Origin of the sequence: Fibrobacter sp. UBA4309, assembly GCF_002395745.1 — a bacterium.
In the GTDB taxonomy this organism is placed as follows: Bacteria; Fibrobacterota; Fibrobacteria; order Fibrobacterales; family Fibrobacteraceae; genus Fibrobacter.
Window position 1 is genome coordinate 37140 of sequence record NZ_DGUN01000025.1, and the last position, 55641, is coordinate 92780.

The window sequence follows — 55641 nt, forward strand, 5'->3', positions numbered from 1 at the left end:
GACCAGCACGGTACGGCCATCATTTCTTCGGCGGGCCTGCTGAACGCTATCGAGGTTGCGGGTAAGAGCATCCGTGACGTGAAGATGGTGGTGAACGGTGCGGGTGCAGCCGCCTGCGCCTGCACGCGACTTTACCTGTCGCTCGGTCTCAAGAAGGAAAACCTCGTGATGTGCGACAGCAAGGGCGTCATCCGCAAGGACCGCAAGGGCCTCACCGAAGCGAAGGCCTTCTTTGCGACCGACCGCACCGACATCGAGACGCTTGAAGACGCCATGAAGGGCGCCGACGTGTTCGTGGGCCTCTCGAAGGGCAACATTTTGACCCGCGAGATGGTACGCAGCATGGCCGACCAGCCGATCGTTTTCGCGCTCGCGAACCCGACTCCCGAAATCAGCTACGAAGAGGCGATGGCGAGCCGTGGCGACCTGATTTTTGCGACGGGCCGCAGCGACTATCCGAACCAGGTGAACAACGTCATCGGCTTCCCCTACATTTTCCGCGGTGCCTTGGACGTGCGTGCCACCTGCATCAACGAGCACATGAAGCATGCCGCCGTGCGTGCGATTGCCGCCCTGGCGCACCAGCCCGTGCCCGACGTGGTGAACATCGCCTACAACGCCCAGCGCTTTACCTTCGGCAAGGAATACTTGATTCCGAAGCCTTTGGACCCGCGCCTCCTCACGGAAGTTTCTATCGCCGTCGCGAAGGCAGCCATCGAAAGTGGCGTGGCCCGCAAGCCGATTACTGACTGGGACGCTTACTACGACAAGCTCCGCGACATGATGGGCTACGACAACAAGCTTATCCGCCAGTTCAGCGATACCGCCCGCAGTAACCCGAAGCGCGTGGTGTTTGCCGAGGGCGACAACCTCAACATGCTCAAGGCCGCCGTGCAGGCGAAGCTCGAAGGTGTGGCGCACCCGATTCTGCTCGGTAACGCCGAACGCATTCAGATGATGGCGAACAAGGAACAGCTCGACCTCACGGGCATCAAGATCGTGAACCCGCGCTCGCCCGAAGAATTCGAACGCCGCCGCAAGTATGCCGGCATTTACGCCGAAGAGAACGGCCGTAACGGCGTCACCTTCGACGAGGCTCGCGACGACATGTTCGAGCCGAACCACTTCGGCATGATGATGGTCAAGATTGGCGATGCCGACGCATTCATTACCGGTGGCTACTCCAAGTATTCCGAGACCATCGAACTCGCGAAGGAAATCATCGGTATCCGCGAGGAATATAAGCACTTCGGTGCCATGCACATTCTGAGCACCCGCAAGGGAACGTTCTTCCTGGCCGATACGCTCGTGAACCGCGATCCCGATGTCGATACGCTCGTGGATATCGCGAAGCTCACGCACGATGCCGTCCGCTTCTTCGCCCACGAACCGGTGATGGCGATGCTCAGCTACGCGAACTTCGGTAGCGACAAGGAAGCGGCCCGCGGTACGGCCAACAAGGCCCGCGACGCGGTGAAGATGATTCACGAGCAGTTCCCGGACTATGTTCTCGACGGCGAAATGCAGGTGAACGTGGCCTTGGACAAGGAACTGCGCGACAGCAAGTACCCGTTCAACAAGCTCAAGGGCCAGACGGTCAACACGCTCATCTTCCCGTGCCTATCTTCGGCAAATACCACTTGCAAGATGCTCCTCGAGATGGGTGTAGGCGAATCCATCGGTCCCGTGCAGATGGGCCTGAACAAGCCGGTGCATTTTACCGACTCCGACGCTTCCGTGCACGACATCTTCAACCTGACGGTCGCCGCCGTAATTGACGCGATTGTGCAGGAGAAGAAGGACGAAGAAAAGAGCCGCAAGAAGTTCGACAAGATGTGGTAACGCTCTTTTGCTGTTATTAGAAAATCCCCCGCGGCTTATGCCGCGGGGGACTTCCACACACCAAATTTTTCTCCGGCAGCTGAACCTCAAGAAATGCTGCCGAGATCAGGTGCTATTTTAGAATGACCTTCTGCACGAGCTGCTGGCTGCCCTGGCGAACGATAAGCATTGCGGGGCCGCGGTAGTTGCTCATGAGATCCACACTGTTGGAACCCTTGCTTGCGGTGAAGTTCTGCTGGGCAATCACCTGGCCGAGGCTGTTCATGAGCATTGCCTTGGCCGGAGCGGTCTTTGCGGCGGTGAAGCTTGCGCTCACCACGCCCGGTTGCACATTCACGAGCATCTTGGATGTTGCGGCGACTGCTGCGGGCTTAATGGCATCCGTTCCACTGAGAGCGACAACCTTGCCGGTGGCGGTGCCTGCGAGGTCAGACTTTTTATCGAAGTCGTCGATGATTTCGGTGGAACCGTCGGCCTTGATGCCCTTGATGTAGTCAAAGGTGATAGTGCCTGTGACCTGCGTGCCGTAGAGGTTCAGACCGATGGCGTTTGCCTCGTTGAGACCCGTGGGTTCGTTGCGGAAATCTTCCCACTTGACTTGGAAAGTCTGGAAGGAGCCGGTGAGTTCCTGGTCGGCCTGCTCCATAACGGGGGCGTCGAACCAAGCCCAGCTGCTGCCGGTCATCATGAAGAGGTCCATGGAGGTCCAGCCGTAATCGCCGCAGCCGTCACTTGTTCCGGTGCAGGGTCCTGCAGAGGCGACGGAACCTTTCAGGCGGACTTCGATGCCGACGTACTTGGAGAGATCCTTGTTTGCGCCGCTGAGGTTGACGCGGACCGTGCCCACTTCGCTGGAGTCGGAAGTTACTGTCTGGTAAGTCACCTGTACGCCCTTGCCTGCTTCGGTTTCGGGGACTTCGTTTTCGTTCACCAGGCTGTCAAGGTTGCTCTGGTTGTTGCCTTCCTGGCCGTAAGCCTTCTGCAAGGCGTTCAAGACATCTGGGTCGAGAATGCTGTAAGTGCCCTTCTGGCGGGTGATGATGGTCATGTTGCCGTCGTTTTCGGCGCCGGTATCCCAGACGTAGGGAACAATGCCGTTGGCCTTCGCGTTCTTCGCGACTTCGCCGTAGAAGAGGGCGCGGCCCTGCAAATGGAGCTTGAGGTTTGCTGCATCGGTAATCTGGCCGGTGCGCTTGATGGCTCCGAGTTCGCCGATAATCACGGGAATGCCCTTGTCGCAGAACATGGTCTTGAGTTCGCCGAAGGACTTCTTGATCTGGTTCGGGGTGCCGAGCGCGGAATTATCGATGCTTTGGCTGTAAACGTTCCAGCCCATGTTGTGCTCAGTGTCGGTCGTGCTGGAAAGGCCGGTGTAGTAATAATATTGCTTGCCCCAGTCTTTGTCTTCGGTCATCAAAGAGTATTGATACGGATAGTAGTGGACTTCGGCCATCATGTAGCCGGCGCCTGCAGGGTCGGTGGGCCAGTTCTGGCTCAGCATGGGGGCGTTGTCCATCTCGGTACGCGGGGCCTGCACGATGAGGGTGCGGGTGGCATTGTTGCCGCCGGCGTTACGCACGGAGGTGATGAAGGCGTCGTAGTAGCCCTTCAAAACCTGCATACGGGTGTTGTCGAATTCCCATTGGCCGTTGCTGCCCCACGGGTCGTTCACGCCCGGTTCGTTGGCGCCTGCAAAGAGGAGGTGCTCGTCGTAGTCCTTGAAGTAGGTTGCAATCTGCTTCCAGTAGGCGGCCTGACGGGCCTTTGTCGTTGCGGAACTGTTAACGATGTTGTTTGCGCCGTCGCGCGGGCTTGCTGTGCCGTCATACACGCGGTCTTCGAGCCAGCCTTCGTCCCAGTGGGAGTTCAGCACCACGTACATGCCTTCGGCGATAATCATGTCCACTACGTCCTTCACCTGCTTGAGCCATGCGGCGTCAATGGTCGGGTTTGTGAACGAGGCATCCTTGCCCACGTGTTTGTAGGTATCGTTGTCGGCGGTGCCGCCGTATGCGGCGATATCTTTAGCGAGAGCGTCGGAATGGGAATACCAGGCGCAAGGAATACGCACGGTGTTGAAACCTGCCGCCTTGATTGCCTTGATGTAGCCGGCGGTCGGGAGCGGGTTGCCCCAGGCGGTGGGGTTTTCCGGCACTTCCATGGTGTTGCCGATGTTGTATCCCATGCCCATGGGTGCGACCAGTTCGCTAGCTTTGGGGAGGGCGAATGCGCTAGAAGCGGCGAAAAGTGCCGTACCGCAAAGGATTCCAAACATTCCGATACGTGTCATGATGACTCCTTGGTATAACTTTCTGCTAAAAAATTAAATCCGGGGGGTCCCAAAGTAAATAAAAAACGGCTCCAGGCCGTTTTTTGCGATGAAAAGTCCTCAACGGACACAACGTTTAATTAACGCAAATATTGCGTAGATTATAAAAGTAAGCCCAGATTGGGAGATTTTAGGCTTACTTGATTTCCCAAGTCGTGCCATCCTTGGAGTCCTTGATGACCACGTTCATCGCGGCGAGCTCGTCGCGGATGCGGTCACTTTCGGCCCAGTTCTTGGCGGCACGGGCTTCCTTACGGGCGGCAATCAGCGCTTCAATCTTTGCGACATCCACACCGTCGTTTGCGCCCTTCTTGGCGTATTCTTCACGAGGCTGGTCGAGCTTCAAACCGAAAATCTGGTCGAAGTCGGCCACCAGGGCGGCCTTTTCGCCGTCATCGATATCGCTCTTGAGCATCGTGTTCATGATGCCCAGCGCACGCGGCATGTTCAGGTCGTCACCGATGGCGTCCTTGAATTCCTGCTGGAATGCCTTGGCGGCATCGCTGGTAATCGCGGTAGCCTTGCCGATCAGCGGGTCCGTCTTCTTGTGCAAGCTCTTGAGGCCTTCCTTCGCGCCTTCCAGGGCTTCCCACGTGAAGTTCAGGTAGTTGCGGTAGTGGCTGCCGATGGCGAAGAAGCGGTAGTCGAGCGGGTTGAAGCCGCGGTCCATCAGGAGAGGTACCGTCAGGAATTCGCCGCTGGACTTGCTCATCTTGCCGAACTTCTGCTCGGTCGTGCCGTCTTCCAGTTTTTCTTCGCTGGCGGTGCGCAGGAATTCGCCGTGCATCCAGAAACGTGCAAAGGTCACGCCGTTGGCGCATTCGCTCTGGGCGATTTCGTTCGTGTGGTGCACGCGGATGTGGTCGGTACCGCCGCAGTGGATGTCGAGGGTCGGGCCATTGTACTTCATGGCCATGGCGGAGCATTCGATGTGCCAGCCGGGGAAACCGACGCCCCACGGGCTGTCCCATTCCATGGCGCGCTTCTTGTCCTTCGGGCTGAACTTCCACAGGGCAAAGTCGGTGGCGTTCTTCTTTTCGCCCATGTCGATGCGGCTACCCTTGCGCAGGTTTTCCACGTCGAGGCGAGCGAAGTCCGCATAGCGCGGGAACTTGAGGCTATCGAAGTAGATGCCGTCGCTGGTGCGGTAGGTGTAGCCCTTTTCTTCGAGGGTCTTCACCAGGTCAATCTGTTCCTGGATGTGCTGCGTGGCAGGCGTCCAGCGGGTCGGTTCCTGGATGTTCAAACGGTGCCAGTCGGCCATGAAGGCGTCGGTGTAGAACTTCGCGATGTCCCAGACGGACTTGCCTTCGCGGGCGGCGCCCTTTTCCATCTTGTCGTCGCCGGAGTCGGCGTCGCTGGTGAGGTGGCCCACGTCGGTGATGTTCACGATGTGGTTCACCTTGTAGCCGTAGTACTTGAGCGTACGCACCAAGAAGTCTTCGAAAATGTAGGTGCGGAGGTTACCGATGTGGGCGAAATGGTACACCGTCGGACCACAACAGTACATGCGCACGGCGGGAACGCCTTCGGGGAGTGTGAATACTTCTTTCTTGCGCGATGCGGTGTTGTAGAACTGTAGAGCCATTTTAGCCTCCGTTAAAGCGGCGCAACATGCGCCAAGCGGGGACAAATATAGCAAAAGGCGAGAGTCGTGCCAATGGCACTAGTGCTAATTGGCATGACCGAGCCGAGCTATATGCACTCCGAAGGAGTGCCAATATAGCAAAAGTGTGCAAGGCGAGAAAGCGGGGCCGCTTGCGGACCCATTTTAGAGCCGCAGCCACGGACGCCGAAGGCGTCAAAAGTGAGCAAGGTGAGTAAGGCGAGGGTCGCGACAATGGCGCTTGCGCCCATGTTTTTTTTACTAATTTCTTGGGAGAGGTAACAATATGAAAATGTCTTTCAGTGTCGTTTTGGCTTTTTCGCTGACTATGCTCGTCGGTTGTAAAGAGGAATCAGCTCAATCCAAGCAGCAGGCAGAACCTGCCGCGCAGGTGAGCAAATCCGTGGTGGTCTACTACTCCCAGAATGGAGCGACAAAGACTCTTGCAGGGATCTTCAAGGAGGCGATTGGAGCCGACGTGATCGAATTGCAGCTGGCGAATGCGTACCCGTCTACGTACGACAGTACGATTGCCGCCGTGGGCGCCCAGCGCGAAAGTAAACAGTGGCCTGCACTCGTGAACGCAAGGCGCGAACTGGCAAGATACGATACGGTCTATTTGGGTTACCCCATCATGTTCGGGTCTTTCGCTCCTCCGATTTACACTTTCCTCGATTCGAACGATCTTTCCGGGAAAGTGGTGGTACCGTTCTGTACGTACGGTAGCGGAGGCCGCAAGGCGAGTGCCGCCGAACTTAAGGAGCTTGAACCGAATGCGAACGTGACGCTTGCCATGGGAATTTCCAATAGGCGGATAACAGCTGAAAATGGTGCCGAAATCGCCAAGGAAGAAGTGATGGCGTTTCTCGAAAACCTCGCTGCAGGCAAGACCGACGAGATGCTCATGGGCGGATTCTCGGAGCAGCGTCCGCTTACGGCAGAAGACTCCGCCGTGTTCGCTACCGCGACAAAGGATTATGCCTACCTGAGCCTCAAACCGCTGAGCGTTTCGACGCAGGTGGTTGCGGGAACGAATTACCTGTTCTTGTGTACGATGAGCGGGTTCAACCGTCCGCCGACCGAGACGATGGTCAAGATTTTCAAGCCGCTCCCGGGCCGCGGCGAGCCGGAACTGATTGTCGTGGAAAAATAAGGCACATGCTGTTTTCTGAAATTGTAGACGAATTCTATGAGCCGAAAGAGTATCCGGCTTTGGCGTTGTTGTTGAACGAATGGGAAAGAACGAAGCCCTTCGACGGACTGCGCGTTCTTGCCGCCACGCCAATTTTCAGGAACACGATGGTGCAGTACATGGCACTCCTTGCCGGCGGGGCGATTCTTTCTGTGGGGCGGTCCTTGGGGAAAGGCTCTGCCGCCATGCCTTTCGATAGCGAGGTGGTGGAGTACGTGCGTGATTGCGGCGTCCCCGTAGTGACCGATGAAGACTTGAGAAAAGGCCTGACCAAGGACGATTTCGACCTGATTCTCGATTGCGCGGGGCAGTTCTCCTTTTGCAAGCCCCGGTACGGATTTGTCGAACTTACCCGAAGCGGAGTGCAGTTCTTTGAGAACAGCGAAGCTCCTGTCTATGTGGCCGATAGCGGCATCGTTAAGCGTATCGAGACTATTCTTGGTACAGGCGACGGCTATTTCCGTGGCTTGGAATATTTTGGGTCTCGGGATTTCGAGGGCAAGAACCTGGTTGTTTTCGGTAGTGGCAAAGTTGGTTGCGGCATCGCTCTGCAGGGAGTGCAACGTGGCATGAATGTCCGTACGGTTACGGATAAATTAAATTCCGGAGCCGGTACCGATTTCTGTGACGTGTTGACTAGGAACAATGTGCAGATAGTAGATTTCCGTGACGAAACGTCTGTCTCCGTTGCAATAGGCTCTGCGGATTATCTTGTAACGGCGACCGGGAAGAAAAATGTCTTGAGTGAATCTGCGGTGGCGTCGCTCTTGTCCAATGATCGTTTGATTGTTGCAAATATGGGCGTAGAAGATGAATTGGGCAAAGGCGTGTCGGCTGATCGGGCTTTGAATGCCAAGGCGCCGCTGAATTTTGTGCTTGAAGAACCTACGCACTTGAAATATATTGATGCGAGCCTGGCTTTGCACGCCGCGCTTGGCGAACAGCTGTTGGCAGATTTTCGTAACATTAAAGAAGGGGAACTTCCCTTTTCGGGACCGCAAGATCCGCCGATGGAATTGGAACAGCGGTTGATTCTGACCTCGATGCAGAACGGTGTTATCGGGGACGAAATTTACAATTTGCTTACGTAAGAAACGCAATGCGTTTTTTTTGTGACGTCAATGTTCTTTTTTAAGGACATTGTTTTTTTGCTCTCTTGAAAAGCCTTGTTTTTTTTCTAAATTTGGCGCGGGAAAAAATTAACCCAAAGCGAGAGAACAATGAGAAAAACATCCTACACAGCTGTAAAGGCTGTATTTGTTGCGGCTGTTTCCTTGGCCGCTATTGCCTGGGCAGAACGCCCGTCAGGAACGCCCGATTGCGAATTTACCGGCGGTGCCTTCTACAGGTCCAACAATACTCTTTACCTTGAATCGTTCAACACGGAATCCGCTGCTGTGGAAATTACTTCATCTGCAAAGATGTGCGTAAGCGAAAGGGCCAATAAGCCTTACAAAGTTGTCGTTGAACGCAATACGAAGTTGGCTGTCAACTCTACTATCGTGCTTCCGCTTGATTACAGCCTGAAAAACGATTGCTCCCAGCTGTACGAACCGGTGCAGATGGGCAAGGACAAGGATGGCAAGTGGAATTTTACTGCCAAGAATGCGAAGGGAGACGGTAACGCCAAGAAGCCCATGCTGTTGATTACCGATACCGAAAAAGAAGCCTGCAAGGACGTCAAGGAAATCACCTTTACTACGAATTCCGATTTGGACGATACTCCGGCACAGCACTTGATTACGGATGTCCAGATCTATAACAAGGAAACAGGAAAAAGTGACTGGGACCTTGTGGGAACGTACTCCTATGTCAAGTGGGAAGAAGGTCACTCGGACCTGGGCTCAATCTACGGCTACGCCGCCAAGGACAAGGGCGCTGTGATGGCCGGCCAGTTCGTCAAGGTCGGTACCGGAGCCTACGTGGCTCCGCTCCGTGCCTACCTGAAGTACATCGGGGATTCGAAATCTCTCCTCAAGTCCGCGGCTCCGGCCCCGGCCGATATCGAACTTCCTGAATCCATCGAAGTCCGTCTCGTTGACAGCGATGGCGACCTGACGGGTATTGCCAAGTGGAACATGGCTACAGGCGAAATTACCAAGGTGAATGGCTGGTACGATCTGAATGGCCGCAAGCTCAATAAGAAGCCCGAAAACAAGGGCATGTTTGTCGGCAAGAAGACTATCCGGAAGTAATTATAGGGGAAACGAAGATGATGAAGAAAGAATATAAGGCCCCGAAGATGGAAATTGTGGATTACAAGCACCAAGCCTGCCTGCTGAGCGGTAGCGACGAAGAAGCTTGCGATGCTGATTACTGCGACGAACTCGGCTTCAATGCCGATAGCGCTACGAGCCACAAGGTCTAAGTTTTAAATTCCTTGATTGTTGGGTAAAGTCCCGGAAGCGAAAGCTCCCGGGACTTTTATTAATCCGATGTTGAAGAGATGCGGCGCTTATTGGCGTGCCGCGAGTTCTTCGGGCGTACGGGCGAGAATGTCCCAGTCGCCGCGCTTGATGATCTTGTAGGCGTAGCCCTGTTCCGTGAGGAACAGCTGGCGATTCATCGCGAATTCCTGTTCCTTGGAATCCTGTGTCACGATGCTGTAGAAATGTGCGGCACCGCCGTCGCTCTTGGGACGCAGGACACGGCCTAGACGCTGGGCTTCTTCCTGGCGGCTGCCGAACGTTCCCGAAATCTGGATAAGCACGTTTGCGTCGGGCAGGTCGATGGCGAAATTGCCGACCTTCGATACCATGAGGTTCTTGAGTTCGCCGCTGCGGAAGGCCGCATACAGCTTTTCGCGTTCCTTGTTCGGGGTCTTGCCCGTGATGAGGGGGATGCTGAGTTCCTTCGAGAGGTTCTCGAGCTGCTCGATGTATTGGCCGATAATAAGAACGCGGTCATCGGGCTTGTCGAAGTGCTTGAGCAGACGCTGCACGATGTCGTTCTTCTCGGGATTCGTCGATGCGAGTGTAATCTTTTCGCGGATGGGCGCGAGGGCGTACTTCATCTTGAGTTCCGCTTCCATCGGGATGCGGATTTCGTTACAGTCGGCGGTGGCAATCCAGCCCTGCGCTTCCAAAATGCGCCACGGGATGTCGTACTTCTTGGGACCGATAAGGCTGAATACTTCGGTTTCCTTGTGGTCTTCGCGCACTAGCGTGGCGGTAAGGCCCAGGCGGCGGGTCGCCTGCATTTCGGTGCTCAGGCGGAACACCGGGGCGGGCAACAGGTGCACTTCGTCGTAAATCATGAGGCCCCACTTCTGCTGGCTGAACAGCGGGAAGTTCGCGAGTTCCTTCTTGACTTCCTCGTCGGTAAATTCGTCGAGCTCGGTTTCGGGCTTCTCGTTTTCCGCCTGCTTGGCGCGCTTGCGCTGGGTCAAAATCTGGTAGGTTGCGACTGTCACCGGGCCGATTTCCTTGACTTCGCCGGAATATTCCTTCACCTGATCGATGGTCAAGTCCGTCTTGTCGCAGATTTCGCGAATCCACTGGCGGCTGGCCGAAATGTTCGGCGTCAAGATGAGCGTCTTGGTCTGTACCAGGGCCATGGTGGCAAGGCCGATGACGGTCTTACCCGAGCCACAGGGCAGCACGATGACGCCCGAACCGCCCTTTTCGGATCCGCTCGCGTAGAATACCTGGGCCGCTTCTTTCTGGTAGTCGCGCAGGTCGAATTTCTTGCCCGAAAGCGTCGTTTCGCGCAGGTGGATGGGCAGGGGGTCGCCTACGGTATAGCCGGCGAGGTCTTCGACGGGGAATCCCGCGTTGGTTAGGGCCATCTTGAGGTGGCCGCGGCGTTCCGGATCCACTTCGGCATGCAAATCGTCGATAAAGTGGAGAATGTAGGGTTCCACTTCCTTGAGCTTGCAGATTTCGGTGAACATGTACTTGTCGTCGGATTCGACGATTAGGTGGTCCCCGTCCTTCTTGAGGCGCAGTAGGCCATATCGTGCCATGTAGTCTTCGACTTCGGTAATCACCGTCTGCGGAATCGGGTAACGGCTCTGGCTTTCGAGACGGTCGAGGACCTCTTTTGCACGCAGCCCTGTCGCTGCGGCGTTCCACAGGCTCAAGGGGCTGATCTTGTAGGTATGCAGGTGCTCGGGGCTCTTGACAAGTTCGGTAAAGGGGGCAATCGCATCGCGAGCTGCTTCGTAGGTGGGGGCGTCGACCTCCACCATGATTTCCATGTTACTCTGGACAATAATGGCGCCGTTAGGATTCATAGGACGCCAAATTTAGTAAAAATGGGTGGGGGGCGGCAAGAGCGTCGCGGATTGGGCCGAAATAAGAAAAAGCCCCGAAACCTTGACGGAATCGGGGCTTTTCGAGCCACCCAGCAGATTTGAACTGCCGACCTGCTGATTACGAATCAGCTGCTCTACCAGCTGAGCTAGAGTGGCATAGCGGGGCAAAAAATAGCAATAGGGGCCTTTTTTGTCAAGATAAATGTTCGTCCGGTTGGCAAAGTCGTTTAATTTTTCTATGATTGTTGCACAAAAATTAAAAATGGAAGTCAAAATGGCTAACGAATCGAATCAGAATAATTCTGAAATTAAGCAGTTTTTTATCCAGCACGGTACCAAGGTTCTTGTTGGCTTGGCCCTGATCCTCGTTGTCGTCGCTGGCGTCATCCAGGTCAAGGAAACCCGCAAGGCCGCCGCTGCCGAACAGGCTGAACTCCTCGGCGTGGGCATGACCTACCTCTATGCGAACGAAAAGGATAGTGCCCTGGTGGAATTTGAAACGCAGATCAAGGCCGGAAAGATCGAAGGCCTCGCTCTTGCCAAGGCTGCCCTCTTTGCTGGCAACATCAAGTTCGAATCCGGTGACTTTGACGGTGCCGCAGTGCTCTTCCAGAAGTCCTTGGACAATGCCGGCTCTGTTGAACTGGTCCGTTCCGCCGCCATGCACGGTCTCGCCGCAGTGAAGATCGAAAAGGCCGACTATTCCGCGGCTGCCGGTCTCCTCGAAAAGTATATCAGCGAATTCGGCAAGCGTACCGGAGACAAGGAAGACCGCTTCCAGAAGGAAGAACCTCTGGACGAGGTCCCGATGGTGGCTGACGCCATGTGGAAGTTGACGCTGGTCTATCAGCAGCTCGGCGCAAACGACAAGGCCAAGAACACCGCCGAACGTATTCTCGAAGTCTACGGTGACAACCAGATGTACGCTGACAAGGCCAAGAAGTTCATCGCGAGCCTCTAGTTCGACTGCGTAATGGAATTTGAATGGCCGGCCCTTTGGGCTGGCCTTCTTGTTTTTAGGCGAAGGCCATTTTCCAGCCGATTACGAAGATGGCGTAGTAGGCGACGATCCACACGAGGTCTATCAGGGCGGTGGGCTCTCCCCAGCGGAGCATTTTCTTTTTGGGGATAATGCCGCAGAGCATGCCGGCGATGAATCCGTAGGCGTGTCCCAGGATGTCGGCGTGCTCCCCGAGTCCGAGGAAGACGGCTATCGAGATGGCGCCGCAAAGCGGGGCGAAGCGGCGCAGCATGCCGTGAGTTTCCTTGGGCATCAGGCGGAACTCGATGACGGAGAGCGCCCCGATGCAGGCGAATACGAATGTCGAAAAGCCGAGGGCGCGGAAATCGGACCGCACCGTTAAGGCAACGCAGAGGTTCGCGATGGCGCTTGCCATGGCGAGGAACGGTGCCATGCGGGCGAGGGGAATTCGGTAGGCCAGCAGGTTCAGTACGATATAGCCGGACACCAGGTTCCCGACTAGGTGGTGGCTGTCGCCGTGGAGCGTGAGTGCCGTGATGGTGCGCCACCATTCTCCGCGGAGAATCCGCTCTGCATCCGAAACGCCGAGCGAATGCAGCTTGCCGACGAGGTTCCCGAAATCGGCCAAGGTGCAGGCAACCGGTACGAGCAATACCCATATCGGCTGGAGGCTGATGGCGAGCGGCATGGGAGGGTTGTCTTTCTTGGGTGGGTTTTCCTTACAGTACAGCTCGATCTGGGAGCGTGCCCGCGGTTCGTTGTCGGGCAGGACGAAAATTTCGAAGGGACCTTCTTCGGTCCGTTCCAGGCGGTGTGCGATTCCCTGAGAAAGCAGGACTAGGCTGTAATCGCGGATTTGACGGTAGGTCCCCGAAACGATAAGTGCGGATTCTTCGGGCTGCGGTTCAGGAGGCTTTGATCCATTGTCCGGAGTTTCCGCTTGTGGATTAATGACAACGTTGTCTAAACCATCTGTCGAGGACGGATGCGAATTCTGCGGGCTCCTGTGCCGGATCATGGGGCTAACAAAACGCGGTGCCATGATACCCCTAGTAAAGCTTTGCTGCCGAAGTCATTGCGAAATGCCCGTCGGCGGTTTCGCATTCGGCGCGGAGGTAGGCGTAGTTGTCGATGGCGACGTTGATGTCGGTCTTGGCGCGCGCCATGACAAGGCTTTCTATGCACAGGACTTCTTGACGGGCAGGTTTGTTTTCGGGAGTACGGAACCTTCCGAAGATGCGGATATGCCGGAAGGCTCCACCGTAGTCGGAGGTGTTGCGCGCATGGAAGATGATGCTCTTGACACCGTGGACTTCGCCGCGTTCCCACCACAGAGCAGGACCGTCAGTAATGTAACAGTTTTCTCCTGCGAACGCTTCGTTTAGGTTTTCAAGCGAAAGCGTCGGGACGCTCTCCGAGGAGTCTTCTCTCTTGTCTAGCCGCACCACCGTCCGGACTTTGCCGAACACGTGATGGCGAGAATGCTTGAGCGAGACTAGCGGGATAGATATGCCGGTCGTGTCGTTCAGGTCTCCATGGGCGTCGTTGCCGCCGATAGGCAAAAGGAAGTTCCCCTTGCCGAGTTCCTCTATCCAGAACCTGCGACCCAGGAAAAAGCCTTCGTCGCGCGTGCCGTTCCAGAACTGGATTCCGCGGATGGAGTGTTTCTTGTTTGTGTTCAGGTCGGCAGGACTCCAGTAGCCACGCCTGAAGATGAATTTTTCGAGAAGTCCTATCGGCTGGAACGGATGTGCGGCAAAGCAATGTGCCGTAGTCGATTCCAAGTGGGCGGGGATTTTGAGCGTGGGCCTGTTTTCGAGCCAGTAGCGCCCGCAATCGCCGAGTCCGGGCATATAGCTTTCGGGAGCGAGGACTGTCATGTGGACGTTCTCGCCCTTGGTATTGCCGGCAGAAACTTCTTCGCCGGCAAGCAGTAGCGGTAAGTCTTTCGGGAGCGATGCTATCTCGTCGCGCAACGCCTGGAATCGCGGGACCGGCGATTCCGCTTCCTTCGTATAGTCTTCGCTGGAAAACGCAAAGTCGTAAGCGTGGTCCGTGCAGCAGACGAAATCCAGCCCGACATCTTTTGCCGCCTGCTGCAGGACCGCAGGCGTTGCGCCAAATTCCACGTGGTCACAGGAATAGTGCGTGTGGCAGTGCATTTCGCCTGCGGCGTATCCGGGAGCCTTTGGAGGTTCTTCGGCGAGGAACTTGATGACCAGCGGTTCGGACCGCAGGCCCGGGAGATTCCAACGTTTGATGGAACGTTTCAGGATTTTGCCCGATTTGTCCTTGCGGCTTACGGAGCATCGGAAATAAATTCTGTAGATTCCCGGCTTGGGCCTGGAGTAATGCAAGGGAATAAACGCGAAGCTTTCTTGAACGTCCTTGTTGACTGGAATGCTTACGGCTTCCTCCGTGCCGTTCCCGCAAATTTTGATTTCGACGGAATCGATATGAACCGGGAAACGGTTCGCATCGCGTACGACAATCCACAAGGTCGGTTCTTCTCCAGGTACAAACTGGAAAGGGGAGTCCGCCAGTATTTCGGGCCATGGCCTATACAGCAATGACCAGGGAAGCTTGAACTTGAAATGCGTTTCGGCGTAGTGCAGCTTTTCGCCCGGAAAGAAACTCATTATTCCTCCGGTTTTTTACTGCCAACGGCTTCCTTGACGGGTTGTTCTTTTTCAGGTGCCGGCGACTTCGATTCCTTCGAGTCCTGCGCGGAGGATTCCTGAATGGCTGTATCCGCTATAGTAGAATCCGTCTTTACAGAATCCGTCTTTACGGAATCGGTTTTTGCCGCATCCACTTTTACCGAGTCGGCTTTTATTGAGTCCGCTTTTACCGAGTCTACTTTTGCGGTGTCTACTTTGGCCGTGTCTGCCTTGACGGTATCCGGGACGGCATCGGTATCCGGAATGTCGTCGTCATCGTCTTCTTCCCTGGGTTTCGGCTTGTTCCATACGCCGAAGCTTACGCGGATTTGCAACTGCAAACCGCCGATATCCCACTTGGCCTTTTCCGTGGAGCCTTCGGGAACGATGTCGGCGAAGGATCCCTTGGATTTGACCTTGATGGAGCTGAAACCGATATCGCCGAAAACGTTCAGGCCCTTCCAGCTGGCAATCAGGTAGCCTACGCTGAACCCGAACCCGGCTCCCAGCAGGGAATTGTCGGCATCAATCTTTCCCCACGAGGAGTAGATTTCTGTACCCGGCAAAGTCCAGTACCAGCGCAATGCGATGCTGAAGAGCCCTCCGTCCGAAAGCGTCATCAGGTTCAGGGGAATCGCGAACCGGTATTCAAGGAAAAGCGGGATGCCCTGGATGGTGTAGCCGTAATTGTGCGACTTGTTCTTGCGGTCGGTCAGCACCACGGATTCGTCATCGTAGATGAATCCGATGCCGGCGCTCAGAAAATGGTCCTGCCTCACCTGGAATTGCAATCCCCCGGTAATGGGGAAACAGAAATTCACCTTCTGGAAGTTCTGCTTGGCTACGGAGAGGGATTCCTCTTCCGTTAACGCGTTCGCACGGAACTCCTGGTAGATGGTGTCGATGGCGTCTTGGAAATATTCGCGTTCCTCGAAACTGAGGAAAGAGATTGCCGGTTGCAGGAAAATGGAAATCCTGGAGTTGTCGTGCTCGGCAACGCCGTCGCTTGCGGCGAACGAAGGGGATGCCGCCAAGAGGACAAGGCTAAGCAGACCGCATATTTTCTTTGCCCAGGATTTCATACACGGAACCTAGTTGAGCATCTGCTTCTCTTCTTTCTGCTGGCGCTTGCTCTCGGAATCCTTTTTCAAACGCTTTTCGAACTTGGCTTCGGCCTTCGCAATCTTTTTCTCGGTCTTGGCGAGTAGCTTCTGGACGTCCTTGTCGTCTTCGGGGAGTTCAATCTTGGCCTGGGCGAGGTAGTTGCGGGCCGGTTCGAACTGGTCGAGTTCCGTATAGGCCTGGGCAATCAGGAACAGCGCTTCGCGACGGCGCTTGGATTTCTGGTAGGTTTCCAGGAATTCCTTGAAATAGATGACTGCGGCTTGAGGTTTGTCCATGCGCAGGTACAGGCGCCCTGTCTGGAATTCCTTTTCGGCCAGGCGTTCCACGAGCAGGTCGTAATAGTAGTTGACGGAATCGCGGAGCGGGGAATCCGGATAGTTCGAAAGATAGCGCTCGAAATCCCTCATGGCGATAGTCGTGTTCGCTTCGTCGCGGCTTACGCGGAATTCCATGTTGAACGATGCGATCGCCTTACGGAATTCGGCCGTTTCTACGAAGGGGGAACCCGGGAAATTGATGATGAAGCTGCCGTATTCGCCACGGGCTTCAATCCATTCCTCGAGGTTGAAATAGCTTTCGGCGAGCAGGAACTGCGACTGTTCCATGTAGCCGGTGCCGGCACAGAGCGAAAGGATGTCCTCCAGCTTGTCTTGGGCGCGCCCGTATTTACCCTTCTTGAAGAGCTCTTCGGCGGTCTCGTACTTTGCCCTGCAGAATTCGGTGTGGTTCACCTTGCCGGAATTGCTCGAAGAACAGCCGGCGAAAAAAGCGGTTGAAACGAAAAGACTGAACAATAAGGGCAACTTTGCAAAGGATTTCATTTTTTTTTCTTTGGTTAATTCTAATTTTCACGTATCAAAGTAGAAAAAAAAGACCGTAGAAAATAATGATTCTTGTCCGTTATGTGTTGAAAGAGCTGATTGCGCCATTTATGGCGGCTCTTTTTGGCATCACGTTTTTGTTTGTTGTGGACTTTTTGGTGAAGATTCTGGACAATGTGCTGTCCAAGGGCCTTCCGGCATCGACCGTTCTTGAAATATTTGCGTTGAACCTTGCATGGATGCTTTCTCTCTCCATCCCGATGGCTGTGCTTGTGGCGTGCCTCATGGCGTTTGGGCGCATGTCCGGTGACCACGAGATTACGGCGGTCAAGGCGGCGGGTGTTTCTCCGCTTTCGTTGATGCGTCCCGTTCTTCTGGTGGCTACGCTCTTGTCCGTATCGATGGTACTTTTCAACAACTGGGTGCTGCCCGAGGCGAACCACCGCTCCGTGGAACTGATGAACGCGGTCTCTCGCAAAAAACCGCACGTATTCATCGATGCGGGCAGGCTTATTACGCAGTTCCCCGATGTCCAGTTGTGGGTGAACCGTATCGACCCCGTCTCCGGCACGCTTTACGGAATCCAGATTTACGAAATGGAACGCAAGGGCGCCCCGAGAATCGTGTACGCGGATAGTGCCTCGATGGACTACGTGGACAACGGCGCCACCCTGATGCTGCGCCTCCGTAGCGGCGAAACGCACATCGTGGATCCGGACGATCCGGGCAACTATTTCCGTATCCGTTTCTTCTCCCAGGATCTTGCCATGAAAAACGTGGACGACCGCCTGGAACGCCGCAGCCGCAGCTACCGCAGCGACCGCGAAATGCCTGTGGAAATGATGATGGATGTGGTTGAGCAGGCGAAGGCGCGCTACGATACGCTGTGGGAAGCCTCGAAAGACAAGGCTTTGACCACCCTGCTCGATATGAATAAACATGTCTTGAGCGATTCCATTGTCCCGGATTCCGCCCAGTTCAAGATGGACGCGGATTCGGTCCAGCTTCGGCGGTCTCTCCAGAAAGTCCGTGTACAGGAACTGGCGGCGTTGCGCGCTACCGAACGCCTGTACGGTCGACTCGAAAACGAAGAAAAGCGCCAGGCGCAGTACCTGGTCGAAATCCACAAGAAGTTCAGTACATCCTTTGCCTGTTTCGTGTTCGTGCTGATCGGCGCCCCGCTCGGCATCATGGCGCGCAAGGGCGGTATCGGTACCGGCATCATCTACAGCCTCGCGTTTTTCGTCATCTACTGGATTTGCCTTATCGGCGGCGAGAACCTTGCCGACCGCCTCATCATCTCTCCCGAACTGGCCATGTGGGCGTCCAACGTCATCATCGGCATTTTCGGTATCTTTATCACGATTGCCATGGTGCGCGACCGTTTCAGCGGCGATTCCAAGGTGTTCAGGGCTATCCGGTGCGTGGGCGGGTTCTTCAAAAAGTTGACGGGGAGATTCGGATGAAATTTTCCCGCTACCTGATATGGAACTTCCTGAAGATGTTCCTCATCGTTATCCTTGGCGCCATACTCGTTTTTGTCGTCATCGATTTCGTGGGTAACATCAAGACATGGCTTGCCCGAGACATGAAAGACGTGGGCGAGTACTATTTCTGCTACTTGCCGTACATGTTGTACCTCATTACGCCGGTCGCGTTGTTTATCGCGGTCCTCGCGTCGGTAGGCAACATGGCGCGCCACCTGGAAATGTCGGCCATGCAGAGCTCCGGGCAGAGCCCGCTCAAGACATTGTTGCCGATATTCCTTTTGGGAATCCTTGTTTCCATGGGTTCGTTCGCGATGAGCGAACTGTGGTTGCCCGATGCGAACCACAAGCGTCTCGAGGTGATGGAGACCAATGCGCAAAAGCGCAAGAATCCCCGCGTCAAGGAAAAACAGAACTTTACCTTTATCGATAGCGAGAAGGCGAGCTGGTTCTTCCGCTACTATTCGGGCAAGAACAAGATGGGCCGCGAAGTCGTCCTGTTGCTGCGTGACCAGGGCAGGCTCAGGGAACGCTACGATGCCAAGGTGGTCCGCTGGATAGAAGAAGACAGCGTGTCCTACTGGATGTTCGAAAGGGGCTACCACCGCATTTTCCATAAGGACGGAACCGTCGACGTGGTGCCGATTTCCCGTGAAAAAATGCTCGACCGCGTGAACACGCGTCCGGGAGACCTGATCAACGAGCGCCAGGTCGCCGACGAGATGAATTCCAAGATGGTCCGCGAGAGAATTGAAGTGCTGAAACGTTCCGGCGAAGACACCAACGCCATGGAAACGGCCCTGCATTTCAAGCTGTCCGCGCACTGGATGAATTTTGTCGTCCTGTTGATCGGGGCGGCCCTATGTCACCGTTTTACCCGTTCTGGGGGGCTTTCTCAAAAATTCGGTATTGGTCTTTTGCTTGTTTTTAGTTATTATATTCTAGAAAGGATCGGTCTCAAGATGGGCGAAAACGGGGCGCTGACTCCGTTTTTGGCGGCATGGATTAGTCATTTCCTGTACGGGGGAGTCGCTAGTATAATGCTTTACCGGTCTTTCAGACTGTAGAAGGGAGAAAATGATAGTTTCCAATGTTCTTTTCATTGTGGCGGGCCTGTTGTTGGGCCTGGCGTTCCAGGGGGGGATGCTGCTATTTCTTATTCCCGTGGCGGGTGTCGCTGCTGCGCTCGGCTATATGAACCTGCCCCGCGTGCCCGGCGGAAAGACAGCTCCTATCCCGGTGATTACCCGTGTCGCCCAGGCGACGGGGATTTCTCCGGCAGTCACCCCGGATATCCGCAACTTCATAAAGGACGACGAATATAACGAACCGACTTCGACCTTGCGTGTGAACCAGTTCTGGGCACGTACGAATGCCGACGTGAACAAGGCGACAAACGACGTGCTGCAGGGCCTCAAGCGTATTATTCCCAACGCCTATTCGCTGATCGTATTTTCACCGCTGACCAATTTCAAGGAATGGTCCATCCGCGAATACTGCAGCGACCCGAATGCTCAGGTGGCCACCGATGTCCGCATTACGGAAAATTCCGGCTTGATTAGCCAGCTGTTCCGTCCCGAAGTGAACCGCCTTTTGGAAGGCGATCTGATGGGCGGCAAGTCCCTGCTCTACTATATCGACAATCCCATGATCAAGTCCCTGGTGGCCGTCCCCATGCTGGACCGCGAAAAGAACCGCATCGGGGCAATCGTTGTCGATTCCCTGTACCCGAACGCATTCTCTTCGGCTACGGCGCAGGCGCTGACGTATATCGCGAGCACGCTGTACACGCTTTCGTTCAAGAGTTTTGCATCGACCAAGAACTACATCGCCCAGCAGCAGTTCAGCGTTTTGTACGGCTACCAGCACAAGTTCTTCCAGACGATGTCGGTCAAGGACATCTTCCGCCAGATTTTCCAGTACGTCAAGGAAAATATCCCGTACGACCGCATGCTTATCCTGGCACTCGACAAGCAGAACCCCGAAGACAGCCACAAGGAGCGCGAAGGACGCGTCGTGTGCTGCGACGGTATCGATTCCGAACAGTTCGCCAGCAAGAAGTTCACGCTTTCGGACAAGGGCCTTGCCGTGCTCGCCCTTTTCAAGAATCGCCCTGTGGCGCGCGACTTCGGTTCCGGCATGAACCAGTATGTGCCGCGCATCGACGACAAGGAAAAGCGCAACATGGATTTCCGCCAGCTTTTCGTGATGCCCGTGTCCTCGGACAAGAACGCAACCCTTGCCGAACTCGCCATTTGTCTCGAAAGCCGTACGCCGAACCGCTATTCTGAACACGAGATGGAACTCCTCAAGGCGTTTGCGGGCGTCGCGGGCTTTGCCTACGTGAGGGCCTGCCAGTTCGAACAGGGCAAGGATCTGGCTTCCCGCGATGGCCTTACCGGTCTTATCAACCACCGTACTTTGCACGAAAGCCTCCGCACCGAAAAGATCCGTGCCAACAGGCAGCAGTACAACATCGGTGTGCTCATGATGGATATCGACCACTTCAAGAGCGTGAACGACACTTACGGCCATCCGATCGGTGACGTTGTCATCAAGGGCATTGCCGGTGCCATCAGCGGCGAAATCCGCAAGGAAATCGATATCGTGGCGCGCTACGGCGGCGAAGAGTTCGTCGTGGGGTTGATTGACACGACTCCCGAAGGGATGATCGAGACTGCTGAACGCATCCGCCAGGCGGTGATGAAACTGGAATTCGACGTACATCAGGCATCTCCGCTCCGCGTCACCGTGAGTATCGGCGCCTTCCTGGTGAAGCCGGAATTCCACGACATGAAGAAGGCCGTGAACAACGCCGACCAGGCGCTGTACAAGGCCAAGGAAAGCGGACGCAATCAAGTAATCCAGTATACAGACCTGACGGCGGAACACGTCGTTGTGGAAAAAGGAGCCTAACAGGTGTTTACCGTTTTTGACTGGGCCGTTCTTGCGGCCTATTTGCTGTTTTCTCTCCTTATCGGGCTCTGGGTTTCCCGCGGCAACAAGAACCTCAAGGAATACATGTTCGGTGGCGGTTCCATGCCGTGGATTGCCGTGGGCATCAGCCTGATTGCGACGTCCGTGAGTGCAACGACGTTTCTCGGGGCGCCGGCCGATGTCTTTGGCGACAACATGACGTTCCTCATGTTCCAGATTGGCGCCCTGCTGAGCATTGTGGTGGTCGGCTTTGTCTTTATTCCGCGGTTCCGCACGTCGGGCATCAGTAGTGCGTACGAACTCTTCGAAGTCCGCTTCAGCCGCCCTGTCCGCCGTCTTGCCGCCATATTCTATTGCTTGCACTTGTTGCTGCGTACAGGAATCCTGCTGTATGCGCCGTCTCTTGTGCTGGCGCAGATTCTGCATATCGACTTGCAGCTGGCCATTGTCGTGTCTGCTGCGGTTGCGATTTTTTACACATGGTTCGGCGGCATCAAGGCGGTTATATGGACCGACGTGATGCAGTTCTGCGTTTTCTTCGGCGGCGGCGTGCTGGTGCTGATTTTGATTTCGAATTCTGTCGGTGGCTTTGGCGCGATGGCCGCGATGGCCAGCGAGGCCGGAAAGACAAAGTGGTGGGATGCGAGCTTTGACATGTCGAATGCCCGTACGCTCGTGTCGGCGGGTTTTGCCTACGCCATCCTCGAAATCGCCATTCGCGGTTGTGACCAGCAGTTTGTACAACGTTATCTGAGCTGCAAGGACGTGAAGGCGGCGAACCGCTCTAGCGTGCTTTCGATGGTGCTGGGCTGTTTCGTGTCCGTCTTGTTCTATTGGGTGGGTGCCGCCCTGTTCGTATATTACAAGGTTGCGAAAGCGGGGACGCTGCCCGAAGGCATCGGCCAGAATGACGTTTTCCCGTATTTTATTGTGAACGGCCTCCCGGTCGGGGTTACGGGCCTGATTGTCGCCGCCATATGTGCGGCGGCCATGAGCAGCCTTTCGGGGGCCATCAATTCGCTCAGCAATACGTCGGAGCACGATTTCTTGGGTTGGGACGAATCCAAGGGTATAGGCGGCCTCAAGCGTGCCAAGATCTGGACTGTGGTCTGGGGCGTATTGGGCGTGTTTTTTGCGCTTTTTGCAGCCACGCAGCAGGGGAGCCTGCTCAAGAACGCCCTCTTCTTTACGGGGCTGTTTACGGGCCCGCTGCTAGGCATGTTCCTGCTCGCGTTCTTTGCAGACAAGTTATTCGGTACGGCGGAGCGCCGGCTGCGCGCCTGGGTCGTTATCGTGGCGGTCCTCTGCGGCATGGGCAGCCTGGTGCTGGTGCAGGGGATTCCCGCTTTTGGCGTCCCGGCGGTACTCGGGGGCATTTTCAGCTGGCCTTGGATGCCGTTTATCAGCATGACGACGACGATTTTGGTTGCCCTGATTGTCAATGCCGGGGCGAACCTGTTTGGGAAGAGGGCGTAGCCAAATCCGTCCTCTTTGTCAACGGGCGGAAGGGCGAAAAAAGCCTGTTTATAGTGTGAATAGATTCCCGAAAGCCTAAATGTTTGTGAGATACGGAGTTGGCTTTTGAAAGACCCGACCTGCGGTGGAGGTCCGGGTCGCTTTTTTTTTCGGGGTGTTGATAAGTTTTTCGAAATATTACAAAAAAATTACCGTAAATTGTAAATTTTTTGTTCTCGTTGCCAAATGTTTTATTATCTTATGGACTACATCTTGTGTACGTGGTTCGTGCTGGAACACAAGATATAGTGGAAAGGATAAATTTTTATTTATACTTGTAAAGTTCTGGAAAATCTAAGGATAAGTGATGATTTTTACAGTGAAGAAGCGTGACGGCCGCGAAATGCCGTTCAACATTGAGAAGATCTCGGACGCCATTATCAAGGCTTTCCGCGCATCGGGCGAACTGAAGGAGCAGATCAAGGCCTCGCAGGATCAGATCGACCTTTTGGGACATGAGGACCTTTTGAGCAGTACCGCTCTCAAGGTGGCCGCCTATGCCGTGGGCCGCCTCGAAGCCGAAGGCAAGAACAAGCCGGACATCGAAGAAATCCAGGACGCTGTCGAAAAGGCCTTGACCGAATGCGGCTACGGCGATACCGCCAAGAGCTACATCCTTTACCGTGCCGAGCGTACCCGCATCCGCGAAGTCAATACGCGCCTCATGCACACGCTCCGCGACATTACGTTCAGCTCCGCGAAGGAATCCGACCTCAAGCGCGAAAATGCGAACATCGACGGCGACACCGCGATGGGCACCATGCTCAAGTACGGTTCTGAATCGGCCAAGCACTTCTACACGATGATGATGCTCAAGCCCGAGCACAGCCGCGCCCATTCCGAAGGCGACATCCATATCCACGACCTGGACTTCTACTCGCTCACCATGACGTGCTGCCAGATTGACCTGAAGAAGCTGTTCAAGAACGGCTTCAACACCGGTCACGGACACCTGCGCGAGCCCAAGGACATCCGCAGCTACGCGGCTTTGGCGGCGATTGCCATACAAAGTAACCAGAACGACCAGCACGGCGGCCAGTCCATCCCGAACTTCGACTACGCCATGGCCGACGGCGTGCGCATCACGTACCGCAAGTCCTACCTCTCGAACATGGTGAAGGCGCTCATCCTTCTGACGGGCAAGACCGAAGAAGAAATCCAGCCTGTCGTGAAGAAGCTCCATACGGAAATGGCCGAGATGGGCATGGTCGCGACCCTCGTGCCGAACGAGAAGTTTGTCGAGGCCGAAGCCCGCGAACTTTCCAAGACTTTCGATGCCGAGACGGTGATGAAGGCCCAGAAGTTCGCCGAAAAGATGGCCTACGAGGAAACGGACAAGGCCACGTTCCAGGCGATGGAAGCGTTCGTCCACAACCTGAACTCCATGCACAGCCGCGCCGGTGCGCAGACTCCGTTCAGTAGCATCAACTACGGCATGTGCACCGAACCCGAAGCCCGCATGGTGATGAAGAACCTGTTGCTCACCACCGAGGAGGGCCTGGGCGGTGGCGAAACGGCCATCTTCCCGATCCAGATTTTCCGCGTGAAGAAGGGCGTGAACTTGAACGAAGGCGACCCGAACTACGATTTGTTCAAGCTTGCCTGCCGCGTGAGCGCCAAGCGTCTGTTCCCGAATTTCAGTTTCCAGGATGCACCGTACAACCTGCAGTACTACAAGGAAGGCCATCCGGAAACAGAAATCTCTTACATGGGCTGTCGCACCCGCGTTATCGGCAACAACTACGACCCGACTCGCGAAATCTCGTACGGCCGCGGCAACCTGAGCTTCACCTCCATCAACTTGCCCCGTATCGCCATCAAGATGAAGTCCGTGGACCTGTTCTTCAAGGAACTCGACCGCATGCTGCAACTGGTGAGCGACCAGCTCATGGAACGCTTTGCCGTCCAGAGCAAGCGCAAGGTCAAGAACTTCCCGTTCCTCATGGGACAGGGCGTCTGGATCGATTCCGAAAAGCTCGGCTGGGAAGACACCGTGGGCGAAGTCATCAAGCACGGTACGCTCTCCATCGGCTTCATCGGCCTTGCCGAAACGCTCGTGGCCCTCACGGGTAAGCATCACGGCGAATCCGAAGCCTCGCAGGAACTCGGCCTCAAGATTATCGGCCACATGCGTGAATTCTGCGACAAGGAAAGTAAGCGCCTCGGCCTCAACTTCAGCTTGCTCGCCACGCCGGCGGAAGGCCTTTCGGGCCGTTTCGTGCGCATGGACAAGAAGAAGTTCGGTATCATCCCGGGCGTTACCGACCGCGACTACTACACCAACTCGTTCCACGTGCCGGTGTACTACAAGATTTCGGCCTTCAAGAAGCTCGCACTCGAAGCCCCGTACCATGCGCTCACCAACGCGGGCCACATCAGCTACATCGAGCTCGACGGCGACCCGACGCAGAACCTCGACGCGTTCGAGAAAATCGTGCGCTATATGGCCGAGGTGGGTATCGGTTACGGCAGCATCAACCATCCGGTCGACCGCGACCCGGTCTGCGGATTCGTCGGCGTCATCGGCGATGTGTGCCCGCGTTGCGGACGTAGCGAGGGACATGCGATTTCCGAGGCGAAGATCGAGGAACTGCGCAAGCTTTATCCCGGCATGCCCGTGTTCAGGGGTGTCCGGTAACCAGTTTTAACAAGCAAGGAGTAAACAACAATGTCAGAAAAAGAACTGAACAAGTTTGGCGAAGGCGTCGGATTCGAACGCATCCGCCGCATTACGGGCTACCTGGTCGGAACAGTCGACCGCTTCAACAACGCGAAGCGTGCCGAAGTGAACGACCGTGTCAAGCACGGCGTGTAATGCCTGGACATTTGTCCGGGTACGAAACACCTGCTAGGTAATCTTAGGCGGGCATGTCCCGCCGTTTTTTATTTTGTTGTAAATAGGGATTTTTTTTAGGAATGGAACAGGAAACTCCGAGACTTCGCATTGCGGGCATCGAGCCCGAATCTTTCGTGGACGGTCCGGGCATTCGCATGACGGTCTTTACGCAGGGATGCCACCACAACTGCCCCGGTTGCCAGAATCCGCAGACGCACGATTTCAACGGCGGGCATTTTATCGAAATCGACGAAATCCTTGCGATGATTGACGAGAACCCTCTGCTCGACGGTGTCACGTTTAGCGGTGGCGACCCGATGGATCAGGCGGCGGCGCTCGTTCCGCTAGCCCGCGAAATCAAGGATCGCGGCTTGAGTCTTGTAATCTTTACGGGGTACACGTTCGAATACCTGCAGCAGCACTGGGAAGAAACCCCGGCGTTCCTCGACCTGCTCGCCTATGCCGACATCCTCATCGACGGCCCGTTCGTCATGGCCAAGCGCTCGCTTGACATCAAGTTTCGCGGCTCCTCCAACCAGCGCATCATCGACGTGCAGCAAAGCCTGGTGGAAGGCCACGCGGTGCTGCACCAGATCCAGCTCGACGAAATGAAGGAACATCCGGAAAGGACTTGCGGATAGAGAGGGGAAGGCTGGGGGGGGGGACACCCCCTAAAACCCCTGGCTTGGTCGGTTTTTAAAAGAACGGCTACAACTTTCCGAGATCGCGAAGCATTTTCTCGTACTTGTCAGCGCGAGCTTTTTCTTCGTCAGCGCGAATTTTTTCTGCATCTGCGCGAACTTTTTCTTCGTCAATTTTTTTTCGGATTTCGTTCGTATGTTCAATCGCCTTGAAAAGACGATTTTCCGCATCGTCTGCACGCTGGCGTTCAAGGTCAACGGCGATGTCTATTTCCTCTTGCCATGTCATGTAGAGAATCCTCGTGTTGCTGTCTGTCTGGTACCACTTTACTAGCCTATCGATATTTTCGGTTGCAGGGGTGCTCGCCTTGTTGGTGGCGAAATACTCCATGTAATCCCGAACGGCCTTCTCGGCGACTTCGCGGTACTTATTGAATATAATAAATTCTGCAAGGCGAGAGAAAAGTCAAACTTGTTTGGCTCTTCCGAGCCGCAGCGAATTTGGAACGAAGTTCAAAAATTCTTGAAGGTGAGGTCGCCCATCTCGATTTTGGGATCGTCGCTTTCGAGATTCTTGAACCTGTAGACGGCGCGTCCCTTTGCGAAAATGTCGTCGGGGCAAAGGAAGATGATGTAGAGTTCCTTCAGGTTGTAATAGCTTTCGCCTCTGTTCAGGGCCTCGCAGTCACGCATGGCTTGGTAGAAGCGTGCCCGCTTGGGGATTTCGTGGGTGTCTTCCATCTGCATCTCGATATCGAAACTCCGGATGGTTTCGCCATCGGGTCCGACTTCTTTTGTGAAGACGTCGAAGCGGACGCCCTTGCTGACGGGGTTGACCTCGATAGTCTTTTCCGGTTCGGGATCGCGGAGCTCGTGAATCTTGATGCCGAGAACCGCTTCCAGGAAGGGCTTGGCGATTTCCTTGTGGCTGAAAACCATTGCGAACATGAACCTGTTGGTGATGGGGAGTTCCTCGAACGGAACACGTTTTCTTTCCATTTCGTTTCCTTTCCGCCTGCGAATGGCGGAAGTATGGACGTCCCGAAATTGGGGCTTCCATACCTTTTAAAACGGATTTTTGCCGAGAAACGTGCCGAAAATGTTTGTTTACAGGGGGACGGCAATGGTTCTGTATTGCGCACCAAGGCGAAATAATGTAGTTTTTGCTAGAGGTGCCTTTATGCGAAAACCCCAAGTTTATTCACTTGCACTCGTGGCCGCTGTGGCCGTTGGCCTGGCCGCCTGCGGTGACGATAGCAGCGATTTCAGTCCGCATCCTGACGCCGGTGATGCGGTCTTGTCTTTCGATGACTTGAGCAACTGCACGGCCAAGAAGGCGGGCGCTCTTGAGTTTGTCAAGGACACTCCCTATGTTTGCGTTGAATCTGACGGCAAGTTCAAGTGGGAGAAGGTTTCCCAGACAGAGGACGAACCGGAAGACTTCAAGGTCTGCAACCAGGGCAGGGAGGGGCAATACGCCCTTTCGTCCAGTGAGAATATCCTTTACGTCTGCTCCGATGAAGAGTGGACGCCGTTGATTCAAATCAATGACGACGCCAGTTCCAGCAGCGGCAAAGACGTGGAGAGCTCCAGCAGTGTATCTTCTAGCAGCGGCAAGTCCAGTTCTAGTGGCAAAAGTTCAAGCAGCGTAACCTCCAGCAGCTCCGAGTCAAAGTCATCGGATAGCGGCAAAGATGCGGAAAGCTCCAGCAGTGTATCGTCCAGCAGCGCGGCTTCTAGCAGCGGAACTTCCAGTAGCGAAGTACGCAGTTCTTCGAGCATTCCGTCGTCGTTCAGCGTGGGCGATGACAGAAGCGTTTACGATGCCAAAAACAACACCCTGACGGACTACCGCGACGGCCAGGTTTATAGAACTGTAACGATTGGCGAACAGACCTGGATGGCAGAAAACCTGAACTTTGCTTACTTGGTGGCCTCAGATTCCCTTGACTCCACCAGTTTCTGTTATAATAATGATCCTTCCCGATGCTCCAAGTACGGCCGCCTTTACACCTGGGCTGCCGCGATGGACAGTGCTGCCATATTTTCTAATAATAGCAAGGGCTGTGGCTATGGTACGAGGTGTTTCCTGACATCTACTGTGCGGGGGGCTTGCCCTAAGGATTGGCACCTGTCGACGCAAAGCGAATGGTTCAAGTTGATTGCCCTGGTCGGAGATGAATCTGAAGCGGGTAGATTGCTCAAGTCCACCGAAGGTTGGTTTATTGATAAAGAAGGGACGGATGCCTATGAGTTTTCTGTGCTCCCTGCGGGCAGAAGCTCCATGGGTGTGGCCTCCCGTGTGGCGTATACGGAAAGGTCTAGCCAAGCGTACTTCTGGACTGCTACAGAGTGCGGTTCCGGTAATGATGCGTACGGCATATCTTTTTATTCCGCCGACATAGTCATGAAAAATTACTCCTTCTTCAAATACGAAGGATATTCCGTCCGTTGTGTTAAGGATGTTGTTCCTTCATCTTCTAGCGCTACGCCGAAATCAAGCAGTCGCATGGTAATTGAGTCCAGCAGTAGCGTCAATCAGGCGGTTGTTGACCCTTCGACGGTGGTGACGGGAACCATGACTGACGAGCGTGATGGTCAGACCTACGGGACTGTGACGATTGGTGAACAGACCTGGATGGCGGAAAACTTGAAGTTCTCTTACAAGGCGGACCCGGATTCCCGTGATTCCAGCAATTTCTGTTTTAGTCATTCGGGTGATTGTATCAAGTATGGTCGCTATTACACCTGGGCTTCCGCGATGGACAGTGCGGGTGTATGGAGTTCGGATGGCAAGGGCTGCGGTATCAAAGAGTTATGTACGCCAACCTTGCCTGTCCAGGGTGTTTGTCCTAGCGGATGGCATTTACCTAGCAACTATGATTGGCAGGTCTTCTTAAGGGCGGTCGGCGGATCCCCAAGAAAAGTCAGTGTGTCACTTTACTGGAAAAGTGAGTTTGGAACGAATGAATATAGGTTCTATGCGCGTCCTGGAGGGCTCCTGTCTGGAGATCGAACTTATATGTTTGAAGGCTCGGGCGCTTATTTCTGGAGTTCTGCAGGGTTCTATTTGCACATTGACGTCGGCAACACCATGTTCTTGTATCAAAGTGATGGCAAGGAAAATGTAGCGTATAACGTCCGTTGCATAAAAGATTAAGAAGAGCGCGGACGCCGTAGGCGTCAAAAGGGATTACTCGGCTTCGGGCCCTCGCTACGCGAGCCGAAGCCTCGCCCTACGGGCTTGAGGCTTGCGCCTCAAGTGCTGAAATTTTTCAGTTATGCTCACGATGTTCGCATGTGAAAAATTTCAGTCGCACCCTCTTCTCGGCTCCGAGTTCCTTTTTATCCCGGCACATAAAAAAAGAAACCACCCAAAAGGGTGGTTTTCTTTTTTTAGAGCGGGAAAAGGGACTCGGACCCTCGACCCCGACCTTGGCAAGGTCGTGCTCTACCAACTGAGCTATTCCCGCGAGGTGAGCACAATTATAGCTTATGGATTTAAGTTTGTCAAGGGTCTTTGCAAAGAAAATATCAAAATTTCGTGTTTTTTCCCCCTTAACTCGAAAAAACCCTCCTTTTTCTCGATATAATTGTGGGGGAGCGGTTTGGGCAGGGTGGCGTAGAGTTCTTCGGAAATCAGGAATTCCTGCCCCAGCTTGGTGCACAGGTGCTGGATTCTGGAGGTCGTGTTCAGTACGTCCCCGTGGTAGGCCATTTCGCTGCCGAAATTCCCGACTTCGGTCGCGATGACCTTGCCGCAGTGCGCCCCCGCCTTGAATGCCGGTGTGACCCCGTAGCGCCGCAGGAACCGTTTTTTTGTCTTGTTCAGGCATTCGGTAAAGTCGTAGAAGAGGTTGATCGGGCGAGCCTTGTTCTTGCATTTCGAGGTTTTCCAGGTGATGAAAGCGCCATCGCCGGCAATCTGGTAGATTTCCCCGCGGTTTTCCTCGCAACAGTTGGATAGCAGCTTGTAGTAGTCTTTCAAGAAGTTGCTGTAGGCGACGTGTCCCAGTTCCTCGGCGATGGCGGTGGAACGGCGCATGTCGATGAACATGAATACCAGGTCTTCTTCCGTAGGGTCCTGGTACTTGCCGAGGAGCGTGTTCACGAACACGCGCGTCCCGAACTTCTTGTGTACGGAGCGGATGAAGGTGATCAGGTGGCTCAGCAGGAACAGCGCGATGATCATCGTGTGCGTGCGGGGGTCCTTGAACGCGGAGATGACATTCTGCAGGCTGTCTTCCGTAATGAGGCTCTCGGAACCGCGCCCGTTCCAGAGGAGGATGCAGAGCACTAGGCTCGTGCTGATACTGCACAGGTAGTACGAAGAACGGATGAGCATGGCGATCCATGCCGACCGGTGGTCCACCTCGTCTTGCAAGATGACGACGTCGTAAATCCCGTGGGAAAGTCCCATGAAGATGGATACCTGCAAGATGAACAGCACCGTACTCCAGTCAACGGAGACCCGTAAACCGTACTGAATGAGAAAAGTGAGTCCGAGGGTAGATGCAATCCAGCTGATGAGATAGTAGCAAATAGCCTTGAACTTGCGCTGTGTCAGACGAGTCATTGCCATAAGCTAGTGGATAAAAAGCGGGAGGGCCCATATCATGACGATTAAAAAGATGTCTTTGTAACAGTCTTGCAGGAGCAGGGTGGATGCGAGGATGAAGGCGATTGTGCAAATCGTCAAAAACAGGAACAGCGGCAGCCGTTTCTTCCAAAATTTCTTTATTCTTTGACGTTTTTCAAAATCCATAACATGGATATAAATTAAATTTCCCCTTGTTGAAAGGGTGTCTTTGCAAAAGTGGTCTTGAGAAAATGCTCGGTCTGTACGTTCACGTTCCGTTTTGTGGAAAAATTTGCGATTATTGCGATTTTTCGGCAATAAAGGTGCCGAATTATTTCCACTTGGAATATTTGGATTTGGTTAACTGTGAAATCGCTCACTTCACGGATACGCATCCGGGCGTATTGAATCGCGTCGACACGCTCTACGTGGGAGGGGGCACTCCCTCGCTGCTTTTGCCCGAAGAAATTTCTTGTTTGTACGAAATCCTCGGCTCTGCCGGAGTGCCGCTCAGGACTCTGCGCGAATCCACGATGGAATTCAATCCGGAATCCTGCGATGCCGAAAGGCTTGCCGTGGCACGCGAATGCGGCGTGGACCGCGTGAGCATTGGCATCCAGACGTTTGACGGCGCCTTGCTGAACCGCATCGGACGAAGCCATGACGCGGGTACGGGCGAGGCGGCTCTTGAACTTTTGACGGGCGTTTCGGGACTGCGAGTCAGTGCCGACCTCATGTTCAATCTGCCCGGACAGACCCTCGATAATTTTTTGGGTGACTTGCGGCACCTTTCGGATTATCCGCTCGGCCATATCAGCTTTTACGGGCTCAAGGTGGACCCGCATACCCGTCTCGGATACCGCATTGCGCAAGGCAAGGAGAGCGTAGACGAAGATCTGTATGCACCGATGTACCGGCAGGGGGTCGAACTCCTGGCTGGCCGCGGTTTCGACCGTTACGAAACTTCGAACTTCGCCAAGCGCGGGGACGAAAGCCTCCACAATCTCAACTACTGGCGCCGCGGGGAATACCTCGCCTTCGGCCCGGGGGCGCACGGCTTTTTCGGGGGCGTCCGCTACCATACGCCCGAAAAGTACGCCCCCTGGCGCAATTACGTGAAGTCGGGGTTCCCGCAAGATATGCTCATGCTCGACCCGATCGGGAAGGACGAGGCGCTGGCCGAACTGGTGCAGCTTTCGTTCCGGACCAGGGAGGGGCTGGACTTGGCCGAACTCCACGAGATGGGCCGGGAAATTCCCGAAAAAGTTGTCCTAAAATGGGTCGAAAAGGGGCTCCTGGAGCGTGCCGGGAACCGGCTTTCACTTGTCGGGGATGGCTGGCTTTTCATGGACCGGGTCGTCGAAGACGTTTTTTTGGCGCTAATTCCCTATTCCAACTTGGAATAACTCGCTTTGAAGGGGACATATATATGATTATAAGAGATGTCCCGCAAAAAAAAAGATACATTTAGCAGTGTAATTGCTCCCGGAGCAATGTTTTTTTGCGTTGAGGTCTGTATGTTCCAAATGAATTGCAAAAGATTCTTCACGATTTGCTCTTTACCCGTCCTTCTGGCGACGGGGGCTTTCGCCGATGGGGTCGATTGCAGGGACTATACTCCGGAAAAGGATCGTTGGTGTTCGTACGCGCTTGTGGAACAGGCCAAGGGTATCCAGCTATACGTTGTCCCGGCGGGCGAAGACCCGGACGACATTTCCAAGGCGCTCCCCAATGAGGACTTTTACGTCTATGCCCCGCAGGCGGGCAACGATTCCGTTTCGTACTTCCTTGTGGCCGACAATTCGGAAATCGTGAACAAGCAGAAGGTGACTTCCGGTCCGAAGGATGCGCCGTACGTGATTGTCGGGGTCAAGGGCCTCTATCCCATCTACAACGTTTCTATCGGTACGGCGACATTGGCCAACATGACCGACGTCGCTGTCAGCCGTATCTTCAATTTCTACGCCCCGGATATCGAGTACTGCCTTGACGAAGATTGCAAGAATGTCATCGATAACAAGAATATCCAGGAAACAAAGCTGGAAGTGGGCGATACGCTGACGATTTATTCCCGTACCGTTGTCCCTGTCGGCCCGCTGGCCGGCGAGACGGAAAAGCTGACGAAGACGTTCTTCATCAACAAGACCGGCGGCCAGAGCGATTCCCTGGTATTCCTGGACATGGCCAATGACCGCCTCCCGCTGACGCCCTTCGGCTACCAGCTGGACTACGTGGATGGCACCTCCAAGTTCAAGGTCACTACGAACTATGCCCTTACCGACGGTACGACGTTCACGGTGGACGGCTACCAGAACTTCCTGGTGGAAGGCGATACGAACTTCATTGTCTCTGACGAGTTCCCCGGCGGTCTCCGTTTTGACAACCATGATTTTCCCTCTATTGACAGCGCGTTCGTGTTCGACACCGACGGCGACGGCGTTGGCGACAGCGTTGCCGTCTATTTCGGCGGGAACATGCAGTTTATCGACGTGCAGTCGTTCGAGTACGACTGGCCGAAGAACGGCAAGTACACGGAGTTCGGTGGCGATGAAAACCACAAGGGCAATGTTTACGGCCTTAGCGGTGCGAAGATGAACGCTTCCGGCGATTCTACCGAGGGCCTGATCCGCGCACAGGTGACTGCGACGAATTCCGGCGAAAAGTCTACGGTGGGCCCGGCCGAACTCCAGGACCGCATCGGTCCCATCATCAAGAAGGCTTCCATTGTCTCGGGAAGCGGTTCGACCGATACGCTTATCGTGCAGTTCAGCAAGGATATCGATACGTCGTGGACCAAGGGCAGGGGGCTGGTCGTGAACGGCAAGTCCTTTGACGAAGAGGCTATCCAGAAAGACGGCAACGTATGGAAATTTGTCGTGGAGCATGGCGTGGTTGTCGCGGGCGATTCCCTGCAGATTGCGACTTCTTGTGCCAAGAACGCCTGTCCTGACGGACTCATCAAGGCGGCCGACGGCAACGAGACCGGCAAGAACAGGCCGGTGGAAGTCCAGAATGCCGGACAGCTCTACGTGGACGACGAGAACAACGGCTTCTACGACCGCGACGGTGACGGTCGCATGGACAGCGCCTCGGTGGCTTTCGACGTTCCTATCAAGAAGTCCGACCTGAAGAACCTGGATGTTATCCTCTACTGGCTGGATTCCAAGGGCGAAGTTGTCGAGATCCCGTTGCTGAACCTGGATTCCCTCGTGGAAAAGGGCGTTGTCACGCTTTCTTCTGACGGCAAGATTCTCGGCGTGGACATCGATCCTGAAAAGTACGATATCAAGAAGATGCTCACCTCTATCGACAAGAGCTACTCGAAGTCGGGCAAGGACTACGGTTACGCCGAAGTCGTGAACCAGGTGACCATTAATGGCGAAACCGACGAGAAGAGGACGCTTCTTGCCATGAACGACCGCATTCCGCCGCAGATCCTTTCGACATTCCTGCAGCCGGAGTCCTTCCAGAAAATGGAATCGGACAAGCTGGTCATCGAATTTTCCGAAGCGATCGATCCCAAGGATATCAAGGACCTTTCCGACGCGTTCCTGTTCAGCGGTAACGGCGCCAAGTGGGAAAAGATCGACATGAACAATGTCGAATGGAGCGATGACCACAAGTCCGTCGCTATCCGCATGGAAGTCGGTACGGAACTCGATGAACGCATGAATCCGGCCGACTACATCCGCTTCAACGAAGAGTTCGACGGTTTCAAGGATGCTTCCGGCAATACTGTGTTCCACGAGCCGATGACGGTGATGTTGCAGGGCGATCCGCGTGTTCTGGCCAAGACGACCTCGCTTGCCACGAAGGATTTCGCGGACCTGCTTTCGGACAAGAAGGACTTTACCGTAAGGTTCGTGCCTGCGGATTCCTCGCTGACGGACGAGATGAAGATGTCTCTCGGCGTGCTCATGAATATCGGTTTCTCCACGGTGATGACGAAGGATTCTACCGGCGGTGAAGTCCCTGACCTCGAAAACATCGGCCTTTCTTGGGAAATGTACGTGTATACCAACCTGGGCGGCTATGTCGCCAGCTCTTCCGGAAAGATCTACTGCAACGATTCGTTCTTCAATCCCGAAGGCAAGCAGGGTAGCGGGGAAGGCAACTGCCTCGAAAATCCCAAGAAGCTCTACTTCCGCTGGAACATGCGCAGCGCGAACGGCCGCAAGGTGGGAATAGGTGTTTATTTGGCCAAGTTCAAGATAAAGGTATTTGGCGCTAGAGATTCCTTTGAATATGAAAGATACTACAACTGGGGTGTCAAGGCGGGCAAGAACGGCCTCGACTTGAAATCCATGGAAAAGAAGTAACTTTCAGAGGGTGATGCTATGAAAAAGATGACAACGAAGGTTTTGGTTTTTGCACTGCTGGGATGCTTCGGCATCGCGGGTGCCGCCTCGAACATCGCTCCGCCGGATAACCCCGCGACGGGTATCTGGATACAGCAGATTGGCGATATCGTGCCGCATGCGGGTACGAAGGCAACGCTGTACTATACGAAGTACTCCAACTATACGAAGGATGCCGTGAAGAGCCTCCAGTACTACTACGACGGTGCGGGTTACCTGCAGCTGTTGCAGAAGGATACGCTTTGCGGTAAGGAAGATGGAATGGCCGGTGCAGACGGCATTGTCCACCATCCGGATGGCGACCTCATTGTTGCCGCGCAGGGCAATGGCGGCAACGCTGTCCACAAAATAGCCAAGAACAAGAAAAAGGCTGGGAAGGGAAAGTGCCTTATCAAGACCTCCAAGACCTCGGAAGGCGTATGGCACTTGATGAACGACCCTTCGGGCAAGTATGTGTGGGCTGCGGGTATTCCCGGCAAGCTGCATAGGATCCGGATTGACGATGCCGTTGAAGGGAAGTTTGATACGCTGGGCTACAACGTGACGCTCGTTCCCGATAAGGATGACCGTGAAAAGCACAATTCCATGTCTACGCTGATTTGGGACGAGGAAGGCCATGCTTTCTTTACGCGTTCGGACTATCGTGGTGGTGGTTGCGAAATTACCAGGAATGCCACGGGCGGAGTCGGTTACGATTTCGTTGTCTGCGATTCTACGCAGAAAAAAATTGAAGCCGCGAAGGCTTATTTCGGTTACATTACCGATACGACCAAGGTCGTTATCAGGACAGCGCAGGACAGGAACAAGTATCGCGGTGAAATTGGCGATACGGTCATTACCCATCTTGGAACAAAGATTTTGATTGACTCCCTGGAAGGGGCTCACGGCGGTACCTACGACCCCTACTCGAAGACGATATTCGTGTTTGGCGGCGCCCGCATTGTCCAGATTAAGCCCTATATCGAAGGTGGCAAGATGAAGGCTTCGAAGGTTGGCGTCATTGACTTGCGAGATTACTTCTTCGATGAAACCTATTCGAGTTTCCCGGAACCGAGAACGAACGACCATGTGGGTTGGCGCCTGGACCAGGGAACCGTTGACGGCATGGGGCATCTCTTTGTGGCCAGCAATACGGGTCACCTCGTGTTCGTGGACTATGCCGCGAACCCCCTCAAGCAGATTAACGATAACATCCTCGTGCACTTGCAGTGGATAGACAACTTCCTCGACGACCTGGCTCCGCTTTCCGGTGCGGGCATTGTCAAGACTGGTGCGCAATCCGGTGAGGACATCGAGATTTCGAGCGGTGCAAACTACAGTTCTTCCATGGTGCAGTTCCAATCGAGCAGCAGCGAAAATGGCAATTCTTCTGGCGGCACCAATAATTCTTCGGGCAATAACAACTCTTCTGGCAATACGAATTCCAGTGGCGGGAACAATTCTTCGAGTTCCGGAAAGTCCAGCAGCTCGGGCCCTGTCCTTTACTCGTCCGGCAACAACGGCTCCAGCGGTAGCAATGGCTCTAGCGGCAGTAACGGTTCTAGCGGCAGCAACAACGGTTCCAGTGGCAGCACGGGCAATTCCAGCGGTGGTAACAACAACGGCTCCAGTGGCAGCAATAACGGCTCCAGCGGCAGCACGGGCAATTCCAGCGGTGGCGGCAATAGCGGCTCCTCCAGCAGCGGCAACCAGGGCTCCGGCCAGGAAATCGTCTTGAACTCCAGTTCTTCTAACCGCTATGCGGGCTTTACCGATTACGACCTGAGCAGCAGCGGCGGCCTGGACTTCTATCCGTCGCAGGACAAGTTCGACGATGGCGACGAGGTCGTGTCCGAAACGGTGGTGCTGGTGCCTGTCGATACCGCCAAGGGCACGCCGGGTACGGTGACCGTGGGCGAGAATACCTACCTCGTGGTGGATAATCCGAAGGGTATCAGCCTCGACCTGCGTTACAATTCCAATATCGACTCCGCCCAGGTGGGCCAGCTTGTCGCCTTGACCCTGGATTCTGCCAAGGTGGCCGAAATCTTTGGCGAAGATGCCGATTCGCTCATATTTGCTACGGCCTCCAACCTGACGATTATCGATCCGGACAATCCGAATCCGGGCGACACTATCAAGGTGGCCAACGATGGTTCCGTGACAATTTGGGTTACTGCCACTACTCCGGTGGATGGCGGGACGATTATCATTGCCGGCCCGAACGGCAGGATTGTCATTATCGACAACATCAACTTCTATGACCCGATTCCTGATGCGGACAAGGGCTACATCAAGGATTCCGATGGCGATGAAAAACTCGACTTCCTGGAAATCGTGCTGAGGGATACCTTGGAAACTGGCCTTAGCGTGTACTCCGTGGCGCTGGTCGTCAATGGCGATACCCTGACGGCTTCCGATGTCCCCGAGCTCAATACGATTACGCAGAGCCTGAACGCCTACGAAACCAAGAAGGTGAATACGATCTCGCTCAACGTGTCCGACATGAAACTCCCGAGCGACTTCCCGAAAGACGCGTACGCGATCATTACTTATGCTAATGCCGAAAATACCCATTACCAGCGTATTGCGCCGGTTGTGGAAGTCGGCAGCCGCATTATCGAATCGGCACAGGCTATCCGCAACAAGAACGGCAAGGACTCGCTGTTCATCAAGTTCAACATCGACTTGATCCCGGCGGACCTCTCCGATCCGGAAATGCTGGTGATGCTCAAGCAGAAGGCCAAGAAGTTCGGCTTTGTCGGACAGGTTTCCAGTGTGTACATGCCGACAAAGAACATCGTGATTCTCGTGGGCGATTCCCTGGGACTCCTGGGCGACATGAAGGATAGCGTGTCCCTGCATCCGGCGGCATCGTTCAAGAACCTCCCATACGTCACTTCGGACGAATTCGACCGCGAGGTGCCGGTATCCGTTATGGACCGCGTGCCGGCTGTCAAGAACGTGGAATACTGGGATACCGATGGCGATGGCGTCCTGGACAAGATCGTGACCCGGTTTAGCGGGAAGCTGACTTCCGAAGAAGTGGGCATGCTCTACATGACATATCCGTGGTACAGCGATCGCGGCATGCTTATCCAGTTGCAGGCCCAGCCGGACGACTTCATGCTCTCTGACGATTCCATGAGCGTGAGCTGGAATGTGTTCTATCCGTCGAAGATCGCTTCGGGCGTGACGAACATCAGCGAAGACCTGCCCCCGGCAACCGTGTATACGTACTACAAGGTTCTCGGTGAGACCTTCGTGACCGAAGACCCGGCTCCGCTTGTCGACAAGATGTCCCCGGTGGTTGTGGGTGCTACGCTGAATTACGGCAAGAAGGCGGACACCTTGCTGGTGCGCTTCTCTGAACAGGTCCTGTACAAGGATCTGCAGGGCCGCGACTTCTTCGCCTACATCCACGGCAAGGACACTATCGACCTGTTGCCGACCAGTATCGAATGGCTGCAGGACGGCAAGACCGCAAAACTCATCCTGGACGGCAGCGTCGCCACGATCATGCCGGGCGATTCCCTCATGGTCGTGAGGGGCGCGAAGGATAACATCCGCGACAACTACGGCAACATTGCTGGCGAAAATCCGTCGGCGGTGATTATCGGCGGTCTGTTGAACCATCTCGTCGAGGCGACCAACATGGGCACGTTCGATATCAACGACAACCGTATAGTTGCCGAAGACGAATCCAAGAGCTATACGCTCCAGACGGTGAGCTCGGTGAACCTGCGCTACATGCCTGGTTCGACGACGAAGGAAGATTTGGAGAAAGAAGGCGCGCTAGGCCAGCTGGTACAGCTCGGCGAACGCTTTGTGCCGCAGCTCCTTGACAGGGCCCAGATTTCTGCCGACGGTACGGTGGACCCGTCCGTCCTCGATTCCCTGGATCCGGCCAAGGTCTACATCACCTTCGTGGTCAACTACTACGATCACCTGGGACAGTACGTGAACGACACGACCATCATGGTTCCCTGTAACAGCCCGAAGTTCGCGGGCAACTGCTTGAGTTCCGACAAGAAGGTGTTCGTGAACTGGAACTTCAAGGACCATACGGGCCGATTCGTGGGAAGCGGCATTTACATGGTGCAGTTCAAGATGGTGGTCCGCTACGAGAAGAAGGAAATCAAGGAAGAAATCAAGGACAAGTGGGGAGTCCGCCGCAAGAAACATAAAAAGTAGGCTATACGAAAACGCCCCGGCTTTGAACCGGGGCGTTTTTTCGAGGTGTAAGAAAAATTTTTTTCGGCTTGCTATTTGTTGATGCTTGTTGACGGTAGCCGGTGCTTGGAATAGGGATCCAGGGGGCGGAGCCCCATGCGTCTGAAACGGCTATTACTTATTGATGCTTCGCATCCATAAGTGCTTCGCCTCGGTCATGCGCAAGCCTTCGGTTTGCGCGCGTCGCTCGGCTTGCTACTTATTAATAGCCGCGAGGAACGCGTCTTTCTTTTCTTGGAGGAATTCCTTGCTGTTGTACTTGCGGATGCGGCGCAGGGCCTGGTCGCGCAGCTGGCGGACGCGTTCGTGCGAGATGTTCATGGATTCGCCCACTTCGCGCAACGTTTGCGGGGCTTCCTGGTTGATGCCGAAGATGCCAGTGATGACCTTCGCTTCGCGTTCGGGGAGCTGTTCCATCAAGTCGCGGGCCAGGGCCTCGACGCTCTGGATTTCGGAATCGGCTTCCGGGTTCGATGCGGCGGTATCGGGCAGGACTTCGGCGTAGGTCGCCTTGGAGTCGGCCTTGAGCGGGCTGTCGAAGGAAACGCCGCGCTGCCCGATCTGGATGAGCTCGCGGATTTCTTCGTTGATTTCCTTGCCGCGGGACTGTTCGTGCAAAGCCTTGCGCACGCGGAGGTGCTGGTTCGCCGGCAGGCGGATGAGGTTGCCCTGCTCGTTGATGGCACGGGTAATGTAGGCCTTGATCCACCACACGCCATAGCTGATGAACTTGAGACCGCGGTCATATTCGAACGATTCGATAGCACGGACAAGGCCCATGGCGCCTTCGCTCACGAGGTCCGGGAGCGGGATGGGGCAGCCGCGGTACTGGATGGCCACCTTGAGAACGAATCTCATGTTGGCAGAGATCAACTTCTTGCGGGCAATTCTATCGCCTTCCTTGGCTCTTTTGAAAAGAATCTGTTCTTCTTCACGGGAAAGCGGTGCGGTGCGTCTAATGTCTTCTAGGTAACGTTTGAGAGTAGTGTCTGTCGAATCGATATGCATTGTAAATCCTTGCCCTCTAAATATCGCTTTTTTTATTAGCAAGTTGTGTGCCAAAAGTGTAAAATTTTGCCTTTCATTTCTTGAAATGGCTATTTTTGAGCGCTTTAAGGGTTTGTCCAGTATAAGAATATAGAAAAATCCTACATATTGTCATTAAAAAATTACAAATGTCATCTTTTTGTAACAAGTGGTCGTGGGGAAATGCCCCGTTTTGAAAAAGCCTGGCCCTGGGGTACGCCCTTTGGACCATACATTTTTTCGTATATTTTCCGCGTTATGTCGATTAAAGAACCTGATCAATCCGTCTGGAACCGCTTCTGGCAGAAAAAAAACGACATGGACAAGGTCTATCCTTCGTCCCCTTCCGTCTTGAACGCCATCAAGAAGAACTTCAAGCTCGAAGGCCTGAAGGTGTTGGAAGTCGGTGCCGGAACCGGTCGCGACAGTGCGGAACTTGCCCGCCTGGGCGCCGATGTGTATGTCCTTGATTTTGCAGAGAATAGCCTCAAGATTGTCGACGCCCTGCGTGCCAAGGAAAACCTTTATGACAATTTGAAACTCGTCCGCGGCGATGCCTTCAAGTCCCCGTTCCCGGATTGCACCTTTGACCTGGTTTTCCACCAGGGCCTTGCCGAACATTTCAAGGATTCCCTCCCGCTTATCCAGGAGAACTACCGTATCTTGAAACATGGCGGCTGTTGTCTCTGCGATGTCCCGCAGACTGTCCACCCCTATACAGTGATTAAACACATTTTGATCGCTATGGACAAGTGGTTCGCCGGCTGGGAAAAGCAGTTCACCATGCCGCAGCTCAAGAAGCTCATGAAGGATGCCGGGTTCAGGTGCGAATACGCCTATGGCGACTGGATGCGCCCGAACCTCTTTTATCGCATGCTCCGTGAGTTCGGTTTCAAGGTGGGTGTGGAACTGCCCAAGTACCCCTTGCAGGGCTCGGCTTACCAGAAGGCGAAAGACGCTATTCTCGATGCGCTCAAGTCGGTGCCGGCCATGCACTATACCCAGCTCTCTATCGGAGTGATTGGCCGCAAGCCGTAGGTTTTCCGAGTGACGAACCCGAAGCTGAAATCGTCCGTCGTCTTTGCGCTGAAACTGGTGGTCACGCTGGTTCCGGCATATTTCGTGTACAGGAACATCGTGGGGGCGCCCGACTGGGATGTCAGCGATCTGTACCGCCTGTTCTCGGCAAAGAGCGTCGGCCCGTTTTTGCTTGCCCTGCTCTGTCTCGGCGTCTCGAACTTCACGGCGTGCGTCCAATGGAAACTGCTTTTGGAAAGGCAGGGCGTGCATCTGAAGTACATGCACCTGCTCAAGCTTTACTACGTCGGGCTTTTCTTCAACAACTTCATGCCGGGCAATGTCGGCGGTGACGTGAAGAAGGTGTACGACATCCGCATGCAGGGCGGGCAGGATACTGTCGGCGCGGGGCTGACCGCGACCGTGTTCGACCGCCTCTACGGGCTTTTCTTCGTTACGCTTTTTGCGCTCGCGATGGGTGCGCTGTTCTTTGGCCATGACGATGCCCAGCGGGCGTTCCTGTGGCCGTCGGTTTGGATTTTCCTCGGTTTCTGCGCGATGTTCGCAGGCCTTTGCAGTAGGCGTCTCGGTAACCTGTGCTGCCTGCTCATGTCCAAGTTCTTGCCGGAGCGCATCCAAGGGCGCGTAATCCACATGTTCAACAGGTTCCGCGATTTCCGTTCGCTGAAACTCTGGGTCCAGATTTCGCTCCTCTCCGCGGTGACGCAGTCCCTGAGAATCCTCGTCCATTTCTTCTGCGGGATTGCGGTGGGCGTCGACCTTTCTATTTCCTGGTATTTCTATTACATTCCGCTGGTGGCTATCGTGAGCGCACTCCCGATATCCATTGGCGGTTTCGGTCCGCGTGAATTGCTGGCGCAGTCGCTGTTTGCCCGTGCGGGCGTGGCGAGCCTCGAGTCCGTCGTGATCCAGTTGCTGGCTTACTTCGTGAGCCTGCTGTTGAGCCTGTTCGGTGCCTTTGCCTTCTTGCTCGGGGGCAAACCGGACGGAGCCGCCGATAAGGCTGGGTAGCCTATCCCTTGCTAGATGATGCCACCGTGGCGTGGCAGTTTTCATCGAGGTTCCTATGGGTGCGGAAAGCATCTTGAAGGGTCTTAACGCCGATCAGCGTGCGGCAGTGCTGCACGACCACCGGACAGGGGCGCAACTGCTTATTCTGGCGGGTGCCGGGTCGGGAAAGACGTCTGTCTTGACAAAGAGGATTCAGTACCGCATTGCGTCGGGCGTGGATCCGGAAAAAATCTTGGCGCTCACGTTTACCGCGAAGGCCGCGGCCGAAATGCGGGAACGTGTGCAGAACCTGTTCCCCGATGCGGGGGTGCGGCTGTGTACGTTCCATTCGCTCGCGCTGTTCATGCTGAAGCAGAAGATTGGCGACCGTTTCGCTTACGAGATGGTCGGCTTCAAAAAACCTCCCGCGCCGCAGGATTCCTCGGGTCGCGAATTCCTGGAAGAAATGCTGCGGCAGAAGGTGCCCGCTGGCGCGCTGAACAGGGAGGAGCTTTTTGCGGACGGCCTGGCGCCCAGGATCCAGAAGAAGGTGGACGCGTTGCGCGCTAAGGTGCTGGAATCGGGCGCGGTTGTGTTCGAGGACCTGATATACCAGTCGATTCGTTTGTTAGAAACGTGCGACGAGGCGCGGGATACCTTCAGGAACATGTGGTCCGAAATTCTCGTGGACGAATACCAGGACATCAACCCGGCGCAGTACCGGCTGGTGCGGGCGCTGCTCGGGGACCGCAGGGAACTGTTCGTGGTGGGCGACGATGACCAGGCCATATACGGATTCCGCGGGGCGGACATTGGCAACATCAACAGGTTCTGCGAAGATTTCAGGGACTGTACCATTATCCGCCTGGAATGGAATTACCGGTCGGTGCCTAGCATATTGCACTTGGCGAATACGATTTTCGAAAACAAGCCGCTGCGCTTGCGCAAGGTGCTGCGTGCGGGCAACATGAACGGTTCCGGTGGCAACCCGATCTACCGCGAGAACCGGGAACCCGAAGTCTGGGTGTCGGACAATCCCGTAGAAGAAATGCAGAAGGTTGTCGAACGCATCAAGGAAATCCGGTTCGCCTACGACTTGAAATGGGACAATTTCGCTATCCTCGTCCGCTATAACCGGCAGCGGCTGTATTACGAGGAAGCCCTCCAGGATTTCGGGCTCCCTGTCGCTGGCGAGAAAGCGGAAGGCGAAGACGCCCCGCAAAGCGGAATCCACGTGGAGACGGTCCATGCCTCCAAGGGCCTGCAGTATGCCGTCGTCTTTTATGCGGGGCTTGCCGAAGGGTTGACTCCCGGGGAGTGTCTCGGGAATGCCCGGCAGCGGAAAAAGCAGCTCGAAGAAGAACGACGGTTATATTATGTCGGGGTGACGCGTGCCGAGGCGTACCTGATTTTGTTATATTGCAAAAGGAGATTCTGGAAAGGGAAAATCCGCTCGTTCAAGAAGTCGAGGTTTTTGCCTGTCCAGGATAAAATGGATTTCTGTCTGAATATGCCGATTTTATTGTATAAGATATATGTCGCGACAACGGTCATTCTCTATATGCTCGCACATATACTGGTATTGCCTTTTGTGATGCTTCGCTATCGCAAGGACCTGCAGATTTGGCTGGATAAGAAAATCCAGAAGTTCTCGGCGTTCTGCATGAAGGTGCTTCGTATCGAACTTGCCGTAGAAGACCAGGCCATCTTGGGAAAGGTGGATTGGACGCGCCCCGTGTTCGTCATGGGCAACCACAATTCGTATTCGGATATTCCGGTCGTCTTCTTGTCGATTGAACGGACTATCGGTTTTATCGCGAAGCGCGAACTCCAGCATATCCCTTTCCTCAATTTCTGGATGCACCGTATCGGATGCGTTTTCGTGAACCGCGAGAAGGGCGGCGGCGCGAGGCTTATTCGCGAGGCGATGGCCAGGGGCCGTTCTCCCAGGCTTTGCATGTTCCCCGAAGGAACCCGTGGCAAGGACGATAGCCTTAGCCCGTTCAAGAGCGGCGGATTTCGATTGTCCATTGAGACCGATGCGACCATCCTCCCGGTGGTAATCAAGGGAACCCGGGCGGCCTGGGAAAAGCGCGTAAGTTTAAAGCCGGTCAAGGTCTCTGTCAAGATTCTCGAACCGCTAGATATCAAGACGCTCAAGGAACAGCGCGGCGAGCTGGAACCCCGGAAAGACGTAATGAAGCTTGTCCGTGAAAGCATGGAGAAGGCCCTCGCATGATAGGTGTTTTCGATTCCGGATTCGGCGGGCTCACCATATTGCGAGACCTGAAGAAGGCGCTGCCCGATTACGACTTCCTCTATCTGGGCGACAACGCGCGAGCCCCTTACGGCTCCCGTAGTTTCGAAACGATTTTCCGCTACACGCTCGAATCGGTACGCGAACTGTTCAAGCGCGGCTGCCCGCTGGTGATTCTCGCGTGCAATACGGCGAGCGCGAAGGCGCTCCGCAGTATCCAGCAGCAGGTTCTTCCGTTCGAGTTCCCGGACCGGCGCGTACTCGGTATTGTTCGTCCGACTGCCGAAGAAATCGGCAAGATGAGCCGGACCGGGCATATCGGGATTTTTGCCACCGCAGGGACGGTTTCTTCGGGAAGCTACCAGATAGAAATACATCATTTCTTCCCGGACCTGCACGTGACGCAGCATGCCTGCCCCATGTGGGTGCCGCTGGTCGAATGCGGCGAGGCCGGTACCGAGGGAGCCCGCTTTTTCGTAAAGAAAGAAGTCGACGCCCTGCTCGCCGAAGATCCCGAGATAGATACGGTCCTTTTGGCCTGCACGCATTACCCGCTCCTGGAAAAGGAAATCCGGGCCGCACTTCCGCCGCAGGTCCGCCTGGTGTTCCAGGGCGGCATTGTCGCGGACAAAACCGTGGATTACCTCAGGCGCCACCCGGAGATGGACCGCCGGCTTTCCCGGAACGGCAAAACCGCGTTTTTGACGTCGGATACCGCGAAATTCTTCGAAAAAGGTGCTTTTTTGTTCGGAATGGACGATATTTCGGCCGAGTCGTTGACTTTTTAGTCCCCAAATTGTATCTTGGGGATTGTTAACGGCGAACCTGTATGGGTCCGCATGTGTTTTCTATTATCAGACCGCCGACCTCGGTTGGCGGTTTGGTAGAGTATCACCTTTTTGAGTGGATATAAAATGCCTAGAACACAGATTAATCTCGAAGGTTGGCAGGACTATCGCGGAAACGCCGCGGGTAGTTTGCTTTACGTGGAAACCAGTCACCAGTCCGAGATGCCGGTGCGTGACCAGTTGAACGAAAATGGCAAGGGCTTCATTTATGAACCCAATTACGAGACAAACACCTACGGCTTGATGAGCTGCTACAACGTGAAAGCCATCAACGCCATTCTCAAGGCAAAGAGCCGTTACATTCTTTTCGGTACCCGTTACGAGGGCTTGAGCGAATCGGAACTGCGCAACAAGTACCTCATCATGGGCTATATGCGCATCGACAAGATCAAGGACGTGCGTACGCGCCACATCCAGCGCTACATGGCCAACCAGGACCTCGAAGAACCGGAATGCATGCAGTTGGAACACAACTGGGCCGTGTATGGACCGATGCGTTTCGTCTCTATGGAAGATTCCTTCTTGGTGACCGACGAAATCCTCAAGGAATGGGGTTACAAGGGTCATGCTTCCCGCCAGCTCAAGGCCGTGTTCAAGAAAGAACATCTGGAACAAGTCCTTGCTTACCTGGATTCCAAGGAAGACAAGATCGAAGATTACATCGCGATTGTCGATGAATTCAAGGAAGCCCTCGCCGAAGGCGAATAGCCTTTACTTTTGGGAATGAAAAAAAACGGCCGCAAGGCCGTTTTTTTTTATGTGTAATGTGGGATGTGTGATTAATCATTTCACATCCACATCATCCATCATCAATTATCAATCATCCATTTATTTCACCGCTTTCACTGTCGATGCCTTCGTCTTCACGATGTACATGCCCTTGCGCACGTTGAGGCGGAGCGTGCCGTCGGCGTTGAGCGCCTGGCCCTTGATGCCGCTCCAGAGCAGGTTGCCGTTCATGTCGAATACCTTGGCGTCGGCGTCCATGTCGCTTGCGGCGAAGTTCGTACGCATGCCCTTGATGGCGTCGGAGCCGCCACAGCCGGTGGCCACGATCTTCGCGATGTAGATGCCTTCGTTGTCGCTGTTGAACGAAAGCTGCGTGGAGCCGAAGGCGGCGCCGGTCGAGTCGATTTCGTTATCGAGCGGGACGGAAACCTGGTCCCAGGCGCCCGCAGGGGCGGTGTTGCCGTACTGGTAGTTGCTCCAGGTGCTGCCGCCCGCGCCGCCGATGTTTACGGAGGCGTCTTCGTCGCCAATGCTACGCATAGTGAATATGAGTTCCTTGCACTTGGTGAGCGGTTCCTTTACGGCGACTGCGTCGGGGATGGTGAAGAGGGCGTGTTGGTAGCCGCATTCGTCCTGGGCGCAGTTGGCGAGCGGGATCTTTACATATTTTGAAATTCCATCGAGCGCAGTAGTCTCGAAGGTGACTGTTCCGAGAGTCTCGTCGCTCTTCCAGGTACCTGCTCCCGATTCGTTTGCGTAATCCACGATGACGAGGGAGTCGCCAATTTGGCTGGACGGATCGATATAGGGGTCGTCGATGGGGGAGTCTTCGCACTGGAGGGCGGCCGTGTTGCTCGTGGAGAACACAACCGTGGTGATGGACTTTGCCGGGGCGTCGATGATGGCGCCCGCGGTGACAGTCTTGCTCTTTTCTCCGCTTTCGGTAGACTGCACGGCATAGACCGGGTTGTAGCCGTTCACGGACAGGTTCAGGTTCTGGGCGGAGCCCTTGTTGATAGCGACGACGGTAATGGAGTCGCAGTCGGCGCTGCGGAAGGCGACCGCGTACACGTCAGAGCCTTCTGCCGAGGAACTCACCACGCGCCAGCCCGGGTTGACGAACTTGGAGTAATGGCGCATGGCGTGATATTCGGGGTTGATGTAGAGCTTTTCTTCGGTGCAGCCGCTCCAGCCGTTGCCCGGGCATACGCCGATGAGCTGTCCGTTCTGTTCGCCCCAGAAGAGTTCCCAGGCGATGTAGGCGTTGAGCTTGCCGCTCGTGAAGCCGACCTGCATGATGTGGGCGAGGCCGAGCATGTCCTGCTCGCGCACGGCGCTTTCCATGGTGCAGAATTCCGTCATGATGATGGGCTTGGTGTCGCTGCCGAATTTTTGGGCGATGGCGCTCATGGGCTTGCGGAAGTTCTCCGGATTCAGGTAGTTCGTGCCGGAGTTGTCGTTGCCGTCGCCAGCATGGTACAGGTGGTAGGCGTAGCCGTCAAGGTTCTTGTCGTCGAGCGCATTCGCGTATTTTTCGAAGTTGGTGTAGCCGATGCCGAGCGGTTCGGGACCGATAATCTTCGGCGGGTTCGCGAGCGTGCTGATGGAATCGCGTACGGCCTGGAGCGCCTGCTTGTAGCCGGCGATTTCGCTTGTTTCTTTGGGCTCGAACAAGGTTTCTTCGTAGTCGGCTTCCATGTCGGGCTCGTTCTGCAGGCTTATGTAGTCGGGGGTAATACCCATCTGCTCGTATGCCTGCAGGGAAATCTTCCACCAGTGGGCGAACTCGCTGTAGACGAACTTGCCGTACGGGTCGCTGTTAGAGGACTTGAGCGTGTTCTGGCTCTTGACTTTCTGACCGTTTACGCTTCCGTTCACGCTGCCGCTCGGCTTGAGCCTGCCCGGTGCGGACCAGCTGGACATTTCGATCTTGAGGCGGTTGCCCAGGCGCTGCTTGCCAGCCTTGATGATGGCTGCATCGGCGGAAATGCTGGTCGTGTCCTCCTGCTTCCAGTTGCCGATACGGAGCAGGGAAAGGTTCAGTCCTGTGAAAGCGGTGTCATAGAAGTCCTTCTGCATCGAAGCACTCATGGCGGTAATCCAGCTCTGGTAGTAGGCGGCGCCTGCACCAAATCCGACAATCTTTTGTGCCGTGCTGGCGGGATCTACCGTGATATTTGCGGCTGTCGCAAGCGATGCCGCAGCAAGGGCGACCGAGGCCGCCGTCAGGGATTTCTTAAACATACACACATCCTTTTTTTTACTCCCCAACCCCAGAAAATATCAACTATCAATCATCAATCATACATCATCAATCATCAATCATACATCATCAATCATCAATCAATTAATAGGCTCCGTCTCCCTTGAATACGACCTTGAAGGTCTTGAGGATTAGCTTGATGTCGTCGCCGATCTTGCCGTCGCGGCGGATATAATCGTTATCCAGGCGCATCTGTCCTTCGAACGGAATGTTGCTGCGTCCGCTGACCTGCCAGATGCAAGTAAGACCTGGAGTTACGGAGAGTCGCATTCTGTGCCACGGTTCGTATTCGGCGACTTCCGAAGGAATCGGCGGACGCGGACCCACGATGGACATGTCGCCCTTGAGAATGTTGATGAACTGCGGGAGTTCGTCGAGGCTGAACTTGCGCAGGACGCGGCCGAACGGATAGATACGCGGGTCGTTCTTCATCTTGAAGGTCTTGCCGCCGGTCTCGTTCTTGGCCATCAATTGCTGCTTGCGTTCTTCGGCATCTACGTACATGCTGCGGAACTTGTACATGGTGAACAGCTTGCCGTCTCTGCCGACACGGGTCTGCTTGAATATGACAGGACCCTTGGGGTCGCTCAACTTGACCGCGATGGCGCAGAACAGGAATACGGGCGAGAGCAGTACGAGCGCAATGCTTGTGGCGGTCAAGTCCACGAACCGCTTGATCATGTGGCGGTAGCGGATCTTGTGTGGATGCTGCCAGATGTCGGAAAGGTTTAGGCGGTTGAGCGTGAAGAAACTGCCGTTGGTGCTGTTGAATTCCTTGAGTTTCTCGTTCAGTTCGAGATTGTCCTTCTCTTGCAGGCCGGTGTAGAGGTAGGCCTGGAAAATCGGGGTCTTGGGCTTGTGCCTCAAGTCGTGGATGAGCCCCGCGTCGTTCAGCTTGTGGAGGATTTCCTTGCGGATGGCCTCCAACGTGCTCATGTCGGAATTGAGCAGGATTAGGCCGATGCCGCTGCCGTCACTCAGGTAGCCCAGAACGTCGATGAAACGAAGGTGGGAGAACATGGTGAGCACGCTGATGCGCCACGTTTTCTCGACGGTGCGGGAAGGGCGTCCCCATCCGAAAAGGTCGTACTGATGGGAATAGATCTTGATGAACAGGAATGGCCGACGAGTCCTGTTTGCACGCAGGAACTCTTCGTTAAGACGAGCCCTGAATAGCCTTGCCGGATAGACAATGTTTTTCAGTTTCTGCTCGTTTAGCAGGTTGCTAATCGCCGGATTGGAAATTTCCTGTTCCATGTCAAGTAATTTAGAAAAAGTGGTCAGTAAACAGTGGTTAGTAAACGGGATTGCAAATGAGAAAAGCGTCATTTTTTTGACCAATCACTAATTACTAGCCGCTAACCACTAACCACTAATTTCTATCTTTACCGCCGTAAAATTCAAAAATGGAGACGCCTTATGTTGCGTATTGGTCTTATTGGTACTGGAACCGTCGGTGGCGGTGTTATCCAGATTCTGGAACAGAAGATTGCCGAATACAAGGAAAAGCTCGGTGTCGAACTTGAACTGGCATGCATCTGTGCCAAGTCCGAAGAAGAAGTTGCCCCGTACAAGGCGAAGGGTTACAAGGTCTCGACCAACGCCGACGAAATGATCGCCGGTAACGACATCGACGTGCTCGTGGAACTCGCCGGTGGCTACAACATGCCGCGCAAGTGGATCCTCGCTGCCCTCGAAAGCGGCAAGCACGTGGTGACGGCCAACAAGGCCCTCCTCGCCAAGTACGGTCACGAAATTTTCCCGCTTGCAGCCAAGAACGGCCTGCATGTGCTGTTCGAAGCCGCAGTTGGCGGTGGCATTCCCATTATCCGTAGCCTGCAGGAAGGCTTGCTCGGTTCGACTGTCGAACACCTGAGCTGCATCATTAACGGTACCTGCAACTACATCCTGAGCCGCATGGCCGACGAAGGCCTGGACTTTGACGTGGTGCTGAAGGACGCCCAGAAGCTCGGCTTTGCCGAAGCCGACCCGACCTTCGATATCGAAGGTATCGACTCCGCCCACAAGACGGCCCTGCTCGCTAGCCTCTGCAGCGGCAAGCGCGTGGACTTCGAAAAGATTCACGTGACCGGTATTTCCAAGATTACCGCCCAGGATATCGCGTTCGCCAAGGAAATCGGCTGCTGCGTGAAGCTCCTCGGCATCTACCACCGCGACGGCGATCGCGTGGACGCCCGTGTGCATCCGTGCTTTGTCTCTAACGACAACCTGCTTTCGAACGTGAACGGCGTCATCAACGCCGTCTACCTCAAGTGCGACAACCTGGGCGAAACGGTCCAGACCGGTGCCGGCGCTGGCCGCCTTCCGACCGCTTCCGCTGTCGTGGCCGACCTCGTTTCCCTGGCCCGCTCCGTGGACCAGGGTAGCCGCAAGGCGCTCCCCATGGGCTGGTTCAACGTCGAAAATTCCGCGACGCTCGTACCGATTTCGGAAACGTCTTCGCGCTACTACCTGCGCTTCACGTCCCGCGATGCCTGCGGCGTGCTCGCGAAGATTACGAGCATCCTCGCCGAAAACGGCATCTCCATCGAGACCATTATCCAGAAGAACGTGAACGACCCGGGCAAGGTTTCCGTGGTGGTGATTACCGAAAAGACGCTGGATTGCAAGGCCTCGAAGGCGGTGGACGCCATCGACGCCCTGCCCGAAATCGTCGAAAAGAGCCAGGTTATCCGTTTCCTCGCGTAACGGATGGCCTAGGAACCCGTATTTTTGTAGTTTAGGAACATGTTCCGCGCAAGTACGCTTGAACGCATCCTGCTGGTCCTGTCGGACTACGTCGCCTTGACGATATGCTTCGCCTTGGCCTTTTGGGTGCAGTTCCATAGCGGCTGGATCGTGGACAAGTACGACCCGAGCAAGATGTTCGAGTCTTACTGGGGAATGTGCCTGGTCCTGAACACGGGCTGGATTGTCCTGTTCGTTTGCGCCGGGCTGTACCGTTCCTGGCTCCTGAACTCGCGTACGCACCAGATCCTTCGCGTGCTGCGGGCGGTGGCTGTCGGGATAGTCTTCATCATCATCAGCCTGTTCGGGTCCGAATTCCTGGGGAAGGTCTTTGCAAACCAGTCCCTGATCCATGACTACATCTACGGTTCCCGATTCCCTTGGATCTTTATCTATGGCGGCCTGGCCATTACGCTTGTGGCGAGCTTCCGCATGGCCATCTACTTCTTCTTGCGCGGACTCCTCAAGTGGGGTTACGGGGCGAACAACATCCTGGTGCTCGGTGCGACCGAGTCCGGACGTAAGGTCGCCGAGTCCCTGAAAAAGACTCCCGAACTGGGACAGAGGGTGATTGGTTTTGTGGACGAACGTTTCCAGGTGATTCCGCACGAGTTTGCCGGAGTCCCGGTCCTGGGCAAGTATTCCGACCTGCCTGCGCTTGTCAAGAAACACAAGGTCAGCGGCATCATTATTGCTCACGACAGCACGTCTCCGCAAGAGATCATGCGCGTGCTGGTCTGGATTTGCGAACTGCAGCTGCACATTTATGTTGTTCCCGAACTGTATCCTGTGGTGAACGGCCAGTTCAAGGGCAACCTCGTGCACGGCTTCGAACTGCAGGAACTCTTCGCTTTTACGATGCCGCCCTGGCAGGTGCGGGTGAAGCGCATCTTGGATATCTTCATCGGCGGTCTCTTGGGAATCTGTTCCCTGCCGGTCTGCCTGCTGGCAGCTCTTGCCATCAAGCTCGAAGACTGGGGCCCGGTGTTCTATTCCCAAGAAAGAATCGGCCTGTACGGCAAGCCTTTCATGGTCTACAAGTTCCGCACTATGCGTACCGATGCCGAAAAGTTCGGAGCCCAGTGGGCCACGAAGGACGATCCCCGCATTACGAAAGTCGGCAAGTTCCTGCGCAAGACGCGTATCGATGAACTTCCGCAGATTCTGTGCGTCTTGAAGGGCGACATGAGCATGGTCGGACCGCGCCCTGAACGAGCCGTGTTTATCGGCAAGCTGCGCGAACAGATTCCGTTCTACATCAGCCGTCTCAAGATGAAGCCGGGACTGACGGGCTGGGCACAGGTGCGTCACCATTATGATACCAGCATCGAGGACGTGCAGATCAAGTTGCAGTACGACATGTATTATTACGAGAACATGAGCCTTTTGCTTGATTTCCAGATTCTAGTTCGAACCGTTTATGTTGTGCTGACCGGTAAAGGAGCGCAATAGCGATGTGAGATGACGAATGTGGAATGATTGATGAAAAATATTACATTATACATTTCACATTACACATTTTGACAACAGGAAGTTAAGTTATGTATGGAGATTGCTCAACACCCGTTTTCCCAGTTAATGATGCCCTCACGATGATTCGCTTGGCGCTTGCCGAAGACGTGCGCACGGGCGACGTGACCAGCGAATGGACCATCCCTGCCGACCAGAAGCAGCATGCCCGCCTGATCGCGAAAGAAGACGGCGTGCTTGCCGGGCTCCCGGTCATCGAACTCGTGTTCCAGGAACTGAAGGCGAACGTGAAGGTGACGCTCCACAAGAAAGACGGTGACGTGGTGAAGAAGGGCGATTTGATTGCCGAAATGGACGGCACGACGCACGAACTTTTGACGGGCGAGCGCACACTCCTGAACTTTATCCAGCAGCTTTCCGGCGTGGCGACGGTCGCGCATACCTTCCAGGAAGCCTTGAAGGGCGGCAAGACGAAGGTGCTCGATACGCGCAAGACGGTTCCCGGTTTCCGCACGCTGCAGAAGTACGCGGTTCGCGTGGGTGGCGGTTCCAACCACCGCATGGGACTTTTCGACATGGTGCTCGTGAAGGACAACCACATCGCTGCGGCGGGTGGCGTGCTCCAGGCGCTCGAGGTCGTGAAGAAGAACAACAAGCAGGGCCTGATGGTGGAAATGGAAGTCGAGAACTTCGACCAGCTGCGCGCCCTTTTGAACAAGGGTGTCGATGTCATCATGCTCGATAACATGAGCAACGAGATGATGGCCGAAGCACTCAAGATTATCAAGGAAAGCGGCGACAAGTGCCTGGTGGAAGGCTCCGGCAACATGACGCTCGAACGCGCCAAGGAAATCGCCACACTCGGCCTCGACTACATCTCTGTCGGTGCGCTTACGCATAGCGTGAAGGCTCTCGATATTTCGATGCGCATCTAGCAGGGCGCACGGAACATGCAAAAAATCAAGATCCTGTTTGTGTGCCACGGCAATATCTGCCGTAGCCCCATGGCGGAATTCGTCATGAAGCACAAGCTTGCGAGTGCAGGGCTCGAAGGTTTTGAAGTGGCGAGTGCCGCGACGAGCACCGAGGAAATCGGGAATCCCGTGTATCCGCCGGCAAGGCGCATGCTGAATTCTCACGGTATCGACTGCAGCGGCAAGCATGCCCGACAGATGACCGTGCAGGATTACGGATACTACGATTACATCGTGCTCATGGACCGCAACAACCTGCGCAACATGCGCTGGATTCTGGGTGACGGACACGACATGTCGAAAGTTTCGCTGCTGATGGACTGGACCGGAAAATCGCGCGACGTGGCTGATCCCTGGTATACCGGGGATTTCCAGGCGACCTGGGATGACGTCAACGAAGGCTGCGACGCGATGATCGCGAAGCTGACCGGGCAATCGTAGCCTGCTAAAATTTATTTTCCAAAAATCCGTGCGGCTTGAACCCGAGCCCTTTCACGAGCTCAAAGTCCTTGCAACTGTTCACGCCTGCGGTGGTGAGCATATCGTCGGTGATGGCCGCGTTTGCTCCGCTCTTGAAGGCGCGTTCGCCATCGTCGCCCAATACTCCGCGGCCACCTGCGAGACGGATGTAGGCCTTCGGGTTGATGAACCTGTAAATCGCCACGATGCGGCAGAACTCGTCGTTCGTGAGCTTGGGCAAGTTCTCGTACGGGGTGCCCGGAATGGCGTTCAGCACGTTCACCGGGGTAGATTTCACGCCGAGTTTGCGCAGGTCGATGCACATGTCGATGCGGTCTTCCATCGTCTCGCCGAGGCCCATGATGCCGCCGCTGCAGATTTCAAGACCTGCGGCAAGTGCGTTTTGCAATGCGCCAATCTTGTCGTCGTAGGTGTGCGTGGTGCACACGTCCGGGAAGTGCCTGCGGTAAGTTTCCAGGTTGTTGTGGAAGCGGGTGAGGCCTGCCTCCTTGAGTTTGTCGAACTGTTCCCTGTTCAAGAGCCCTGCCGAGAGGCATACGGAAAGTTTCGTCTCCTTTTTGAGGCGACGGATGGCTTCGCCAATCTGTTCCACATCGCGGTTAGAGAGCGTGCGGCCCGAGGTCACGATGGAATAGCGCGGGATGCCCGCGGCTTCTTTCTTCTTTGCGTCTTCGACGATTTCGTCGGCGCTGAGGAGCTTGTATTCGGGTGCACCGGTGTGGTAGTAGCTACTCTGGGCGCAGTACTTGCAGTTCTCGGAGCAGCGACCGCTGCGCGCGTTCACGATGGAGCAGAAATCGAAATCGTCGCCGTGGAACTTCTCGCGGATTTCGTTTGCGGCTTTCGTAAGTTCGTCGAGGTCGGCTTCGAGCAGTTTTACTGCCTCTTCGCGGTTGATCTCGTAACCGCCTAAAACTTTTTCTTTAAGATCTTGAACGAAGGACATTTTTCTTTCCCTAAAAAAGGAGATGCCCGCACAGGGCGGGCATGACAAGTTTAATTTTTCCCGCTATTAGGCGTTGAACGGGGGCATGACCTGCCACAAAACTGCTTTGTGGGCATGGAGCCTATTCTCGGCTTCTTCAAAGCTCATGTTCACGTCGAGGTTGTCCATCACGGAGTCCGTGATTTCTTCGCCGCGGTGTGCGGGGAGGCAATGGCTCACCTTGCAGTGGGCCGGAGCGAGCTTCAAAAGTTCGTCGTTAATCTGGAACGGCAAGAAGTGGCTCTGCTTCGTAGCTTTTTCGCCTTCCTGGCCCATGGAGACCCACACGTCGCTATAGAGGATGTCGGCATCCTTGACGGCTTCCTTCGGGTCGTTGAACACGCGGTACTGGCAGCCGTGCTTCTTGAGGCCGGCGGCGGCTTCTTCCACCACGTTCTTCGGCTGCTCGAAGCCCTTGGGGCAGGCGAGCGTGAAGTTCATGCCCACCTTGGAGGC

41 protein-coding genes and 2 tRNA genes are annotated in these 55641 nt (G+C 55.0%); 26 read left to right on the plus strand and 17 right to left on the minus strand.

Annotated elements, in window-relative coordinates; translation table 11 throughout:
- Nucleotides 1–1842 (plus strand): phosphate acyltransferase (locus B3M32_RS02525; protein WP_290743384.1); only part of this gene is annotated, 1842 nt, incomplete at its 5' end.
- A 112-nt stretch (nucleotides 1843–1954) separates the two neighbouring features.
- Here B3M32_RS02525 and B3M32_RS02530 read toward each other — a convergent pair.
- Nucleotides 1955–4132 carry a glycoside hydrolase family 5 protein gene (locus tag B3M32_RS02530; RefSeq protein WP_290743387.1) on the minus strand — a complete coding sequence of 726 codons (2178 nt, stop codon included), beginning with the start codon at nucleotides 4130–4132 and terminating at the stop codon, nucleotides 1955–1957.
- Nucleotides 4133–4307: 175 nt separating this feature from the next.
- Nucleotides 4308–5759, minus strand: a complete 1452-nt coding sequence (cysS, locus tag B3M32_RS02535; protein WP_290743389.1) for a cysteine--tRNA ligase — start codon at nucleotides 5757–5759, stop codon at nucleotides 4308–4310.
- 304 nt (nucleotides 5760–6063) lie between these two features.
- Here cysS and B3M32_RS02540 point away from each other — a divergent pair, with 304 nt between their 5' ends.
- The 4 genes from B3M32_RS02540 to B3M32_RS02555 all read left to right on the plus strand — a co-directional run bounded on the left by B3M32_RS02540 (nucleotide 6064) and on the right by B3M32_RS02555 (nucleotide 9337).
- Nucleotides 6064–6930 (plus strand): flavodoxin, encoded by an 867-nt coding sequence (locus tag B3M32_RS02540; protein WP_290743392.1) that lies wholly within the window; start codon nucleotides 6064–6066, stop codon nucleotides 6928–6930.
- 5 nt (nucleotides 6931–6935) lie between these two features.
- Entirely contained in the window at nucleotides 6936–8060 is a 1125-nt protein-coding gene (locus tag B3M32_RS02545) for an adenosylhomocysteinase (RefSeq protein WP_290743394.1), read from the plus strand.
- 129 nt (nucleotides 8061–8189) lie between these two features.
- Nucleotides 8190–9164, plus strand: a complete 975-nt coding sequence (locus B3M32_RS02550; RefSeq protein WP_290743396.1) for a hypothetical protein — start codon at nucleotides 8190–8192, stop codon at nucleotides 9162–9164.
- Nucleotides 9165–9181: 17 nt separating this feature from the next.
- Nucleotides 9182–9337 carry a hypothetical protein gene (locus B3M32_RS02555; protein WP_290743398.1) on the plus strand — a complete coding sequence of 52 codons (156 nt, stop codon included), beginning with the start codon at nucleotides 9182–9184 and terminating at the stop codon, nucleotides 9335–9337.
- 87 nt (nucleotides 9338–9424) lie between these two features.
- Here the strand turns inward: B3M32_RS02555 and B3M32_RS02560 are convergent, their stop codons facing one another.
- Nucleotides 9425–11203: a DNA repair helicase XPB gene (locus B3M32_RS02560; RefSeq protein WP_290743400.1), complete on the minus strand. Its 1779-nt coding sequence runs from the start codon at nucleotides 11201–11203 to the stop codon at nucleotides 9425–9427.
- A 104-nt stretch (nucleotides 11204–11307) separates the two neighbouring features.
- Nucleotides 11308–11380 (minus strand) — tRNA-Thr (locus B3M32_RS02565).
- Between the two features lie 118 nt (nucleotides 11381–11498).
- Here B3M32_RS02565 and B3M32_RS02570 point away from each other — a divergent pair.
- Nucleotides 11499–12185: a tetratricopeptide repeat protein gene (locus B3M32_RS02570; protein WP_290743407.1), complete on the plus strand. Its 687-nt coding sequence runs from the start codon at nucleotides 11499–11501 to the stop codon at nucleotides 12183–12185.
- Nucleotides 12186–12240: 55 nt separating this feature from the next.
- On the opposite strand, the gene B3M32_RS02575 is transcribed toward B3M32_RS02570, so the two are convergent.
- Genes B3M32_RS02575 through B3M32_RS02590 form a run of 4 tightly spaced genes read right to left on the minus strand, consistent with a single transcriptional unit; the run spans nucleotide 12241 to nucleotide 16812 of the window.
- Nucleotides 12241–13248 (minus strand): rhomboid family intramembrane serine protease, encoded by a 1008-nt coding sequence (locus B3M32_RS02575; protein WP_290743408.1) that lies wholly within the window; start codon nucleotides 13246–13248, stop codon nucleotides 12241–12243.
- Nucleotides 13249–13255: 7 nt separating this feature from the next.
- Entirely contained in the window at nucleotides 13256–14845 is a 1590-nt protein-coding gene (locus B3M32_RS02580) for a PHP domain-containing protein (RefSeq protein ID WP_290743409.1), read from the minus strand.
- Nucleotides 14845–15948 (minus strand): hypothetical protein, encoded by a 1104-nt coding sequence (locus B3M32_RS02585; RefSeq protein WP_290743410.1) that lies wholly within the window; start codon nucleotides 15946–15948, stop codon nucleotides 14845–14847. Before B3M32_RS02585 ends, B3M32_RS02580 begins: the two co-directional genes overlap by 1 nt.
- Before the next feature lie 9 nt (nucleotides 15949–15957).
- Nucleotides 15958–16812, minus strand: a complete 855-nt coding sequence (locus tag B3M32_RS02590; RefSeq protein WP_290743411.1) for an outer membrane protein assembly factor BamD — start codon at nucleotides 16810–16812, stop codon at nucleotides 15958–15960.
- Between the two features lie 65 nt (nucleotides 16813–16877).
- Here B3M32_RS02590 and B3M32_RS02595 point away from each other — a divergent pair, with 65 nt between their 5' ends.
- The 7 genes from B3M32_RS02595 to nrdG all read left to right on the plus strand — a co-directional run bounded on the left by B3M32_RS02595 (nucleotide 16878) and on the right by nrdG (nucleotide 26228).
- Nucleotides 16878–18278, plus strand: a complete 1401-nt coding sequence (locus B3M32_RS02595; protein WP_290743412.1) for an LptF/LptG family permease — start codon at nucleotides 16878–16880, stop codon at nucleotides 18276–18278.
- Nucleotides 18275–19366 (plus strand): LptF/LptG family permease, encoded by a 1092-nt coding sequence (locus B3M32_RS02600; RefSeq protein ID WP_290743413.1) that lies wholly within the window; start codon nucleotides 18275–18277, stop codon nucleotides 19364–19366. The genes B3M32_RS02595 and B3M32_RS02600 overlap by 4 nt, the downstream gene beginning before the upstream one ends.
- A 10-nt stretch (nucleotides 19367–19376) precedes the next feature.
- A complete protein-coding gene (locus B3M32_RS02605; RefSeq protein ID WP_290743414.1) occupies nucleotides 19377–21215 on the plus strand; it encodes a sensor domain-containing diguanylate cyclase in 1839 nt (612 codons plus the stop codon).
- A 3-nt stretch (nucleotides 21216–21218) separates the two neighbouring features.
- Nucleotides 21219–22712: a sodium:solute symporter gene (locus tag B3M32_RS02610; protein ID WP_290743415.1), complete on the plus strand. Its 1494-nt coding sequence runs from the start codon at nucleotides 21219–21221 to the stop codon at nucleotides 22710–22712.
- Between the two features lie 346 nt (nucleotides 22713–23058).
- Nucleotides 23059–25389: an anaerobic ribonucleoside triphosphate reductase gene (locus B3M32_RS02615; RefSeq protein ID WP_290743416.1), complete on the plus strand. Its 2331-nt coding sequence runs from the start codon at nucleotides 23059–23061 to the stop codon at nucleotides 25387–25389.
- A 30-nt stretch (nucleotides 25390–25419) separates the two neighbouring features.
- Complete coding sequence (nrdD, locus tag B3M32_RS02620; protein WP_073190763.1) at nucleotides 25420–25566, plus strand: anaerobic ribonucleoside-triphosphate reductase; 147 nt, start codon at nucleotides 25420–25422, stop codon at nucleotides 25564–25566.
- Nucleotides 25567–25667: 101 nt separating this feature from the next.
- Complete coding sequence (nrdG, locus tag B3M32_RS02625) at nucleotides 25668–26228, plus strand: anaerobic ribonucleoside-triphosphate reductase activating protein (RefSeq protein ID WP_290743418.1); 561 nt, start codon at nucleotides 25668–25670, stop codon at nucleotides 26226–26228.
- Between the two features lie 67 nt (nucleotides 26229–26295).
- Here nrdG and B3M32_RS02630 read toward each other — a convergent pair whose 3' ends face one another.
- Together B3M32_RS02630 and B3M32_RS02635 are read right to left on the minus strand one after the other, a co-directional pair.
- Nucleotides 26296–26619, minus strand: a complete 324-nt coding sequence (locus tag B3M32_RS02630; protein ID WP_290743419.1) for a hypothetical protein — start codon at nucleotides 26617–26619, stop codon at nucleotides 26296–26298.
- A 122-nt stretch (nucleotides 26620–26741) separates the two neighbouring features.
- Entirely contained in the window at nucleotides 26742–27227 is a 486-nt protein-coding gene (locus B3M32_RS02635) for a PD-(D/E)XK nuclease family transposase (RefSeq protein WP_290743420.1), read from the minus strand.
- 181 nt (nucleotides 27228–27408) lie between these two features.
- Between B3M32_RS02635 and B3M32_RS02640 the strand changes: the two genes are divergently transcribed.
- The gene (locus tag B3M32_RS02640) at nucleotides 27409–29388 is read left to right on the plus strand and encodes an FISUMP domain-containing protein (protein ID WP_290743422.1); all 1980 of its coding nucleotides are present in this window, start codon (nucleotides 27409–27411) and stop codon (nucleotides 29386–29388) included.
- A gap of 240 nt (nucleotides 29389–29628) precedes the next feature.
- Here the strand turns inward: B3M32_RS02640 and B3M32_RS02645 are convergent.
- Nucleotides 29629–29701: transfer RNA gene (locus B3M32_RS02645), tRNA-Gly, on the minus strand.
- Between the two features lie 20 nt (nucleotides 29702–29721).
- Nucleotides 29722–30804: an adenylate/guanylate cyclase domain-containing protein gene (locus B3M32_RS02650; RefSeq protein ID WP_290743423.1), complete on the minus strand. Its 1083-nt coding sequence runs from the start codon at nucleotides 30802–30804 to the stop codon at nucleotides 29722–29724.
- Nucleotides 30805–31058: 254 nt separating this feature from the next.
- Between B3M32_RS02650 and hemW the strand changes: the two genes are divergently transcribed.
- The 3 genes from hemW (at nucleotide 31059) to B3M32_RS02665 (ending at nucleotide 39338) form a co-directional block, all read left to right on the plus strand.
- Complete coding sequence (gene hemW, locus B3M32_RS02655; protein ID WP_290743424.1) at nucleotides 31059–32213, plus strand: radical SAM family heme chaperone HemW; 1155 nt, start codon at nucleotides 31059–31061, stop codon at nucleotides 32211–32213.
- A gap of 111 nt (nucleotides 32214–32324) precedes the next feature.
- Complete coding sequence (locus B3M32_RS02660; RefSeq protein ID WP_290743425.1) at nucleotides 32325–35126, plus strand: hypothetical protein; 2802 nt, start codon at nucleotides 32325–32327, stop codon at nucleotides 35124–35126.
- Between the two features lie 18 nt (nucleotides 35127–35144).
- Nucleotides 35145–39338 carry a hypothetical protein gene (locus B3M32_RS02665; protein WP_290743426.1) on the plus strand — a complete coding sequence of 1398 codons (4194 nt, stop codon included), beginning with the start codon at nucleotides 35145–35147 and terminating at the stop codon, nucleotides 39336–39338.
- Between the two features lie 234 nt (nucleotides 39339–39572).
- Here B3M32_RS02665 and B3M32_RS02670 read toward each other — a convergent pair whose 3' ends face one another.
- A complete protein-coding gene (locus B3M32_RS02670) occupies nucleotides 39573–40385 on the minus strand; it encodes a sigma-70 family RNA polymerase sigma factor (RefSeq protein WP_173341294.1) in 813 nt (270 codons plus the stop codon).
- A gap of 276 nt (nucleotides 40386–40661) precedes the next feature.
- Between B3M32_RS02670 and B3M32_RS02675 the strand changes: the two genes are divergently transcribed.
- From B3M32_RS02675 to B3M32_RS02695, 5 genes are all read left to right on the plus strand, one after another.
- Nucleotides 40662–41441, plus strand: a complete 780-nt coding sequence (locus B3M32_RS02675) for a class I SAM-dependent methyltransferase (protein ID WP_290743428.1) — start codon at nucleotides 40662–40664, stop codon at nucleotides 41439–41441.
- A 9-nt stretch (nucleotides 41442–41450) separates the two neighbouring features.
- Nucleotides 41451–42452 (plus strand): lysylphosphatidylglycerol synthase transmembrane domain-containing protein, encoded by a 1002-nt coding sequence (locus tag B3M32_RS02680; protein ID WP_290743429.1) that lies wholly within the window; start codon nucleotides 41451–41453, stop codon nucleotides 42450–42452.
- A 55-nt stretch (nucleotides 42453–42507) separates the two neighbouring features.
- Complete coding sequence (locus tag B3M32_RS02685) at nucleotides 42508–44670, plus strand: UvrD-helicase domain-containing protein (protein ID WP_290743430.1); 2163 nt, start codon at nucleotides 42508–42510, stop codon at nucleotides 44668–44670.
- Nucleotides 44667–45476, plus strand: a complete 810-nt coding sequence (murI, locus tag B3M32_RS02690) for a glutamate racemase (protein WP_290743431.1) — start codon at nucleotides 44667–44669, stop codon at nucleotides 45474–45476. Before B3M32_RS02685 ends, murI begins: the two co-directional genes overlap by 4 nt.
- A 126-nt stretch (nucleotides 45477–45602) precedes the next feature.
- The gene (locus B3M32_RS02695) at nucleotides 45603–46244 is read left to right on the plus strand and encodes a hypothetical protein (RefSeq protein ID WP_290743433.1); all 642 of its coding nucleotides are present in this window, start codon (nucleotides 45603–45605) and stop codon (nucleotides 46242–46244) included.
- Nucleotides 46245–46364: 120 nt separating this feature from the next.
- On the opposite strand, the gene B3M32_RS02700 is transcribed toward B3M32_RS02695, so the two are convergent.
- Nucleotides 46365–48509 carry a glycoside hydrolase family 30 beta sandwich domain-containing protein gene (locus B3M32_RS02700; RefSeq protein WP_290743434.1) on the minus strand — a complete coding sequence of 715 codons (2145 nt, stop codon included), beginning with the start codon at nucleotides 48507–48509 and terminating at the stop codon, nucleotides 46365–46367.
- A 103-nt stretch (nucleotides 48510–48612) separates the two neighbouring features.
- Entirely contained in the window at nucleotides 48613–49785 is a 1173-nt protein-coding gene (locus tag B3M32_RS02705; RefSeq protein ID WP_290743435.1) for a sugar transferase, read from the minus strand.
- 162 nt (nucleotides 49786–49947) lie between these two features.
- On the opposite strand from B3M32_RS02705, the gene B3M32_RS02710 reads away from it, so the two are divergent.
- The 4 genes from B3M32_RS02710 (at nucleotide 49948) to B3M32_RS02725 (ending at nucleotide 54161) form a co-directional block, all read left to right on the plus strand.
- Nucleotides 49948–51237, plus strand: coding sequence for a homoserine dehydrogenase (locus B3M32_RS02710; RefSeq protein WP_173798395.1), 1290 nt, complete (start codon nucleotides 49948–49950; stop codon nucleotides 51235–51237).
- A gap of 39 nt (nucleotides 51238–51276) precedes the next feature.
- Entirely contained in the window at nucleotides 51277–52728 is a 1452-nt protein-coding gene (locus B3M32_RS02715) for a sugar transferase (protein ID WP_290743436.1), read from the plus strand.
- 89 nt (nucleotides 52729–52817) lie between these two features.
- On the plus strand, nucleotides 52818–53681 hold the full coding sequence (gene nadC, locus B3M32_RS02720) for a carboxylating nicotinate-nucleotide diphosphorylase (RefSeq protein ID WP_290743437.1): 864 nt from the start codon (nucleotides 52818–52820) through the stop codon (nucleotides 53679–53681).
- A 15-nt stretch (nucleotides 53682–53696) separates the two neighbouring features.
- On the plus strand, nucleotides 53697–54161 hold the full coding sequence (locus B3M32_RS02725; RefSeq protein WP_290743438.1) for a low molecular weight protein-tyrosine-phosphatase: 465 nt from the start codon (nucleotides 53697–53699) through the stop codon (nucleotides 54159–54161).
- A 4-nt stretch (nucleotides 54162–54165) separates the two neighbouring features.
- Here B3M32_RS02725 and bioB read toward each other — a convergent pair whose 3' ends face one another.
- Entirely contained in the window at nucleotides 54166–55146 is a 981-nt protein-coding gene (gene bioB / locus B3M32_RS02730; RefSeq protein WP_290743439.1) for a biotin synthase BioB, read from the minus strand.
- 66 nt (nucleotides 55147–55212) lie between these two features.
- The coding region (locus tag B3M32_RS02735) for an ornithine carbamoyltransferase (RefSeq protein WP_414655166.1) at nucleotides 55213–55641 on the minus strand (429 nt) is incomplete at its 5' end.

Coding starts and splice junctions, on each gene's coding strand:
- B3M32_RS02725 (WP_290743438.1), top strand. CDS start 53,697: ATGCAAAAAATCAAGATCCTGTTTGTGTGCCACGGCAATATCTGCCGT.
- bioB (WP_290743439.1), bottom strand. CDS start 55,146: ATGTCCTTCGTTCAAGATCTTAAAGAAAAAGTTTTAGGCGGTTACGAG.
- B3M32_RS02590 (WP_290743411.1), bottom strand. CDS start 16,812: ATGAAATCCTTTGCAAAGTTGCCCTTATTGTTCAGTCTTTTCGTTTCA.
- B3M32_RS02560 (WP_290743400.1), bottom strand. CDS start 11,203: ATGAATCCTAACGGCGCCATTATTGTCCAGAGTAACATGGAAATCATG.
- hemW (WP_290743424.1), top strand. CDS start 31,059: ATGCTCGGTCTGTACGTTCACGTTCCGTTTTGTGGAAAAATTTGCGAT.
- B3M32_RS02670 (WP_173341294.1), bottom strand. CDS start 40,385: ATGCATATCGATTCGACAGACACTACTCTCAAACGTTACCTAGAAGAC.
- nrdG (WP_290743418.1), top strand. CDS start 25,668: ATGGAACAGGAAACTCCGAGACTTCGCATTGCGGGCATCGAGCCCGAA.
- B3M32_RS02710 (WP_173798395.1), top strand. CDS start 49,948: ATGTTGCGTATTGGTCTTATTGGTACTGGAACCGTCGGTGGCGGTGTT.
- B3M32_RS02660 (WP_290743425.1), top strand. CDS start 32,325: ATGTTCCAAATGAATTGCAAAAGATTCTTCACGATTTGCTCTTTACCC.
- B3M32_RS02575 (WP_290743408.1), bottom strand. CDS start 13,248: ATGGCACCGCGTTTTGTTAGCCCCATGATCCGGCACAGGAGCCCGCAG.
- B3M32_RS02540 (WP_290743392.1), top strand. CDS start 6,064: ATGAAAATGTCTTTCAGTGTCGTTTTGGCTTTTTCGCTGACTATGCTC.
- B3M32_RS02600 (WP_290743413.1), top strand. CDS start 18,275: ATGAAATTTTCCCGCTACCTGATATGGAACTTCCTGAAGATGTTCCTC.
- B3M32_RS02615 (WP_290743416.1), top strand. CDS start 23,059: ATGATTTTTACAGTGAAGAAGCGTGACGGCCGCGAAATGCCGTTCAAC.
- B3M32_RS02550 (WP_290743396.1), top strand. CDS start 8,190: ATGAGAAAAACATCCTACACAGCTGTAAAGGCTGTATTTGTTGCGGCT.
- B3M32_RS02675 (WP_290743428.1), top strand. CDS start 40,662: ATGTCGATTAAAGAACCTGATCAATCCGTCTGGAACCGCTTCTGGCAG.
- B3M32_RS02635 (WP_290743420.1), bottom strand. CDS start 27,227: ATGGAAAGAAAACGTGTTCCGTTCGAGGAACTCCCCATCACCAACAGG.
- B3M32_RS02585 (WP_290743410.1), bottom strand. CDS start 15,948: ATGAAATCCTGGGCAAAGAAAATATGCGGTCTGCTTAGCCTTGTCCTC.
- B3M32_RS02665 (WP_290743426.1), top strand. CDS start 35,145: ATGAAAAAGATGACAACGAAGGTTTTGGTTTTTGCACTGCTGGGATGC.
- B3M32_RS02700 (WP_290743434.1), bottom strand. CDS start 48,509: ATGTTTAAGAAATCCCTGACGGCGGCCTCGGTCGCCCTTGCTGCGGCA.
- B3M32_RS02630 (WP_290743419.1), bottom strand. CDS start 26,619: ATGGAGTATTTCGCCACCAACAAGGCGAGCACCCCTGCAACCGAAAAT.
- murI (WP_290743431.1), top strand. CDS start 44,667: ATGATAGGTGTTTTCGATTCCGGATTCGGCGGGCTCACCATATTGCGA.
- B3M32_RS02555 (WP_290743398.1), top strand. CDS start 9,182: ATGATGAAGAAAGAATATAAGGCCCCGAAGATGGAAATTGTGGATTAC.
- B3M32_RS02530 (WP_290743387.1), bottom strand. CDS start 4,132: ATGACACGTATCGGAATGTTTGGAATCCTTTGCGGTACGGCACTTTTC.
- B3M32_RS02650 (WP_290743423.1), bottom strand. CDS start 30,804: ATGACTCGTCTGACACAGCGCAAGTTCAAGGCTATTTGCTACTATCTC.
- B3M32_RS02605 (WP_290743414.1), top strand. CDS start 19,377: ATGATAGTTTCCAATGTTCTTTTCATTGTGGCGGGCCTGTTGTTGGGC.
- cysS (WP_290743389.1), bottom strand. CDS start 5,759: ATGGCTCTACAGTTCTACAACACCGCATCGCGCAAGAAAGAAGTATTC.
- B3M32_RS02570 (WP_290743407.1), top strand. CDS start 11,499: ATGGCTAACGAATCGAATCAGAATAATTCTGAAATTAAGCAGTTTTTT.
- B3M32_RS02695 (WP_290743433.1), top strand. CDS start 45,603: ATGCCTAGAACACAGATTAATCTCGAAGGTTGGCAGGACTATCGCGGA.
- B3M32_RS02580 (WP_290743409.1), bottom strand. CDS start 14,845: ATGAGTTTCTTTCCGGGCGAAAAGCTGCACTACGCCGAAACGCATTTC.
- B3M32_RS02715 (WP_290743436.1), top strand. CDS start 51,277: ATGTTCCGCGCAAGTACGCTTGAACGCATCCTGCTGGTCCTGTCGGAC.
- B3M32_RS02685 (WP_290743430.1), top strand. CDS start 42,508: ATGGGTGCGGAAAGCATCTTGAAGGGTCTTAACGCCGATCAGCGTGCG.
- B3M32_RS02640 (WP_290743422.1), top strand. CDS start 27,409: ATGCGAAAACCCCAAGTTTATTCACTTGCACTCGTGGCCGCTGTGGCC.
- B3M32_RS02545 (WP_290743394.1), top strand. CDS start 6,936: ATGCTGTTTTCTGAAATTGTAGACGAATTCTATGAGCCGAAAGAGTAT.
- B3M32_RS02705 (WP_290743435.1), bottom strand. CDS start 49,785: ATGGAACAGGAAATTTCCAATCCGGCGATTAGCAACCTGCTAAACGAG.
- nrdD (WP_073190763.1), top strand. CDS start 25,420: ATGTCAGAAAAAGAACTGAACAAGTTTGGCGAAGGCGTCGGATTCGAA.
- B3M32_RS02595 (WP_290743412.1), top strand. CDS start 16,878: ATGATTCTTGTCCGTTATGTGTTGAAAGAGCTGATTGCGCCATTTATG.
- nadC (WP_290743437.1), top strand. CDS start 52,818: ATGTATGGAGATTGCTCAACACCCGTTTTCCCAGTTAATGATGCCCTC.